Source organism: Mycobacterium sp., from assembly GCF_040398885.1.
GTDB lineage: Bacteria > Actinomycetota > Actinomycetes > Mycobacteriales > Mycobacteriaceae > Mycobacterium.
Genome location: NZ_JBBATF010000001.1, coordinates 1 through 50,713, shown reverse-complemented (window position 1 = coordinate 50,713; position 50,713 = coordinate 1). Strand labels below are relative to the sequence as shown.

The 50,713-nt window shown below is 69.0% G+C and carries 58 protein-coding genes and 1 pseudogene; 32 read left to right on the top strand and 27 right to left on the bottom strand.

Features of this window, described 5'->3' with window-relative positions; translation table 11 throughout:
* From ADBZ5U_RS00295 to ADBZ5U_RS00285, 3 genes are all read right to left on the bottom strand, one after another.
* A partial coding sequence (locus tag ADBZ5U_RS00295) for a hypothetical protein (RefSeq protein ID WP_526261152.1) occupies positions 1 to 833 on the bottom strand: 833 nt, incomplete at its 3' end.
* A 2-nt stretch (positions 834 to 835) separates the two neighbouring features.
* A complete protein-coding gene (locus tag ADBZ5U_RS00290; protein WP_526261150.1) occupies positions 836 to 1,390 on the bottom strand; it encodes a protein-tyrosine phosphatase family protein in 555 nt (184 codons plus the stop codon).
* 119 nt (positions 1,391 to 1,509) lie between these two features.
* Complete coding sequence (locus ADBZ5U_RS00285) at positions 1,510 to 2,271, bottom strand: DUF7229 domain-containing protein (RefSeq protein ID WP_526261148.1); 762 nt, start codon at positions 2,269 to 2,271, stop codon at positions 1,510 to 1,512.
* A gap of 214 nt (positions 2,272 to 2,485) precedes the next feature.
* Between ADBZ5U_RS00285 and ADBZ5U_RS00280 the strand changes: the two genes are divergently transcribed.
* The 4 genes from ADBZ5U_RS00280 to ADBZ5U_RS00265 all read left to right on the top strand — a co-directional run bounded on the left by ADBZ5U_RS00280 (position 2,486) and on the right by ADBZ5U_RS00265 (position 6,268).
* Positions 2,486 to 3,088, top strand: a complete 603-nt coding sequence (locus ADBZ5U_RS00280; RefSeq protein ID WP_526261146.1) for an NrtR DNA-binding winged helix domain-containing protein — start codon at positions 2,486 to 2,488, stop codon at positions 3,086 to 3,088.
* Between the two features lie 51 nt (positions 3,089 to 3,139).
* Positions 3,140 to 3,616: a thiolase family protein gene (locus ADBZ5U_RS00275; RefSeq protein WP_526261144.1), complete on the top strand. Its 477-nt coding sequence runs from the start codon at positions 3,140 to 3,142 to the stop codon at positions 3,614 to 3,616.
* Between the two features lie 189 nt (positions 3,617 to 3,805).
* Positions 3,806 to 4,057: a hypothetical protein gene (locus ADBZ5U_RS00270; RefSeq protein ID WP_526261142.1), complete on the top strand. Its 252-nt coding sequence runs from the start codon at positions 3,806 to 3,808 to the stop codon at positions 4,055 to 4,057.
* Between the two features lie 153 nt (positions 4,058 to 4,210).
* Positions 4,211 to 6,268 (top strand): SpoIIE family protein phosphatase, encoded by a 2,058-nt coding sequence (locus tag ADBZ5U_RS00265; protein ID WP_526261140.1) that lies wholly within the window; start codon positions 4,211 to 4,213, stop codon positions 6,266 to 6,268.
* Positions 6,269 to 6,307: 39 nt separating this feature from the next.
* On the opposite strand, the gene ADBZ5U_RS00260 is transcribed toward ADBZ5U_RS00265, so the two are convergent.
* From ADBZ5U_RS00260 to ADBZ5U_RS00250, 3 genes and pseudogenes are all read right to left on the bottom strand, one after another.
* Positions 6,308 to 6,526, bottom strand: coding sequence for an ATP-binding protein (locus ADBZ5U_RS00260; protein WP_526261138.1), 219 nt, complete (start codon positions 6,524 to 6,526; stop codon positions 6,308 to 6,310).
* 240 nt (positions 6,527 to 6,766) lie between these two features.
* Positions 6,767 to 7,267 (bottom strand): annotated as a pseudogene (locus tag ADBZ5U_RS00255) (NlpC/P60 family protein); the annotation flags it as partial.
* Positions 7,268 to 7,505: 238 nt separating this feature from the next.
* Complete coding sequence (locus tag ADBZ5U_RS00250; RefSeq protein ID WP_526261136.1) at positions 7,506 to 9,371, bottom strand: cadherin-like domain-containing protein; 1,866 nt, start codon at positions 9,369 to 9,371, stop codon at positions 7,506 to 7,508.
* Positions 9,372 to 9,475: 104 nt separating this feature from the next.
* On the opposite strand from ADBZ5U_RS00250, the gene ADBZ5U_RS00245 reads away from it, so the two are divergent.
* The 3 genes from ADBZ5U_RS00245 to ADBZ5U_RS00235 all read left to right on the top strand — a co-directional run bounded on the left by ADBZ5U_RS00245 (position 9,476) and on the right by ADBZ5U_RS00235 (position 12,331).
* Positions 9,476 to 10,858 (top strand): aminotransferase family protein, encoded by a 1,383-nt coding sequence (locus ADBZ5U_RS00245; RefSeq protein WP_526261134.1) that lies wholly within the window; start codon positions 9,476 to 9,478, stop codon positions 10,856 to 10,858.
* A gap of 28 nt (positions 10,859 to 10,886) precedes the next feature.
* Entirely contained in the window at positions 10,887 to 11,873 is a 987-nt protein-coding gene (locus tag ADBZ5U_RS00240) for a glycosyltransferase family 2 protein (protein ID WP_526261132.1), read from the top strand.
* 164 nt (positions 11,874 to 12,037) lie between these two features.
* Positions 12,038 to 12,331: a hypothetical protein gene (locus ADBZ5U_RS00235; protein WP_526261130.1), complete on the top strand. Its 294-nt coding sequence runs from the start codon at positions 12,038 to 12,040 to the stop codon at positions 12,329 to 12,331.
* 19 nt (positions 12,332 to 12,350) lie between these two features.
* On the opposite strand, the gene ADBZ5U_RS00230 is transcribed toward ADBZ5U_RS00235, so the two are convergent.
* Complete coding sequence (locus ADBZ5U_RS00230) at positions 12,351 to 12,680, bottom strand: hypothetical protein (RefSeq protein ID WP_526261128.1); 330 nt, start codon at positions 12,678 to 12,680, stop codon at positions 12,351 to 12,353.
* 99 nt (positions 12,681 to 12,779) lie between these two features.
* Here ADBZ5U_RS00230 and ADBZ5U_RS00225 point away from each other — a divergent pair, with 99 nt between their 5' ends.
* Positions 12,780 to 13,751 (top strand): R2-like ligand-binding oxidase, encoded by a 972-nt coding sequence (locus ADBZ5U_RS00225; protein ID WP_526261126.1) that lies wholly within the window; start codon positions 12,780 to 12,782, stop codon positions 13,749 to 13,751.
* Between the two features lie 87 nt (positions 13,752 to 13,838).
* Positions 13,839 to 14,339, top strand: a complete 501-nt coding sequence (locus ADBZ5U_RS00220; RefSeq protein ID WP_526261124.1) for a hypothetical protein — start codon at positions 13,839 to 13,841, stop codon at positions 14,337 to 14,339.
* Here ADBZ5U_RS00220 and ADBZ5U_RS00215 read toward each other — a convergent pair.
* Entirely contained in the window at positions 14,333 to 15,250 is a 918-nt protein-coding gene (locus ADBZ5U_RS00215; protein WP_526261122.1) for an HpcH/HpaI aldolase/citrate lyase family protein, read from the bottom strand. The two genes, ADBZ5U_RS00220 and ADBZ5U_RS00215, sit on opposite strands and share 7 nt — an antisense overlap.
* Positions 15,251 to 15,381: 131 nt before the next feature.
* Here ADBZ5U_RS00215 and ADBZ5U_RS00210 point away from each other — a divergent pair, with 131 nt between their 5' ends.
* The 4 genes from ADBZ5U_RS00210 to ADBZ5U_RS00195 all read left to right on the top strand — a co-directional run bounded on the left by ADBZ5U_RS00210 (position 15,382) and on the right by ADBZ5U_RS00195 (position 18,099).
* A complete protein-coding gene (locus ADBZ5U_RS00210; protein ID WP_526261120.1) occupies positions 15,382 to 16,338 on the top strand; it encodes an MOSC domain-containing protein in 957 nt (318 codons plus the stop codon).
* A gap of 131 nt (positions 16,339 to 16,469) precedes the next feature.
* Positions 16,470 to 16,958 (top strand): hypothetical protein, encoded by a 489-nt coding sequence (locus tag ADBZ5U_RS00205; protein ID WP_526261118.1) that lies wholly within the window; start codon positions 16,470 to 16,472, stop codon positions 16,956 to 16,958.
* Between the two features lie 253 nt (positions 16,959 to 17,211).
* The gene (locus ADBZ5U_RS00200) at positions 17,212 to 17,634 is read left to right on the top strand and encodes a hypothetical protein (RefSeq protein WP_526261116.1); all 423 of its coding nucleotides are present in this window, start codon (positions 17,212 to 17,214) and stop codon (positions 17,632 to 17,634) included.
* 3 nt (positions 17,635 to 17,637) lie between these two features.
* Positions 17,638 to 18,099 carry a hypothetical protein gene (locus tag ADBZ5U_RS00195; protein ID WP_526261114.1) on the top strand — a complete coding sequence of 154 codons (462 nt, stop codon included), beginning with the start codon at positions 17,638 to 17,640 and terminating at the stop codon, positions 18,097 to 18,099.
* A gap of 166 nt (positions 18,100 to 18,265) precedes the next feature.
* On the opposite strand, the gene ADBZ5U_RS00190 is transcribed toward ADBZ5U_RS00195, so the two are convergent.
* Together ADBZ5U_RS00190 and ADBZ5U_RS00185 are read right to left on the bottom strand one after the other, a co-directional pair.
* Entirely contained in the window at positions 18,266 to 19,237 is a 972-nt protein-coding gene (locus ADBZ5U_RS00190) for an enolase C-terminal domain-like protein (RefSeq protein ID WP_526261112.1), read from the bottom strand.
* Positions 19,234 to 20,124: a mycobacterial-type methylenetetrahydrofolate reductase gene (locus ADBZ5U_RS00185; RefSeq protein WP_526261110.1), complete on the bottom strand. Its 891-nt coding sequence runs from the start codon at positions 20,122 to 20,124 to the stop codon at positions 19,234 to 19,236. The genes ADBZ5U_RS00190 and ADBZ5U_RS00185 overlap by 4 nt, the downstream gene beginning before the upstream one ends.
* 72 nt (positions 20,125 to 20,196) lie before the next feature.
* Here ADBZ5U_RS00185 and ADBZ5U_RS00180 point away from each other — a divergent pair, with 72 nt between their 5' ends.
* Both ADBZ5U_RS00180 and katG read left to right on the top strand, forming a co-directional pair.
* A complete protein-coding gene (locus ADBZ5U_RS00180) occupies positions 20,197 to 20,658 on the top strand; it encodes a Fur family transcriptional regulator (protein WP_526261108.1) in 462 nt (153 codons plus the stop codon).
* A 56-nt stretch (positions 20,659 to 20,714) separates the two neighbouring features.
* Positions 20,715 to 22,835 (top strand): catalase/peroxidase HPI, encoded by a 2,121-nt coding sequence (gene katG / locus ADBZ5U_RS00175; protein WP_526261160.1) that lies wholly within the window; start codon positions 20,715 to 20,717, stop codon positions 22,833 to 22,835.
* A gap of 67 nt (positions 22,836 to 22,902) precedes the next feature.
* Here katG and ADBZ5U_RS00170 read toward each other — a convergent pair whose 3' ends face one another.
* From ADBZ5U_RS00170 to ADBZ5U_RS00160, 3 genes are read right to left on the bottom strand one after another with little or no spacing between them, the layout of a single operon-like run.
* On the bottom strand, positions 22,903 to 23,181 hold the full coding sequence (locus ADBZ5U_RS00170; RefSeq protein WP_526261106.1) for a hypothetical protein: 279 nt from the start codon (positions 23,179 to 23,181) through the stop codon (positions 22,903 to 22,905).
* Positions 23,182 to 23,191: 10 nt separating this feature from the next.
* Positions 23,192 to 24,052 (bottom strand): cytochrome c biogenesis CcdA family protein, encoded by an 861-nt coding sequence (locus ADBZ5U_RS00165; protein ID WP_526261104.1) that lies wholly within the window; start codon positions 24,050 to 24,052, stop codon positions 23,192 to 23,194.
* Positions 24,049 to 24,555, bottom strand: a complete 507-nt coding sequence (locus ADBZ5U_RS00160) for a redoxin domain-containing protein (protein WP_526261102.1) — start codon at positions 24,553 to 24,555, stop codon at positions 24,049 to 24,051. The genes ADBZ5U_RS00165 and ADBZ5U_RS00160 overlap by 4 nt, the downstream gene beginning before the upstream one ends.
* A gap of 284 nt (positions 24,556 to 24,839) precedes the next feature.
* Between ADBZ5U_RS00160 and ADBZ5U_RS00155 the strand changes: the two genes are divergently transcribed.
* Genes ADBZ5U_RS00155 through ADBZ5U_RS00130 form a run of 6 tightly spaced genes read left to right on the top strand, consistent with a single transcriptional unit; the run spans position 24,840 to position 29,108 of the window.
* Complete coding sequence (locus ADBZ5U_RS00155; RefSeq protein ID WP_526261100.1) at positions 24,840 to 25,274, top strand: STAS domain-containing protein; 435 nt, start codon at positions 24,840 to 24,842, stop codon at positions 25,272 to 25,274.
* A 25-nt stretch (positions 25,275 to 25,299) separates the two neighbouring features.
* Positions 25,300 to 25,803 carry an Rv1352/Rv1906c domain-containing protein gene (locus ADBZ5U_RS00150; protein WP_526261098.1) on the top strand — a complete coding sequence of 168 codons (504 nt, stop codon included), beginning with the start codon at positions 25,300 to 25,302 and terminating at the stop codon, positions 25,801 to 25,803.
* Between the two features lies 1 nt (position 25,804).
* A complete protein-coding gene (gene modA, locus ADBZ5U_RS00145; RefSeq protein ID WP_526261096.1) occupies positions 25,805 to 26,536 on the top strand; it encodes a molybdate ABC transporter substrate-binding protein in 732 nt (243 codons plus the stop codon).
* A 16-nt stretch (positions 26,537 to 26,552) separates the two neighbouring features.
* Positions 26,553 to 27,299, top strand: coding sequence for a peroxide stress protein YaaA (gene yaaA / locus ADBZ5U_RS00140; protein WP_526261094.1), 747 nt, complete (start codon positions 26,553 to 26,555; stop codon positions 27,297 to 27,299).
* 19 nt (positions 27,300 to 27,318) lie between these two features.
* A complete protein-coding gene (locus ADBZ5U_RS00135) occupies positions 27,319 to 28,035 on the top strand; it encodes a class I SAM-dependent methyltransferase (protein ID WP_526261092.1) in 717 nt (238 codons plus the stop codon).
* Positions 28,032 to 29,108 (top strand): GGDEF domain-containing protein, encoded by a 1,077-nt coding sequence (locus ADBZ5U_RS00130; RefSeq protein WP_526261090.1) that lies wholly within the window; start codon positions 28,032 to 28,034, stop codon positions 29,106 to 29,108. Before ADBZ5U_RS00135 ends, ADBZ5U_RS00130 begins: the two co-directional genes overlap by 4 nt.
* Here ADBZ5U_RS00130 and ADBZ5U_RS00125 read toward each other — a convergent pair.
* The 4 genes from ADBZ5U_RS00125 to ADBZ5U_RS00110 form a co-directional block, all read right to left on the bottom strand.
* Entirely contained in the window at positions 29,105 to 30,373 is a 1,269-nt protein-coding gene (locus tag ADBZ5U_RS00125; protein WP_526261088.1) for a competence/damage-inducible protein A, read from the bottom strand. The genes ADBZ5U_RS00130 and ADBZ5U_RS00125 overlap by 4 nt on opposite strands.
* A gap of 29 nt (positions 30,374 to 30,402) precedes the next feature.
* Positions 30,403 to 31,638 carry an oxygenase MpaB family protein gene (locus tag ADBZ5U_RS00120; protein ID WP_526261158.1) on the bottom strand — a complete coding sequence of 412 codons (1,236 nt, stop codon included), beginning with the start codon at positions 31,636 to 31,638 and terminating at the stop codon, positions 30,403 to 30,405.
* 18 nt (positions 31,639 to 31,656) lie between these two features.
* Entirely contained in the window at positions 31,657 to 32,316 is a 660-nt protein-coding gene (locus ADBZ5U_RS00115) for a GNAT family N-acetyltransferase (RefSeq protein ID WP_526261086.1), read from the bottom strand.
* Between the two features lie 94 nt (positions 32,317 to 32,410).
* The gene (locus ADBZ5U_RS00110) at positions 32,411 to 34,378 is read right to left on the bottom strand and encodes an FAD-dependent oxidoreductase (protein ID WP_526261084.1); all 1,968 of its coding nucleotides are present in this window, start codon (positions 34,376 to 34,378) and stop codon (positions 32,411 to 32,413) included.
* Between the two features lie 177 nt (positions 34,379 to 34,555).
* Here ADBZ5U_RS00110 and fdxA point away from each other — a divergent pair, with 177 nt between their 5' ends.
* Together fdxA and ADBZ5U_RS00100 are read left to right on the top strand one after the other, a co-directional pair.
* On the top strand, positions 34,556 to 34,897 hold the full coding sequence (gene fdxA / locus ADBZ5U_RS00105) for a ferredoxin (RefSeq protein WP_526261082.1): 342 nt from the start codon (positions 34,556 to 34,558) through the stop codon (positions 34,895 to 34,897).
* A gap of 196 nt (positions 34,898 to 35,093) precedes the next feature.
* Positions 35,094 to 35,849 carry a L,D-transpeptidase gene (locus ADBZ5U_RS00100; protein ID WP_526261080.1) on the top strand — a complete coding sequence of 252 codons (756 nt, stop codon included), beginning with the start codon at positions 35,094 to 35,096 and terminating at the stop codon, positions 35,847 to 35,849.
* A gap of 25 nt (positions 35,850 to 35,874) precedes the next feature.
* Here ADBZ5U_RS00100 and ADBZ5U_RS00095 read toward each other — a convergent pair whose 3' ends face one another.
* Both ADBZ5U_RS00095 and ADBZ5U_RS00090 read right to left on the bottom strand, forming a co-directional pair.
* The gene (locus ADBZ5U_RS00095) at positions 35,875 to 36,420 is read right to left on the bottom strand and encodes a YceI family protein (protein WP_526261078.1); all 546 of its coding nucleotides are present in this window, start codon (positions 36,418 to 36,420) and stop codon (positions 35,875 to 35,877) included.
* Positions 36,417 to 37,064, bottom strand: a complete 648-nt coding sequence (locus tag ADBZ5U_RS00090; RefSeq protein WP_526261076.1) for a hypothetical protein — start codon at positions 37,062 to 37,064, stop codon at positions 36,417 to 36,419. Before ADBZ5U_RS00090 ends, ADBZ5U_RS00095 begins: the two co-directional genes overlap by 4 nt.
* A gap of 135 nt (positions 37,065 to 37,199) precedes the next feature.
* Here ADBZ5U_RS00090 and ADBZ5U_RS00085 point away from each other — a divergent pair, with 135 nt between their 5' ends.
* A complete protein-coding gene (locus ADBZ5U_RS00085) occupies positions 37,200 to 37,838 on the top strand; it encodes a hypothetical protein (RefSeq protein WP_526261074.1) in 639 nt (212 codons plus the stop codon).
* A 10-nt stretch (positions 37,839 to 37,848) separates the two neighbouring features.
* Positions 37,849 to 38,292, top strand: a complete 444-nt coding sequence (locus tag ADBZ5U_RS00080) for a hypothetical protein (RefSeq protein ID WP_526261072.1) — start codon at positions 37,849 to 37,851, stop codon at positions 38,290 to 38,292.
* Positions 38,293 to 38,297: 5 nt separating this feature from the next.
* Here ADBZ5U_RS00080 and ADBZ5U_RS00075 read toward each other — a convergent pair whose 3' ends face one another.
* Positions 38,298 to 39,425 (bottom strand): nitronate monooxygenase, encoded by a 1,128-nt coding sequence (locus tag ADBZ5U_RS00075; protein WP_526261070.1) that lies wholly within the window; start codon positions 39,423 to 39,425, stop codon positions 38,298 to 38,300.
* Between the two features lie 43 nt (positions 39,426 to 39,468).
* Entirely contained in the window at positions 39,469 to 39,921 is a 453-nt protein-coding gene (locus ADBZ5U_RS00070) for a hypothetical protein (RefSeq protein WP_526261068.1), read from the bottom strand.
* Between the two features lie 36 nt (positions 39,922 to 39,957).
* Here ADBZ5U_RS00070 and ADBZ5U_RS00065 point away from each other — a divergent pair, with 36 nt between their 5' ends.
* Positions 39,958 to 40,305, top strand: a complete 348-nt coding sequence (locus ADBZ5U_RS00065; protein ID WP_526261066.1) for a hypothetical protein — start codon at positions 39,958 to 39,960, stop codon at positions 40,303 to 40,305.
* Between the two features lie 33 nt (positions 40,306 to 40,338).
* Here ADBZ5U_RS00065 and ADBZ5U_RS00060 read toward each other — a convergent pair whose 3' ends face one another.
* Entirely contained in the window at positions 40,339 to 41,427 is a 1,089-nt protein-coding gene (locus ADBZ5U_RS00060; protein WP_526261064.1) for an NAD(P)H-dependent amine dehydrogenase family protein, read from the bottom strand.
* A 24-nt stretch (positions 41,428 to 41,451) separates the two neighbouring features.
* On the opposite strand from ADBZ5U_RS00060, the gene ADBZ5U_RS00055 reads away from it, so the two are divergent.
* A complete protein-coding gene (locus tag ADBZ5U_RS00055; protein WP_526261062.1) occupies positions 41,452 to 42,198 on the top strand; it encodes a glucose 1-dehydrogenase in 747 nt (248 codons plus the stop codon).
* Between the two features lie 2 nt (positions 42,199 to 42,200).
* On the opposite strand, the gene ADBZ5U_RS00050 is transcribed toward ADBZ5U_RS00055, so the two are convergent.
* Both ADBZ5U_RS00050 and ADBZ5U_RS00045 read right to left on the bottom strand, forming a co-directional pair.
* Complete coding sequence (locus tag ADBZ5U_RS00050) at positions 42,201 to 43,013, bottom strand: HAD family hydrolase (protein WP_526261060.1); 813 nt, start codon at positions 43,011 to 43,013, stop codon at positions 42,201 to 42,203.
* The gene (locus ADBZ5U_RS00045) at positions 43,010 to 43,915 is read right to left on the bottom strand and encodes a DMT family transporter (protein WP_526261058.1); all 906 of its coding nucleotides are present in this window, start codon (positions 43,913 to 43,915) and stop codon (positions 43,010 to 43,012) included. Before ADBZ5U_RS00045 ends, ADBZ5U_RS00050 begins: the two co-directional genes overlap by 4 nt.
* A gap of 167 nt (positions 43,916 to 44,082) precedes the next feature.
* Between ADBZ5U_RS00045 and ADBZ5U_RS00040 the strand changes: the two genes are divergently transcribed.
* Positions 44,083 to 45,174: a S1C family serine protease gene (locus ADBZ5U_RS00040; RefSeq protein ID WP_526261056.1), complete on the top strand. Its 1,092-nt coding sequence runs from the start codon at positions 44,083 to 44,085 to the stop codon at positions 45,172 to 45,174.
* A 7-nt stretch (positions 45,175 to 45,181) separates the two neighbouring features.
* On the opposite strand, the gene ADBZ5U_RS00035 is transcribed toward ADBZ5U_RS00040, so the two are convergent.
* Positions 45,182 to 45,571: an SRPBCC family protein gene (locus ADBZ5U_RS00035; protein WP_526261054.1), complete on the bottom strand. Its 390-nt coding sequence runs from the start codon at positions 45,569 to 45,571 to the stop codon at positions 45,182 to 45,184.
* Between the two features lie 38 nt (positions 45,572 to 45,609).
* On the opposite strand from ADBZ5U_RS00035, the gene ADBZ5U_RS00030 reads away from it, so the two are divergent.
* From ADBZ5U_RS00030 to ADBZ5U_RS00020, 3 genes are read left to right on the top strand one after another with little or no spacing between them, the layout of a single operon-like run.
* A complete protein-coding gene (locus tag ADBZ5U_RS00030; protein WP_526261052.1) occupies positions 45,610 to 46,074 on the top strand; it encodes an SRPBCC family protein in 465 nt (154 codons plus the stop codon).
* Between the two features lie 58 nt (positions 46,075 to 46,132).
* Complete coding sequence (locus ADBZ5U_RS00025) at positions 46,133 to 47,416, top strand: cytochrome P450 (protein ID WP_526261050.1); 1,284 nt, start codon at positions 46,133 to 46,135, stop codon at positions 47,414 to 47,416.
* A gap of 2 nt (positions 47,417 to 47,418) precedes the next feature.
* Complete coding sequence (locus ADBZ5U_RS00020) at positions 47,419 to 48,738, top strand: cytochrome P450 (protein WP_526261156.1); 1,320 nt, start codon at positions 47,419 to 47,421, stop codon at positions 48,736 to 48,738.
* Here ADBZ5U_RS00020 and ADBZ5U_RS00015 read toward each other — a convergent pair.
* Positions 48,695 to 48,937 (bottom strand): hypothetical protein, encoded by a 243-nt coding sequence (locus ADBZ5U_RS00015; protein ID WP_526261048.1) that lies wholly within the window; start codon positions 48,935 to 48,937, stop codon positions 48,695 to 48,697. The genes ADBZ5U_RS00020 and ADBZ5U_RS00015 overlap by 44 nt on opposite strands.
* 124 nt (positions 48,938 to 49,061) lie before the next feature.
* Here ADBZ5U_RS00015 and ADBZ5U_RS00010 point away from each other — a divergent pair, with 124 nt between their 5' ends.
* Entirely contained in the window at positions 49,062 to 49,505 is a 444-nt protein-coding gene (locus ADBZ5U_RS00010; protein WP_526261154.1) for a nuclear transport factor 2 family protein, read from the top strand.
* 1 nt (position 49,506) lies between these two features.
* Here the strand turns inward: ADBZ5U_RS00010 and ADBZ5U_RS00005 are convergent.
* A partial coding sequence (locus ADBZ5U_RS00005) for a type I glutamate--ammonia ligase (RefSeq protein ID WP_526261046.1) occupies positions 49,507 to 50,713 on the bottom strand: 1,207 nt, incomplete at its 5' end.

Genomic DNA, 50,713 nt, shown 5'->3' with positions numbered 1-50,713 from the left:
GCCTCGTAGGTGGCCTCCAGGATCAGCCGGGCGAACGGCTCCCACTGTGATCGGGGCAGCCGCGAATACCCCAGGGGCAGTGCCGAACAGAACGCCTGGGAGACCAGTCGGCGCGGCGGAGCGTCCACGTCGGTGACCTCTACGTCACGGTGCAGACCGATGGACAGCTGCCCGCGCAGGCTGTCGCGGACCTCCTCGGTGGCGTCCTGCAGAACCGCGCCGATCGCCGTGAGCCCCCGCTCGGTGCACAGCGCATAGCCGTTGCTCATCGTCCACAGCGCCCCGACCGGAAGGCCGGTCAACTCCGCCAGCGCCGCACCCACCCCGGCCAACGCGTCGACCTGCCGGTCGGCGGTCTGCCCGATCTGATCGCCGACCGGCACGAAGTAGTTGCGATAGATGGTGGCCGCACCGGCAGCGATGGCGCACGCCGGGCCCTGGGTGGCGTCCCATGCATAGCGGGTGACACCCTCCTCCGGCGTGACGTGCTCGGAGACCATCTCCAAGGCATTGAACTGGGAAGCCACCTGGAACAACGCCCCGGCGAACTGCGGATCGGAGTGCAGACTGCGGGCCTCCCCGATCACGGCGCGAACCGTACTGCGTTGTCCCCCAAGTTGTCCCCCAGGTTGCCCCCCAGGTTGTGGTTGCCCCCCAGCCGGATTCGTCCGACTGCGGAGCCCGGCGACGGTAGGCAGGGTGAACTCCCCGATCCGGTAGCGCTTGCCGTTGACTCGCGACACCAGCTCGTCGCCCTCGATCGCAAGCCGCTGCCGGGTGGAGGTGTAGCCGTCCTCGGTGAAGCCGGTGAGGCGCCGGAACCAGTCGGTCATGATCAGGCCTCCCGTCGCTGGGCACGCCGCCGCAGCACCGCGTCTTGTTCATCGGTGTCGGGAACCCGGTGGTGCGCCTTGCGCGTTCCGTGCCGGAGGTCCCGCATGCGGTGCAGCACCTCCGGATAGCCCAGACCCTCGTGGTCGATGAGCCAGGCCCCGATCACGGTGCCGGTGCGGCCCTTGCCGCCCCAGCAGTGGGCCACGACCACCTTGCCGGCATCGAGTTCGGCTCGGATGTGCGCCAGGATCCGGTCGTATTCGGTGTCGTCGACGACGCCGCAATCCGGGATCGCGAAGCGTTCGTAGGTCACGCCGTCGTCGAGGTCGTCGCGATAGGGGCGCATCGGGACGCCTCCGCGGGTGATCTCCCCGGCTTCGGTCAGGTCGACGAAGGAGTTGACGCCGGCCTCGCGCAGAGCCCGCAGTTTGCGGGCCGTCTTGCCGGCGTCCTTGGCGCCGGGGTACTCGGTGGCGAGCAGCCGGCCGGGGATGACCCACCAGCCGTGCACGAGGTCGTCGTGCGGCCAGGTCGCGGTGTTGGTGTTGTTATGCATGGTCGAAGGTCCTTTCCGTTGGTGGATGAAGTGCGGGACGACCCGGTGCGGCCTCCCGTGTGCGGTCAGTAACGCTCGGCGCCCGCCACCGGTGACGGCGACGGCGGGCGGGCGTCGTGTTACCGCTCCGTGCGGGACAGTCCGGCCAGCACCCGCTCGCACTCCCGCTGACTGAGGACACCCTGCCGGTGGCAGGACTTCGTCATTTCCCTGAGCATCCCCACAGTGAAGCGGCGGCGCCGGCCTCGCCCCACCCGCAGCGGCTCGATGGGCGAGTCGTCGGCGTAGGTGAAGAAGTTCTTGCCCAGCGCCCAGGTGATCCAGTTGACCGGCTGACCGAGCAGCCCGGCCGCCTCGCGGGTGCTGTAGATCCGTTCCCCGCGGCACGCCCTGCGCGAGGCTCCGGCCTTGCGGGCCAGTTCCGCCTCGATCTGGGCACCCAGGGTCTCCGAACCCGCGAGGGCCAGCGCGGCGTTGTCGATCTCGTCGACGGCCTTCACTTCCTCACGCAGCGCGGCATCAAGGGCGCTGTAGCCACCCTCTGTGGGGCACGGCGACATGTATTGGCCCAGCAGGAGATTGAGGCCGTGGCGCTGTAGGGCGAGGCTGAGGCGCCGGATGTGGGCCTCTCGGCACAGATCCTGAAGCGGAAACGGGCACCACAGCGAGGTGCGGGTGCCGACGGCGCGACTGAGCGCGGCGACGACGGCGTCCACCTGGGCGAGGTCATCGCTGGACGCAGCGGCCCCCACCGGGAAGGCGAACGTCTCGGCGATCCGTGCCCCGTGCTCGGCGGCTTTCTCGGCCAGCACGTCCATCCGGCTGGCAGTGTCGTCATCGCAAATGACCAGTACCGCGGTGTCGATATTGATTCCCTGCATTGGCAGTTCCCCCGTTCCCCGTTGACGTGTTTGATTATGTGCGATTTTAGCGCAAATTATGATTATGTGCAATAAGCCAACAAAATGCTAGGTTGAGCCGATGGGCGACAGCGCACTCCCCGATGAACCGCCCGGTTCACTCCCCGACCGCCCAAACACCAAGGTATCAAGGCGGTCTGACAAAAAACCGTCGCGCAACTACCCGCGGCCCATCGTGGCCGTCGACACCGCGCTGCTGACGATCTGCCCGAAGCGGGGCCTGGTCGTGGTGGAGATGTGGCGCGACGACATCGGCAAGTGGGCGCTGCCGGGGGCATTCGTACGCAAGGGCGAGACGCTGGCCGAGGCGGTGGAGCGGTGCCTGCGCGCCAAGCTCGGCGTGGAGAACATCCGACCTCGCCAACTGCACGTGCTCGACGACCCTCACCGCGATCACCGTGACTGGGTGATCTCAGTGGCCCACGTGGCCGTCGTCCGCCTCGAGCACCTGCGAGCACTGGGGTCCGGCGCGGCCGGCGACACCCGGCTGGCACCCGTCGACCGGCCCGGGGACCTGGCGTGGGATCACCCCGAGATCGTGCGCCGCGCCAGAGCCGACGTCCGGGAGCGCTACGAGAACGACCCCGACCCCGACCGGCTGCTGGGCCCCCGGTTCACCCTCAGCGAGCTACGCCGGGTCCACGAGGCGGTCGCCGGCGAGGAGTTCGGCCGGGACAAGTTCCGCCGCGCCATGGAGGACAAGGTGGAGCGGACCGGGATGGTCGAGGAGACCGGGTCCCGCGGCCGGCCGGCAGAGTTGTTCCGCCGGATGGGGTGAGGCCGACGCCAGCCGTCTTGGGAGCCCGTCCAGCGCCGTAAAGTCCACCGCATGAGCGACTCCCCAGTTCTGCACGCCCTGGCTCTGGACGCTCTCGTTCTGGACTATGTGCGCACCCCGCGCGGCAAGGCCTCGGCGAAGGGCGCGCTGCACGACCGCACCGCCACTGAACTGCTGATCCACCTTGAACGGGCCCTGGTCGAACGGACCGGTCTGGACCCCGGCCGGATCGACGACGTCATCGTGGGCTGCGCCTCCCAGGTCGACGAGCAGGGTGCCGACATCGCGCGCACCTCGGCACTGCTGGCCGGCTGGGGTGACCGCGTTCCGGGTCTGACGATCAACCGGTTCTGCGCCTCGGGGATCGACGCCGTCGCGCACGCCGCCGCCCGGCTGCGCGCCGGGGATGTCCGGCTGACGGTCGCCGGCGGGGTCGAGTCGGTCTCCCGGGTTCCGCTGTTCGCCGACCGCGGCCCGCTGTGGACCGACCCCGACGTTGGGAAGGAACCACTCAGCCACCCCGACTGAAGACCACGCGTCTGCCCTCGCCGGCCAGAGTGTCCACACCCGCGTCACCGCGAACGCGACTGTCAACGACACCGGATTACCCGACGCCATTGTTGCCGACGCACAACAGATTCCGGTTGAGCAGCTGCCCGTCGACACGCTTGTCTGCCTACTCGGCAGCTCGGTATTGCGATACCGATCCACGGTCCGATGGACTTCGCCGCCTGGTTCGAGGTCTTCCTCGGCGGGCAATGGCGCACCTTCGACGCCCGCAACAACACCCCCCGCATCGGCAGAGTTCTCATCGCGAGCGGGCGCGACGCCGCCGATGTGGCGTTGAGCAACGCTTTCGGCGACAACACACTGACAAGCTTCAGGGTGTGGACCGACGAGACACATCAGATGAGCCGGCCGCGGCTGTGCCGGCGTACGATGAGTTCATCAGCGGCATTTCGCATATGACTGTTCAGAGGTTGTTTCGTCGCTGGGTCGAAAGAAGTCCGGCCACCAGGTGTTCAGGAGAGTGGTCATGAACTCGCCCAGAAATCCGAATTCGCAGTGGTGGACGAAGCCCGATGGGGGCCGGGGCGTGTGCTTCAAGGCGGTTCGATCAGCGTGAGCTATCGGGATGTCGCCCCCCCCGATGAGGACATCCGCCTTCTCGCCGAGTCCGAGGAGCGTTATCGGCTGCTGGCCGAGAATTCCACGGACATCCTCTGTCATGTGCGGGATGGCAAGGTTGTCTGGGTCTCGCCGTCCGTAGAAGAGGCACTGGGTGCGCCTCCTGAGTACTGGCTGGGCTGGGAAGTGTTCGCCCACATTCCGCCGGAGGACCTTCAGTACCAGGCGGCGTTGATGGCCCGGGCTTTGGCGGGTGAGACGGTCCGGGGGCGCGGCAGGGTGGTCGGCGCCGATGGCGTCGTCCACTGGCTGGATCTGCACGCCAGGCCGTTCCACGGCGCCGACGGCCGCCAGGATGGGGTGGCCGCGACGTTGCGTCTGGTCGACGACGAAGTCGCCGCGCAACAGCATGTCGAAGAGGCGCGCCGGCGACTCGAGGAGGTGCGCGTGCAGCAGGTCGCAGCGGACGCCCTTGAGCGAGGGGTGATCGACAACTCCGTCGTCGCGACCGCGATGAGCGATCTGGCCGGGCGCTTCGTGAGGGTCAACACGGCGATGTGCGATCTGGTGGGCTACGACGCCGACACGCTGGGCCAGATGACCTGGCAGGACATCACCGCCCCCGAATTCCTCGACGCCGACCTCGCAGCCCTGGCGGACATGATCTCGGGACGGGCCGGCGTCTACCGGGCCAGGAAGCAGTACCTGCACGCCGACGGGCATCGCCTCTGGGTTGATGCGACCTCGAGCGTGCTGAACGCGCCCGAGGGAGAGTCCCGAGGCTTCGTCACCCAGGTCATCGACATGACCGCTCAAGCGGAAGCCGCACACTCGATCCGCGTGGTCGATGACGAGGTGGCCGCGGAGCGGGCAGTCGAACAGGCACGCCGGGAGCGGGCCAGGGCTGACGCGCGTTTCCGCCGCTCCATGGACAGCGCCGCGATCGGCATGTGTCTGCTCGCCCCGGACGGTCGCTTCGAAGAAGTCAACGCTGCGCTGTGTGAGCTCTTCGGCTTTGACGCCGAAACCTTGACGCAGAAAACCTGGCAGGACTTGACCGCGCCGGAGTTCCTCGCAGACGAACTTAGAAACATCTCTGACATCCTTTCAGGCCGGATCGACTCCTACCAGATGGTCAAGCAGTGCATCCACGCCGACGGCCATCGGATCTGGGGCGATCTCTCGGTCGGCTGTGTGCGCGACGAGGACGGACAGGTGGAGAACTTCATCTCCCAGATCATCGACATCACCGCGCGAGTTCAGGCCGATGAGCGCAATCGCGTCCTGGCTCAACAGCTTCAGCGGCAGAACGACCAGACGACGGCTGAATTGGGCAGCGCCGCGAGCTATATGAAGTCGATCATGCCGCGGGGCTTGGCCGGACCGGTCACCGTCTCGTCTCGCTACCTGCCGTCAAGTGTGCTCGGTGGCGACTGCTTCGAATACACCTGGATCGATGGTGACCATCTGGTCGCGTATCTCATCGACGTCTCCGGCCACGGCATCGAACCCGCGTTGCTGTCGGTGTCACTGCACAACTTGCTCCGTTCAGGAACAATCACCGCCGAGACCATGCTGGACCCTGCGGCGGTGCTGACCGAGTTGAATCGGCTCTTCCAGATGGAGCAGCAAAGGGATCACTTCTTCACCATCTGGTACGGGGTCTACGACCGGCCCACGCGTACGCTGCGCTACGCCAGTGCCGGTGCTCCGCCCGCAATTGTTCTCCATCCGGAGATCGAAAGCAGGATTACGACAACGGAATTGACCACCGGCGGTCAGCCCGTCGGGCTTTTTGAGGATACGCGATTCACGACGGCTTCCTATTCGGTGCCACCGGGGAGCAGGATTCTCCTCTTCAGCGATGGCGCGAACGAGATCGTTCTCGCCGGCGGCGAACAGATGACGATCGGCGGCCTCACCGACGTTGTCACCCGGTTGGCCGGATCGCCGGTCTGGACACTCGACGACCTCATCGACGAATTGTGCGATCTGGCACCGTCAGGAGGATTCGAGGACGACTGCTCATTGGTTCTGATTACGTTCGAGTGAGAACTGGAAGCACTGCCGGTCGGCGTTGGGGCTGCATCATCACAAGAAGCGCCGGTGTGCCAGCACCCAAGTGTTTCGGCCGTTGTCGCGTCGGTAGGAGAGTTCGTCGAGAACCGCCTTGGCGATGGCCAGGCCACGACCCCGATCCGCCAGACCACCTGGGAGGCTGACGGAATGCAGGTCGACGGCCGCCGGACTGCCGTCGTCGGTGAAGACGATTTCGATGCGCTGTGGTGCCAGCCGCACGTCCATGCTCATCCGCACCCTCAGCGCCTCGCGGTCCAGAATGCGATCCAGGTTCTCGGCCCAATCACCAAGGTTGCCGACGCACGCTGAAACGTCCCGTGAGCCGACTCCGTTGTCGGCGGAGAGCCGGTGAGACGAACTACCTGCGGATTCGCAGCGCCCGGGGCCGCAACGGCGAGTCGATCTGCACCGACTGCGCGTAGCGGGCCGCTAGATCTCCAGCGCCGGCCTGTCGGGGTTCCCGACCTAGGCGATGATCCGCACCAGATACGGCGCCATGTCGGCGGTCCGAACCTGCGACACCGTCACACCGTTGTCGCCGACCTCGAGCATCTGGTTGTTCCCCAGGAACATCGTCACCGTCGTGGCGCCGTCGGGACCGTAGAAGATCAGGTCCGCCGGCAACGCTCGGGCCGGGGTCACGCGCTGGCCGACTTTGTACATCTCCCCCGATGAGCGCGGCAGTTTGGCGTTCACACCGGCGTAGACGTACTGGATCAGACCCGAGGCGTCGAAACCGACGATGCCCGCGCCGTCGCCCTTGCCCAGGCTTGGTCCTTCGATCCCGCCACCGGCCCAGGAGTACGGAACGCCGCGCTGGGCCAGGCCGCGGGCGATCACGAGATTGACGGCCTGCTCCCGGGATACCGGGGCCGCCGACGCCGCACCTGGTCCCACGGTCAGTCCCAGTGCCGTCAGGATCACCAGCACCAGGCCGACCAACGCGTTTCGGGTCGCACCCACGCGGTTCATGTCGACTCACCTCTCCGGGCCTTCGGCCGGCCTTTCCGGCACCGCGGCCCATCAGTCACTACAGCCACATCTACAACAACGAATTCCGCGTCGCCACCCCCGGCAGGATCAGCGCAGGGCGAGTTGCCCAACCGTGACGCAACGGTGTCGTGTCGGCATCCAAACGTCGCCGAACGGTTGCTGCCGGTCCTCGGCCGCCCAGCAGCCTGTTCCTAGTCGCTCGCCCGGCAGCCTGTTCCTACCGCCTGCTCGCTGCCCTGTTCTTTCGGCGCGGCCGTCGGATGAAGAGGAATCCGACCACCATCAGTGTCGGCGCCCCCGAGGGAGTCAGCTGGTAGCCGATATCGGTCAGCACGCCCAACTCGACCGGGCTCAGCACCCGAACTCCCGTGCCCTGGCCGCTGACGGCGTTCATCAGCTTTTCCTTGGAGCCGGTGAACCGGCCGTCGTCGAGGTGGGACAGCGAACTGCCGGACGAGTACGGCGATGGGGTGTAGAGCGGCACCGGTCCGCCGTAGGCTGCGACGGCTCCGGGCCCGCCGAAGTACAGCCCGCCGTTGCCGCCGGTCAGGTTGGCGTTGTACGCGGTTTTCCACCTGTAGTCGGTGCCGATCACCGGCGTGCCGCCGGAGTCGACCAGATAGCTGTCGTAGACGGTCCAGATCTTGCCGGTGTTGTTTCCGGCATTCTCGGCATAGGACAAGAACCCGAGCGTGTGCACCAGTTCGTGCAGCGCCGTCGACTGGAAGTCGTACTGGTTGTTGGCCACGGTGTTGCCGTAGGACCAGGACGGCCCGAAATTCCAGGTGATCTCGCCGTCGGGGGCGCCGGCATTGGCGTCGACCCCGGTTTGGATCTTCTTCTGGACCACCGTCTGAATGAATCCCGATCCGGCGAAGGTGAAGTCGCTGCCCGCCGTCGCCAGCGTCGAGGAGAGCGGGAACTTCTGGCCGGTCACCGTGTAGGTGATGGTCACCGGTGAGCTCACCACGAGGTACCCGGCCAGTTTCGCGGCCGAGGACTCCAGAGCCCGACGCGCCTCCGGTGACCAGTACTGGGATCCCGAGCCGTAGAGGAACTGGAAACGCAGCAGCGGAACCGTGATGCCCTGGGCCACCGAGACGCCGGCATCGACGCTCTTGGGGCGCCTGAGATCCAGCAGGTTGATGTGCATGCCGCCGTCGGTGACGGCGACGACGAAGCTGTCGCTGCCCGCGAAGGCCGATCCGGGGGTGTAGGTGTAGGCGCCGTCCCGGCCGACCGTGACGGTGCCGTAGCTCGGAATCCCGGTGACCGCGTAGGTCAGCGGGTCGCCTTCGGGGTCCACCGCGCCGATGGTGCCGGTGATGGGTCCGGCGGTCAGCCCGGTCAGCTGGACCGGGCTGACGGTGGGAGCCTCGTTGAAGAATCGGCGGCGCCACAACAGCGCCGCGCCCTCGAAGAGTGCCCGGAACGAGCCGAGCAGCCCGTCGAGGGTGGCGGCGGCCGACGATGTGGCCATGCCGGCCGGGGCGTCGAGGGTTGCCGGCGCGCTGTACGCCGGGGCCTGTGCCACCGGTGCGGCCGGCGGCAGGTCCGCTTGCTGCATCAGCGGACCGGCGGGCTCGTTGACCGCAACCGCAGCAACCGGAGCGGAGGGTGGCTGCGCGACGGGCGCACGGGCGCTCAGCGGTCCCGCCTGCAGTGGTGTGTCGGGGGCCGGTGTGTCGGGGGCCGGTGTGCCGATGTCCGGTTTCTCGGGGGCCGTTCCGCCGGGGGTGGCGACGGCCGCGGGCGGCTCGGCCCCGGCGGAGGATCGGCCGCGCTTCTCGACGGTGCGGGCACCGACACCGTGGCGCGGGCCGGCCTCGTCGTCGGCAGCCGCGGGTTCGGCGGCCGCCGCGCGCGCCGTGGCGCCCCGGGTGTTGCTGTCGGCACGGGAGGCCGCCCTCGGTCCCCGGACGGCACGGCCCGGTTCGGCGCGCCCGCCGGAGTCGCTCGCGGCCGAGGTGTCTGGTGAGTCGGCGGCGGCGACCGGGGCGACGCCGGCCGCCGGTGCGCCCAGCGCGATTCCGACCGCAAAAGCCGCCGCAGCCAACCGTGCGGTGTAACCCGATTTCGACATGGCCCCCATCTCCCGCACTTCGCAGGCCGTCTCGGGTGATGAATCTACCGCACCGAGCAGCAAGCCGGGATTGACATAAGGACCGGCCGGTAGACTGCGCGGTGATGACCACCACCGAAACGGCCCTGCCGAACGGGCAGGACATCCCCACCGCGATCGCCGAGGGCCGCCGCGCCTACGAACTCGACCGCCGGCACGTGTTCCACTCCTGGTCGGCGCAGGAGCAGATCACCCCGATGACGATCGTCGCCGCCGACGGCGCCTACGTCTGGGACGGCGAGGGCAGCAGACTGCTGGACTTCTCCGGCCAACTGGTCTTCACCAACATCGGCCATCAGCACCCGAAGGTGATCGCCGCGATCGCCGAGCAGGCGGCCAAGCTGTGCACGATCGCCCCCCAGCACGTCAACGCGGCCCGCTCCGAGGCCGCCCGGCTCATCGCCGAGCGCACCCCGGGCGACCTGAACCATGTGTTCTTCACCAACGCCGGCGCCGACGCGGTGGAGCACGCGGTGCGGATGGCCCGCCTGCACACCGGCCGGCGCAAGGTGCTCTCCCGCTACCGCTCCTATCACGGCGGCACCGACACCGCGATCAACCTCACCGGCGATCCCCGGCGCTACGCATCCGACTACGGCGCCGCCGGTGTCGTGCACTTCAACGGCCCGTTCCTGTATCGCTCGTCGTTCTACGCCGAGAACGAGCAGCAGGAGTCGCAGCGGGCACTGGATTACCTCGAGCGCCTCGTCGCCCACGAGGGGCCGGACACCATCGCGGCGATCATCCTCGAGTCGGTGCCGGGCACCGCGGGCATCATGGTGCCCCCGCCCGGCTACCTCGCCGGGGTGCGCGAGATCTGCGACCGGCACGGCATCGTGATGATCGCCGACGAGGTGATGGCCGGTTTCGGCCGGACCGGAAAGTGGTTCGCCATCGACCATTTCGACGTGGTGCCGGATCTGATCACCTTCGCCAAGGGTGTGACGTCGGGGTACGTGCCACTCGGCGGGGTGGCAATCAACGACGCCGTCTTCGCCACCTTCGCCGACCGGCCCTACCCCGGTGGGCTTACCTACTCCGGACATCCCTTGGCCTGTGCCGCGGCGGTGGCGACCATCAACGCCATGGAGGACGAAGGGATGGTGGCCAACGCCGCCCGCATCGGCGAGCAGGTGCTCGGACCGGGCCTGCGCGACCTGGCATCTCGGCACCCCTCGGTTGGAGAGGTGCGCGGGCTGGGTGTGTTCTGGGCCATCGAACTGGTCGCGAACCCCGCGACCCGCGAGCCGCTGGCCCCCTACGGCGGCTCGAGCCCGGCGATGAATGCCGTTGTGGCCGCCTGCAAGTCGGGCGGAATGCTGCCGTTCGCGAACTTCAACCGCATCCACGCCTGCCCGCCGTGCAACGTCACCGACGCCGAGATCAACGAGGGCCTGGCGATTCTGGACGCGGCGCTGAGCGTGGCCGACGGGCACGTCCAGCGCTGATTCCGCCTGCAGGCCAGAGAATCCCCGCGTGTTCTCCGTCGTGATCCCGCTGTACAACAAGGGTCACACCATCGTCGGAACACTCCAGAGCGTCCTGGCTCAGGGCTACCCCGACTTCGAGGTGATCGTCGTCGACGACGGATCGACCGACGACGGACCGGCCATCATCAGCCGCGAGTTCACCGATCCGCGAATCCGTTTGATGCATCAGGGGAATCAGGGAGCCGCCGCGGCTCGAAACCGCGGTGTCGAGGCAGCCGCATTCGAGTTGATCGCCTTCCTGGACGGCGACGACCTCTGGCGGCCTACCTACCCGACAACCATGAAGCGGGCCGCGGAACTGTTTCCGACCGCCGACATGTACTGCTGTGCCGGGGTCATTCGCAATCCCGACGGTTCCGGACTCGTGAGGTATTCGGCCCGCCTCGCGGCGAAGACGCAGATGGTCGACTACTTCCGCAACCCGAGCTTCTTCGGCAATGCGAGTTCGATAGTCGTCCGTAAGTCGGCTTTCGCTGAGACCGATGGATTCCCCGTCGGAATCGGCTACTCGGAAGACCGCGCCCTCTTCTTCCAGTTGGCGCAGCAGACGGCCGTCGTGTTCTGCCCGGCAGTCCTGGCCGTCTACCGCACAGGAGTGCCGGGTCAGGCCACCGCCCGGCGCCACGAGGCATACCCCGACCGCATCGCGGTGACGAACATGCTGTACCGACGATGGATCGGCCGACCGCCGGCGGAGCGGAATCCGCTCGTTCTCGTGGAGATCAAGCGATCACTCAGGTGGGAACTGCGCCAACTGATCCGGCGCGGCGACCACGAGGGCGTGCGGTGGTCGATGCATGCCGTCGATCCGCGACTGCTCGGCGAACTCGGCGGGTTCGAACGAATGGCCTACCCCAACCCCGCTCTGAAATTCCTCTCAATCACATGGCTCTACGCAACAGCCGCCCGATGGCGACTCCGGCGGTACCCGAGGCCAAGGTTCCGCAGGAACGTCGATGCGGCGTTGGTGTAGCTCTCGGAACGGCGGCGGCTGCGCGTAGCTGCGGGGGAATTAAAACCCGACGTAGCTGTGATGCATCGCACCGCGCAGCGTTTGCTAAGCGCCACGATGACGACTAGATTTCGGGTTGTGCCCGCCCTGGGCGACACACGCCGACCGTGAGGGAGCGTCCCGGAATGAAGTGGAAGATCGCAACTGCTTCGGTGGTCACCGCCGCCATGCTGTCCGCTCCCGTGGCAGCCGCCGCCCCGTCCGACAATGCCAACAACAACGTGGCCAACAACGTCGCCGGACAGGTGATCGGTCAGGTCACCGGTACCGATCCCGCCCTCATCGTCAACGCGCTGACCGGTTTGCAGGGCTTCCTGAGCAAGCTGGGCTTCGGCGGGAAGGACCGCGGGAACGGCAACGGCGCAGAGTTGCAGAAAGCCACTCTCGACAACATCGGCAAGACACTGAAGAAGCCGTAGTTGTTGCTAGCGGGCTGGCTCAGTACGGCGAGGTGTGCTGGGTCATCACGAAGAAGAGCAGACCCAGGCACAGCAGCACGTTGATCGCCACCACCACCGCTCCGGCGACGATGCCCCACCGGACCAGGCGCCGTCGGGCGCGGCTCCGCTTCGTGCGGCGTTGCTCGCTGAGCAGGCTGGTCGCCACCATCGCGAAACTGACGTCCACCCACTCCCCTTCGGTGGCCGGGGCGCCGTCGGCGATTTCCCGTAACCGCTCGGGTGCGATGTCGACGCCGACGGTGCTGAACCGGCGGCTGAGCCTGCGCAACTCGACCCCGGTGTGCACTGAATTCGGCCAGGCCGTCATAGCTGTCCGACTGTAGTTCGCCCGGCGGGCGGCCGTACCCGAAAACCGTATCTATGCTGGGATTGGGCGGGCGAGCACTCGACAGGCAGGGGAACGTCAATGACGCGGAGCATCGAGCACGGCAAGCGCGGCGGCTATGCCTCGCTGGCGGCCGGCGGCCTGAACCGGGATTCCTTCCCGATGCGTCTGTTCCTCAAGGGAAACGCCAAGCAGTGGAACCCGGCCGAGATCGACTTCAGCCGGGACGCCGAGGACTTCGCGGCGATGACCGACGACGAGCGCCGCTACACCAAGAGGCTGGCAGCCCAGTTCCTCGCCGGGGAGGAATCGGTGACCCAGGATATGCAGCCGTTCGTCGCGGCGATGGCCGCCGAGGGCCGCTTCGCCGACGAGATGTACCTGACCCAGTTCGTCTACGAGGAGGCCAAGCACGCCCTGGCGTTCCGGCTGTGGTTCGACGCGGTGGGCGTCTTCGAGGACCTGCACGAGCACGTCGAGTTCAACGAGGCCTACACCCGGATCTTCACCCGCGAACTTCCCGAAAGCCTCTACGCGCTGCAGGCCGATCCCGGTCCGACCAGTCAGATCCGCGCCTCGGTCACCTACAACCACGTCGTCGAAGGCTGTCTGGCGCTCACCGGCTACTACAGCTGGGGCAAGGTCTGCAGCAGCCGCGGCATCCTGCCCGGCATGCAGAAGGTCATCAAGCACATCGGCGACGACGAACGCCGCCACATGGCCTGGGGCACTTTCACCTGCCGCCGGCATGTGGCCGCCGACGACACCATGTGGCAGGTGGTCAACGACCGGATGACGGAGTTGATGCCGCTGGCGTTGAGCACCGTCGAAGCCGGCTCGGACGACTACGGCGACACCCAGCCGTTCGACATCGATCCGGCCGAGGTGGCCGCCTACGCCGCGGACAAGCTGACCCGCCGGCTCGGAGCCATCGCGTCCGCCCGCGGCGCCGATCTGCGGCTCATCGACCGCGACACTTCCCCGGAGACCCTCGAGGAGACCTTCCACGCCGAGGATCGACTCGCGCTGAGTGGCCAGACGCCGGGTCACTGAGTCGGGGCGCGATGTTTCGCGGCGCCCACCCCGGGTACCGCGAACTGTGTGGGGAGCGGAGTACGCGGCGCAAAGGCGCTGCCGGCGGTGACGGTCGCCGTAACGGCGGCCATCGTGGCGGCCGGGCAGGCGGTGGCCGGGCCCGACGGTCACTACGGCGCGACTTCGGCGAACGCGACCGGTGTCAGCCACCGGGGTTTTGCGTTCGCCGGGACGTTCACGCCCACGAACATCGTCGTCGGGCCCGATGGCCGCGCGTTCGCCGACGGAACCCTCAGCGGGGTGCTGTCAGCCCCGGGAACCGTGCGGACCGCCGTCCGGACGCAAAGCGCGATGCCGGTCAATTGGGGCCAGACCACCGCCAACTGCAACATGATGGACCTCGCCCTGGGGTCGGTCGATTTGAGCCCCACGATCCACCTCGACCAGACCGTCCTCAACATCTCGCTGGACGACGGCCCGGGAAGCCGGTTACGCGTTCCGTTGTGCGCACTCACCGCCGTTCTGCGGCCTCCCCACGGCCGCGACGCCGAGGCGGTGCGGGTGATCAACCAGATCCTGGACCTGGCGAACGGTGCGGATCAGTAGTGGTAGGTGTCCGACGGCGCCGTCACGTGCACGGCCTGATCGTCGAACTCCGACACCCGGATCCCGTAGGCGCGGGCCAGATTCAGGATCTTGGTGGCGCGGGCGATGCGCGGCAGATCCGACCCGTTGCGGATCTCGCCGCCGTCGCGCTCGTACTCGGCGAAGAACTCCTGGGCCCAGGTGATCTCCTCCTGGGAGGGCGCCAGACCCTCGTTGACCGTCGGGCACTGATCGGGGGTCAGGCAGATCTTGCCGGTCATGCCGAACTCGGCCGAGACCGCGGTGGCCTCGCTGAGTTTCAGCGCACTGGATCCGACCGTCGGGCCGTCGATGGCGCCCGGAAGGTGGGCTGCCTTGGCGGCGATGGTGAACCGGGACCGCGCATAGGCCAGCGTGGTGGGGTTCTCCCCGAAGCCGGTGTCGCGGCGGAAGTCGCCGATGCCGAAGGCCAGCCGGAAGGTGCCCTTGGCCGCGGCGATCTCGGTGATCCGCTCCAGACCGCGGGCGGTCTCCACCAGAGCGACGATCGGGATGTCGGGCAGCCGCTTGGCGGTCTCGGTGACGTGGTCGACCGACTCCACCATGGCCAGCATCACCCCGCCGGCTGAGGTCTTGGACAGCATGGTCAGGTCGTCCTCCCAGAACTGGGTGCCGAACCCGTTGACCCGGACCCAGTCGGTGTGGCCCTCGGCCAGCCAGCGCACCACGTTCTCCCGGGCCGCTTCCTTACCCTTGGGCGCCACGGCGTCCTCGATGTCGAGGACGACGATGTCGGCGCGGGAGCGTGCGGCGGGGGCGAACTTGTCGTACTGGGCGCCGTTGACCAGCAGCCAACTGCGGGCCAGTACCGGGTCGATCCGCCGGCCGACGTCCTGGCTGTCGGTGTCCCATCCGCTGGCTTGGTCGTACATCTGTGTTGTCCCGGTGCCTTCCGTGCGCCCGACGTTGCCGGTCCATAGTCGCATCACCGCCTTGGGGCGACCAACACCACCGCCGTCCACGGCTCCCCCCGACCCGGGTTTTCCGGGTTTAGGCTGACCCCATGGCGGATGCCGGCCGGGTCACGGCGATCTGGCGCTACCCGGTGAAATCCATGGCGGGCGAGCGTCTGCCCACCGCCCGGATCGGCGAGTTCGGGCTGTCCGCCGACCGCACCTGGGCGGTGCGCGACGTGGAACTGGACGCCACCACCAGCGCCAAGCGGCTACCCGGCCTGCTGCTGTGCACCGCGCGCTACGCCGCGCCGCCCCCGCCGGACGCCGGCCCGGGCAACGCCCCGGAGGTGATCGTCGGCCTGCCCGACGGCCGCGAGTTCCCCAGTTCCGACCCGGCGGTGCATGCGGCGCTGTCGTCCTATCTGGACCGCGATGTGCGACTGGCCCCCCTGCCGGCGCTGTCCGAACGGGACAAGTACCGCGCACCGATGATGACCAAGGCCGACGTACGCACCATCTTCGGACTCGGCCCTGACGATCCGCTGCCGGACCTGTCGATGTTCCCGGTCCGCAAACTCGCCGAGATCAGCCGCTACGCCACCCCGGTGGGCAGTTACGTCGACGCCTACCCGGTGCACCTGATGACCGAGCAATCGCTGGCCGCGATGGCCGCGCTCTCCCCGGGGTCGGACTTCGACGTCCGACGCTTCCGGCCGACCATCTTGATCGACTCCCCCGAGTCTGCCGACCAGCCCGAATTAGGTTGGTGCGGAGGGGTTTTGCGCGGGCCGCAGATCGCCCTCAACCCGCTGATCCCGACCATCCGCTGCGTGATGCCCTCCCATGAACAGCCGTGCCTGCCCCGGGACGCGGCCGTCACCCGGACCGTCGCGGCGCACGCCCGGCGCTGCCTGGGGGTGTACGGGAACGTGCTCGAACCCGGCCTGATCGCCGAGGGCGACGTTCTGACCCTCGACGCGGCGTCGCGGCCGGCGGGCGGGGGTGCCGGGTCGGTGATCAAGCGGATCGTCATGCGGGCGGTGTCGGCGGTTCTGCCCGACTGAGGGGTTGGGCGGTCCGGTTCTGTCGGGCCCTCGCCTTGTTTCGCTTGGGACTAGACCTGAACATTGTCGGCTCGCGGTGAGACGGTGGCGGTTGTGAAGGGGTCGACCGCCTACTGGTATCTGTCGGCGGGATGAGCGCTCGTCACCTGTTCGTCGACGAGACCAAGCGTCGGGACTACTTGATGGTGGCCAGTGCCCACATCGTTACCGATGTCGCGCCTTTGCGCAGTGCGCTCCGCGAGCTGCTGCTGCCCAACCAGCGATGGCTCCACATGAAGAATGAGAGAGACAGCCGCAAACGACAGATCGTGCAGGTAATCGTGGCTGCCGGGGTTCAAGCAATGATCTACCGCGCCGGCGCGGACTATCGGACAGAGAAACAGCGCCGCGAAGCCTGCCTCCGGCGCCTGGTCGGTGACAACGCTAGAGCAGGGGAAACCCTCGTGGTCTTTGACCAGGACGATTCCCTGCTCAGCTGGGATAACCAGCGGCTGATCGAGTTGACTCGGGCCGAGAACTGCCGCGACACCTTCCGGTACGAACACAGGAACGCACCGACCGAACTTCTGCTCGCGGTTCCAGACGCCATCGCCTGGTGCTGGGCCAAGGGAGGCGACTGAAGGGCCCGGGTTCGACCCGTCGTGATCGCGGAACATGACGTTTGACGAACTGGGAGGTTCCCAGGAAAGCGCAAGGCCCGAGCGCCACGGTCGTCCGGCCGGGTCTCGGGCTCACTTCCTGAAGCTCAGCGCCTCAAGCACTGCTGAGACTACCCGATTCGGCGGGGCCCCGTGTCAACCGAACGGTCCCCGCTCAAGAGGGGGGCGGCAGGCGCCACTGGCCTGTCGGACCCACGGCTTATCCTCGTCGGCCATGGACACCACCGAAGATTCTTTCATCTCCGCCTGGTCGAAGGCACAGTTCCCGGACGTGAATCGCGACTTCGTGAAATCCGTCTGCGACGGGATCGGCATCGCCGGCTTCGAGTACAAGCCGCTGTCCTACCCCTATATCGCCGCGGCCCGCCGCGACGGGACCGGCGAGTTGCGCATCCATTTCGGCTGCACCACCGGCTTCACCGAGGCCGAGGCCCGGCACTTCGGTGCCGGCGCCGACGTGGTCCGCGTCAGCAGCACCCGGAAGAACACCTGGCTGGTCTCCCACCCGGAGAACCGCGGCGTGGACCTGCGCGGCCCGGCCGACGCGTCGACGAAGTCCGAAGCCAAGCGCTGCCCACGGTGCAGCAGTTATGAGTTGTCGGTTAGCGGGGTTTGTCCCGGGTGCGACGAGGAGTAGGCGTTGGTGCACAAGTCATCCGGGCCACAATGCAATCGGGTCAAGCCGACCGGGGAGATCTTCGCGACTCCCGAACGTGGGCTGTTCATGGGCAACCGGACCAGTCCCCCGCGCTGGCTCATCTGCGAGTTGCACTTCGAACGAGATCTGAAGGAGCCGCGCAAGTACACCAAGCTCTTCTTCCTCGACGAGGCGGTTGCGTTGGCAGCGGGGCACCGTCCATGCAACACCTGTCGGCGAGAGCAGTGCCAGGCGTTCGTGGCAGCGGTGAGCCGCAACATCAGGATCGGGGCCGGGGAACTCGACGCAAAGCTCAACTCTGCCCGTAAGGGCCCGACTGCGCGGGCTGCCATTTCAGCACTGCCCGACGGCGCACTCATCGAACTGGCTGACGGTGATTACCGGCTCAAGTGGTCGGGGGCGTTACACCGTTGGACCCCAGGGGGTTACGTCGATACCCTGTGAAAATTGCCGCCAACGGAAGCACGCCGAAGGCCCAGGAGAATATCTTCGAATGATGAGTCACCCGACAACTCGGACCAATCGCGTTCGAACCCTGAGGCGGGGGCTGGACTCAATCAGCCTTCCGCGACTTCGTTGGAAGTGACCTTGCTCGAGCTGCCCCCGCCCCCTACAAATACCGCTGCACCGCCCCCAACAACCCCCGCCACCGCGCCACCATCTCCGCATCAGTAGCCGCGAACCGATCAAGCCGGGAAGCATCCGGTCCCGCTGGCATCGGCGCCACCGGCAGGAATCCGTCAACCGGCGCCAGGTGCCGGGAATCGCTGACCACGTCCCCGGACAGCAGCAGCGCACCAGCCAACGTGTGCGCGTAGCCGGCGTCGGGCAGCACCCCGGCCAGGGCCAGTCCCCCGGCGATGGCGATGCTGGCGTGCACGTCGGCGGCCACGACGCAGGGCAGATCGAACCTCTCCGCGACGTGCAACGCCCGGCGCACCCCGCCCAGCCCACCGACGTTGAGCACGGCGACGTCGACGGCGTCGTCCAGCGAAAGTGCCAGCGGCTCAGCGCAATCCCGGATTGACTGATCCACCGCCACCGGCACGTCGACCCGCCGCCGCAACGCCGCGACATCCTCCAGGGAACCGCAGGGCTGCTCGACGAACTCCAATCCCATTGCGGCCCGGTCTAATTCGGGCACCGCGGCAGCCGCGGTCTCGACGTCCCAGGCCCCGTTGGCGTCGCAACGGATCAAACCGGCCGCCCCGAGAGTCTCCCGCACCGCAGACACCCGGGCCAGATCCTCGGCCAGCGAGGTCTCCCCCACCCGCACCGCCGCCGTCGAGCACCCGGACGCGACCACGATCTCGCGCGCGCGGAGAGCAGAAACCGCGGGCACCGTCACCGCCACGGGAACCCGGCCGCGAAGCGGATCCGGCCATCCGACCGTGCCGACCTCGATCGCCGCGGTCAGCCACCGCGCGGCCTGCTGCTCGGAAACCCCTGCGGGCGGGCTGAATTCGCCCCAGCCCTGCGGGCCCTCGATCAGCATGCCCTCGCAGACGCTCACCCCGCCGACGGAGTCGAGAAGCGGAATGGCGAAGACCGGGGCGCCGTCGAAGTCGATCCAGGTCTTCATCCGGACACAGACGCAGGCGACCAGTAGTCGAGCAACTCGGCGAAGGTCTCGAACGCCGGTGCCGACGGCCCGTAGGCGGCCTCCAGGTGGACGGAAAGCGGGAAGCCCAGGTCGGCCACCCCGTCGATCACCCGCTTGTACAGGTCGAGCAGCAACCGGCGCTTGACGGCGGGTTCGCCGGCGGCCAGCGTCCGGACGAACTCCTGCTCGGCGGCCACCACCGGGTTGCCGGGGTCCTGGATGAGCCAGTTGATCAGTCCGACGCGGCTTTCCATCTTCGGCACGAACCCGAACGACAGCAGGATCTCCGGGCGGTGGTCGCTGTCGCGGGCGAAGTCGCGCAGGAACCCGACGATGGCGTCGGAGTACAGCAGTTGGGTCAGCGCGTAGGTGGCGCCCTTGTCGCACTTGAAGTTGAACCGGCCGGCCTCGCTGTCGCGGGTGGGGATCATCACCACGCCGCGGTTGGGCAGCAGATCCCGGTAGATCTCCAGGGCGTCGGTGGGCGGCACCCCGGCGCCCTCGCCGTCGTTCATGGTGCGCGGCACCCCGACGAAGGCGATGCCCTCGATTCCGGCCGCGGTGAGATCACCGATCCGACGACGCAGGGTGGGCTCGTCGGAGAACGACGTCACCTGCGTGCACAAACCCCGCACGCCGGGCATCTCCGGGGAGACCAGGTTCCAGTAGTCCAGGACGTCGAGTTTGGGCTTCATCTCCACCGGTCGGTCGGCGTCCTCGTCGATCATCCCGGGGATCATCACGTGGCCGACGCGCACGCCGGTCTGGGCGGCGAAGCGCACCATCTTGCGGGCCTCCTCGACCCGCTCCTCGGCGGAGCGGTCGACGTTCGCGGGCACCAGTTCGAAGGCCACCGTGTTGAGCACGTTCCACACCCTAGGCGATCGGGCCCGCCGGATGATCTTGACCTGATCCAGAAAAGCATTAGGGTAAATTTCATGGCGCGGACACCGTGCGCGCGGGCCGAGTTACAGGCCGCCGACCTGCGAGTAACCCGGCCCCGCCTGGCTGTTCTGGAGGCGGTGCACGCCCACCCGCACGCCGACACCGACACCATCTTCGGCGCCGTGCGCGTCGCACTGCCCGACGTCTCCCGGCAGGCGGTCTACGACGTGCTGGCCGCGCTCAGCGGCGCCGGTCTGCTTCGGCGCATCCAGCCGTCGGGGTCGGTGGCCCGCTACGAATCCCGGGTCGGCGACAATCATCACCACATCGTGTGCCGCTCGTGTGGAACTATCAGCGACGTGGACTGCGCGGTCGGCCAGGCGGGTTGCCTCACCCCCGCCGACGACCAGGGGTTCATCGTCGACGAAGCTGAAGTCATCTACTGGGGACAGTGCCCGTCCTGCGCCCCGGTCGTCGCATCAGAGTTTTCAACGGATTCACAACAACCGAAGTAAGGAAGGACGACGTGTCTCAAACCGAACACTCCCAGGAGCCTGCCGTACACCGGGCGATGACCAACCAGGACTGGTGGCCCAACCAGTTGGACGTGTCGGTGCTGCACGGCCGCTCCGACAAGGCCAACCCGCTGGGCCAGAGCTTCGACTACGCAAAGGAATTCGCCAAGCTCGACGTCGCGGCGCTCAAGAGCGACCTGACTGCTCTCATGACGCAGTCGCAGGACTGGTGGCCCGCCGACTACGGCCACTACGGCGGTCTGTTCATCCGGCTCAGCTGGCACGCGGCCGGCACCTACCGGGTCGGTGACGGCCGTGGCGGCGCGGGCCTGGGCTCGCAGCGCTTCGCACCCCTGGACAGCTGGCCGGACAACGCCAACCTGGACAGGGCCCGCCGCCTGCTGTGGCCGGTCAAGCAGAAGTACGGCCAGAAGATCTCCTGGGCCGACCTGCTGGTGCTGGCCGGCAACGTCGCGCTGGAGTCGATGGGCTTCAAAACCTTCGGCTTCGCCTTCGGACGCGAGGACGTCTGGGAGCCGCAGGAGGTTTACTGGGGCCCGGAGGACACCTGGCTGGGCGACGAGCGCTACACCGGCGCCCGCGACCTGCAAAATCCGCTCGGCGCAGTCCAGATGGGTCTGATCTACGTCAACCCGCAGGGCCCCAACGGCAAGCCGGATCCGCTGGCCGCAGCCCACGACATCCGCGAGACCTTCGGCCGGATGGCGATGAACGACGAAGAGACCGCCGCGCTGATCGTCGGCGGCCACAGCTTCGGCAAGACCCACGGCGCCTCCCTGGAAGAACACATGGGCCCGAACCCGGAGGCCGCCCCGATCGAGGACCAGCTCATCGGATGGAAGAGCAGCTTCGGCTCCGGCGTGGGCAAGGACGCGATCACATCCGGCCTGGAAGTGGTCTGGAAGCCCAACCCGACCAAGTGGGACAACGGCTATCTGGAGATCCTGTACGGCTACGAGTGGGAACTGGAGAAGAGCCCGGGCGGGGCGTGGCAGTTCGTCGCCAAGGACGCCGAGGCGATCATTCCCGACCCGTTCGACGGCCCGAAGCGCAAGCCCACCATGCTGGTGACCGACGTGTCGATGCGGGTCGACCCCGAGTACGGCAAGATCACCCGCCGCTGGCTCGATCACCCCGAGGAACTCGCCGAGGCGTTCGCGAAGGCCTGGTACAAGCTGCTGCACCGCGACATGGGACCGGTCTCACGCCTGCTGGGACCTGAGGTTGCCGCGCCCCAGCTGTGGCAGGACCCGGTGCCGGCCGTCGAACATCCGCTGGTCGACGACGCCGACATCGCGGCCCTGAAGGCGAAGGTGCTCGATTCCGGTGTGCCCGTTGCAGACCTGGTGTCCACCGCATGGTCGGCGGCTGCCAGTTTCCGCGGCACCGATAAGCGCGGCGGTGCCAACGGTGGCCGGATTCGCCTTGCGCCGCAACGGAATTGGGAGGCCAATGAGCCAGCTAAGCTGGCTACTGTGCTGCCGGCGCTGGAGAAGATCCAGCAGGAGTTCAACGGTGCTGCGGCCGGCGGAAAGAAGGTCTCGCTGGCGGACCTGATCGTGCTCGCCGGCTCGGCGGCGGTGGAGAAGGCCGCCGCGGACGCCGGGGTCAAGGTCACGGTGCCGTTCCATCCGGGGCGCACCGACGCCGACCAGTCCCACACCGACGCCGAGGCTATGCGGTTCCTCGAACCGCGGGCCGACGGCTTCCGCAACTACTTCGCCGCCGGCGAGAAGATGCCCCTGGAGCGGTTGCTGCTCGACAAGGCCTACATGCTCAACCTGACCGCACCGGAGATGACGGCGGCGGTCGGCGGCCTGCGGGTGCTCGGCGCCAACCACGGCGGCACCAAGCACGGCGTGTTCACCGACCGTCCGGGCGTGCTGAGCAACGACTTCTTCGTCAACCTGCTCAGCATGGACACCGAGTGGAAGGTGTCGCAGTCGGCGGAGAACGTCTACCAGGGCACCGACCGCAAGAGCGGTGCGAAGAGGTGGACCGCCACCGCCAACGATCTGGTGTTCGGATCCAACTCGGTGCTGCGCTCGCTCGCCGAGGTCTACGCCTCCGACGACGCCAAGGAGAAGTTCGTCGAGGACTTCGTCGCCGCGTGGGTCAAGGTGATGGACAACGACCGGTTCGACCTGCACCGGTAGGTCCTTCCGAACGAAGGAAACCCCCGCGGAATGAGGTTTTCCGCGGGGGTTTCCTCGTCGGGACCCGCTACCGGCAGGTGTTGGCGTCGACCCAGCGCCCGTTCCAGCCCACGCACGCGCTGGCGTTCGGGGTGATCGGGGCGTAGGCGTCCTGGGGTGTCACCCACGGGGCCATCACCTCGGACAAGTTGGCGCAACCGCCGACCGAGACGCGCCGGCCCGCGCTGGCGCACACGTCGGCCGCGGCCGTCCCACTGGGAGCGATGGTGACCAGGGCTGCGGGAGCTCCGGCCAGTGCCGCGACAGCCGCACCCCGGACCGCCCATCGACGCACCGAATGTGTCATGGCGGCGAGTCTAGTCGCGGGCGAGGTGTCGCCGCCGACGCCGCCGCGCCCCGCCGGCCAGGGCGGCGACGGTCAACGTCACCAAAGCCAACAGCCACGGCCACCCGCCCGACCGGTACACCCAGCCGGCCAGCGCGCCCTGAACCCGGCCCGCCGCGGCGATCACCGGATCGGCGCCCGCCCCGCCACCGCCGAACAGCGACAGCTCGTACCAGCCGTAGTAGGCGACGTAGAGGCCCGCGGCGAGCAGCACCGCCCCGCCCGCCCGGGTGACGTGGGGCAGCACCCGGCGCATCCGGTCGATCGCCGTGGTGCTGGCCAGTGCCACCGCGACCGCCAGTGCGCCGACCACCACGGCGATCCCCGCGGCGTAGGCCAGATAGACACCCATCGCCGCGGCCGGCGACCCGCTGCGCAGCCCGCTTCCGGTGACCGCCAGGAACGGGCCGACGGTGCAGGACAGCGACGCCAGCGCATAGCCGACCCCGTAGCCGAACATCGACCCCAGCCGGTCCGTCGGCGCCCACCGCGGGCCCCTGCCCAGCGACCACCCCGGCAGGGAACGCCCGGTGAGAATCCAAATGCCCAGTGCGGCAAAGGATATCCCGATCACGATCGTCCCGTAGGGCAGGTAGCGCTGGACGGTCGAGGCGACCGACACCGTCAGCAGACCGAATACGCCGAAGACGACCACGAATCCCAGCGCCATCACCGCCGCGGCCACCAGCGCACGGGTCACCGCGGCCGGTCGGCCGTCGCCCTGTCGTTGCACCACCAGTGCCAGGTAGGCCGGCAACATGGCGAACCCGCACGGGTTGAACGCCGCGACCAGGCCGGCGGCGAAGGCCAATCCGAGCAGTTGGGTGTTCACCCCGTGGTCAGCGCGCGCACCCGGTCGGAGAGTTCCTGCTGCGACATCGCCGAGACCGGGTTGTTGACGAAGGTCGAGGATCCGTCCGGGCGCAGGAACACGTAGGCGGGCTGCCACGGCACGTTGAACCTCGCCCAGATCGACCCGTCGGCGTCGTTGATGTTGGTGAAGTTCAACCCGTATTTCGCGACGAAGTTCTGCATGGCGGCGTTGTCGGCGCGCGTCGAGACCCCGACGAAGGCCACCCCGGGGTTGGCGGCGGCCACGGCGGCCACGCGGGGCGCCTCCTGGTTGCAGAACGGGCACCACGGGGTCCAGAACCACAGCACGGCAGGCTTGCCGGCCAGACTGTTGCCGTCGAAGGTTGCCCCGCTCAGCGTGGTGCCGGTGAAGTTGAGATCGGCGGCCCGGGCGGTCGCCGGCCTGCCGACCCCGAAGGTCAGGGCGGTCAGGGCCAGCACCAGAGCCAGCGTCCTGAGCAGCCCGCGAGTCAGTGTTCTCATTCGAAAAACCCTCCAGGTGAACGTGAAGCCGACGTTGCCGAGACTATTGAGAAAGTCGGTCCGGCGACACCGTGGCCGGTGCGGGGTCAGAATTGCGTAAGACCGCGCCGGTCGGCGAACGGCCCGGTCTACAGGTTTGCGGGATCGGAAAGCGGGTAGCGGGAAAACCCTTTCTCACCAGAGATTTATAGACCGCTCTCAGGTTCCTTACATTTGCGCCATACGGTCGAGACCATAAGCCGCGTCGCTGCGTCGACCGGAATTCGACTCGAGGGGAGCCACCAATGACCACCTTCACCTCCCGCTACGGCAACCCCGCAGTCGACTACAAGGGAGCCCACATGTGGGCCTTCCGCCGGCACGGGGCCACGGTCGTCTCGGTCCGCGGGCGCGTCGACGCCGCGAACATCGCCCGGGTCAGCGACTACGTCACCCGGTTCATCACGACCGACAGCCGTCTGGTCCTGGACCTGAGCGAGGTCACCGGCTTCACTCCCCGCGCTCACCGGCTGATCGACGACGTCGACGCGCGCTGCGCCCTGGTCGGCGTGGACTGGGCACTGGTGCCCGGTCAGGCGGCGGAGCGCCGGTTGCGCTCCCGCATCGACTTCGCCGGGCTGCCCGTCATCGAATCGGTCGCCGCGGCGGAGCATCAGTTCGACGAGGCGATCCTGCTTCGGCGTCGTTTCCTGCTGCCACTGCTGCGCCGGACCGCCTGACCCGGACGCGGGTACCCTCGAGTCCGTGCGCGCTAGGACGGCGGCGGCGATAGCCGCGTTGACGGTCGGCTGCTGCATTTCCGGCGCCGCTGTCTCCTCTGCAGATCCCACGACCACGCCACCTCCACCACCCCCGGCGCCGGGACCCGACCACGCCGCGGCCGGTGCCGCTCCCCCGCCCGGCCCGCCGGCGGTGGACCATGACGGCACCTTCGCCGTCGGGTCCCAGATCCAGCCGGGCGTTTATACCTCGGGCGGTCCGCTGCCCGGCGGCACCTGCTACTGGCGCCGGATCGGCCCGGACAACGCGACCGTCGAGAACGCGCTGTCCAAACAGCCCCAGCTGGTCGCGATCGCCCCCACCGACGTCGCGTTCAAAACCAACGGGTGCCAGCCGTGGCAGTTGTCCGGCGGTGCGCCACCGAACCAGAACCCGCCCTGGCTTTCGCAGCAGCAGTTCCGACACAGCCTCGATATCCTCAACGGCCTCGCCGCCCAGTCCGGCAACGGCCGACTGCCGCCGTACTGAGTTGACCAGGCTCGCGGCACTGCTCGCCGTCCTGCTCTCGGCGATCGGATGCCAGTCCGGGTCCCAACCCGCGTTGGTCGTCTTCGCGGCCTCCTCGCTGACCGACGCCTTCACCGCACTCGGCGGTGTTTTCACCGGCGCCGGTGCACGGGCCGCGGTCGAGTTGTCCTTCGCCGGTTCGGCGGATCTGCTCACCCAGCTCACCCACGGCGCGGCGGCCGATGTGTTGGCCACCGCGGATGTCCCCACGATGGACAAGGCCGGTCGCGCGGGACTGCTCGCGGGTCCGGCCCTCTCGTTCGCCTCCAATCGCCTCGTTATCGCCGTCGCGCCGGGAAACCCGAAGGGAGTCAAGTCATTTCGGGACCTCACCGGGGTTTCGGTGGTGACTTGCGCACCGGCGGTCCCCTGCGGTTCCGCGGTGTCGCGGCTGCAGTCCCAGACCGGCGTGCGACTGCGGCCGGTCAGCGAGGAGTCCTCCGTCGCCGACGTTCTCAACAAGGTCACCAGCGGACAGACCGAGGCCGGCCTGGTTTACCTGACCGACGCCCGCGCCGCGGCAGACGAAGTCACCGCGGTGGACTTTCCGGAATCCGCCGGCGCGGTCAACACCTACCAGGTCGCGGTGCTCAAGGACGCCCGGGACCCGGCGCGGGCGAAGCGATTCGTCGAACTGGTCACCGGCGCCGCCGGCCGGCGGGTGCTGGCCGACGCCGGCTTCGGCGCGCCCTGACGTTAGCGTCTGCGTCGTGATCGTGCTGCTGCCACCATCGGAGACCAAACGCGGCGGGGGCGACGGTCCGCCGCTGAAGCTGGATGCGCTCGCCTGGCCTGAGCTGGGGGATGTGCGCGGGGAGTTGGTCGACGAGCTGGTCGCCCTTGCCGCCGATCCGCCGGAATGCCGACGGGCACTGGGCATCTCGGCCGCCCAGGACACCGAGATCGAGCGCAACGCCGCCCTGCGGGCCGCGCCGTCGCTGCCGGCGCTGCACCGCTACACCGGCGTGCTCTACGACGCGCTGGATTTCGGGACGCTGAGCGGGGCCGCCGCCGCACGGGCGCGGTCCCGGCTCGCGGTCGGCTCGGCGCTGTTCGGCCTGCTCCGCGCCGACGATCGCATCCCGGCCTACCGGCTGTCGGCAGGCTCCCGGCTGCCCGGCCGGCCCGCGCTGGCCGGCCGCTGGCGACCGGTCCTCGAGCCGCTGCTGACCGAACTGGCCGCCGGCGAACTGGTGGTGGACCTGCGCTCCGGCGCGTACGTGGGGCTGGGCCGGCTCGCGGGCGCCGTCCGGGCCGACGTGGTGACCGAGCAGCCCGACGGACGTCGCACCACCGTGAGCCACTCCAACAAGGCCCACAAAGGGCGGCTGGCCCGAGCGCTCGCATCGGCGGCCGCAGAGCCTGACGACGCCGCCGGGGTGGCGACCGTCGCCCGCCGGGCCGGGATGCGGGTCGAACGGGACGGCGACCACCTGACCATCGTGCTGACGCCCTGACGGTGGGAGGATCACCGAGATGAGCACCCGCTGGAACCGCGCCGGCATACCGCGTGGCGACGACTACGACGCCCGCTGGCGATCCCTGGCGGACAGCGGGCAGAACATCCACGGCGAGGCGGATCTGGTCGAGGCGCTGCTCAGGGAACCAGGTGGGCACAGGGAACCGGGTGGGCACAGGGAGCCGGGTGGGCACAGGGAGCCGGGTGGGCACAGGGAGCCGGGTGGGCACAGCATCCTCGACGCCGGTTGCGGAACCGGCCGGGTCGCAATCGAACTCGCCCGCCGCGGTTTCGACGTCACCGGGATCGACGCCGACGCCGCGATGCTGGCCACCGCCCGCGCCAAGGCCCCCGACCTCACCTGGATCCAAGCCGACGTGTCCGAGCCCGGCGACCCGGACGCCCCGCCGGTCGATCTCGTGCTGCTGGCCGGCAACGTGGTCATCTTCCTGGAACCCGGCACCGAGGGCCGGGCGCTCGCCCACCTCGCGGGCCGACTGGGCGACGGCGGCCTGCTGGTCGCCGGTTTCGCTCTGCGACCGGACCGGCTGTCGCTGGGGCAGTACGACGACCTGGCCGCAGCGGCAGGCCTGAGACCGGTGGCCCGGTTCGCGACCTGGGACCGGCAGCCCTTCGAAGGTGGCGACTACGCGGTATCGGTACACCGGGCGGTACCGGTACACCGGGCGGTATCGGTACACCGGGCGGTATCGGTACACCGGGCGGCGCGGTGAGGATTCTCACCGGCGCGGTGCCCGACCAGTACTACGCGATCACCTCGCGTCTGACCGCCGGCGGCCACCAGCGGACCACGATGCGCCTGGTCGCGGGCTGCATTCTCATCCTGGGCCTGCCCGCGCTGCTGGCGGCCGCAAACCCTCGCGCCAGCGATATCGCCTGGGGCAGAAGCCTGCTCGCCGTCATCCCACTTGCCTGCGTGGCGCTGGCCATTCCCTGGCTGCGCCACCGCTGGCCCACCCGCACCCAGTCCGCCGTTGTCGTCCTCGTCGGAGCCGTGCTGCTGGCGGGCGGCTGCATCGTCGCCATCAATCCGTTCTCGGGACTGCTGACCGCGACCGCGTTCCCCTTCGTTCTCGGTTACGCCGCACTCTTCCACGGCACGAGGCTGCAGATCGTCGCCGCGACCGCCGCAGCCGGCACGATTCTCTGGCTCAGCATCCAGATCGCCCGGATCGACGTGCCGACCGCCCTTGCCGTGACGACCCCGGTGGTTCTGATCAACGTCGCGGTGCTCGTCGGCTGCCGGACCGTCGCCCAGGTCGCTTCGAGCGGGCGAAGGCACGCCGACATCGAACCGCTCACCGGACTGCTGACCAGGTCTGCGTTCGACGAACTGACCGCTACCCTGCTCTCGGCGCGAAACCGGGACGACGACCGTTACCTGGCGATGGTCCTCGTCGGCATCGACGGCTTCGCCGCCCTGCGCAGCCTTCAGGGCGGTAGCGGCGCCGACCGAACCCGAATCGCCGTCGCTCAGGCACTCCGGGACACGGTTCGCCGGGATGCGGTCCTGGCTCATGTCGACGAGACGGAGTTCCTCGTCGCCGACACGTTCACCTCGCCGGATCCCTCTCCCCTTGCCGAACGGATCCGGGGCGCGCTGGCCGCGATCCCGCACGGCATCAGCGCCAGCATCGGGGTGGTCAGCACGCCGCTGCGGCCGCTCTCGGATCGCCCGCCCGACGAGGTGCTCGACGAGGTGATCGCCCTGGCGGCCACCGCGATGCACCGGGCCCGCCGCCGCGGCGGCAACGATGCCGAGTACGTCGTTCTGCCCCCTGCTTAGCCGGAGCCGAGCAGCGTCCGGCGCAGCAGGTGCATGGCCACCGTGGTCGATCGCTCCCGCACGTCGGCCCGCTCCCCCGGCACCCGCACGCAACGGGTCACGGTCGTGCCGTCGCCGAGCATCACGCAGAACCACACCGTGCCGACCGGCTTGTCCTCTGTTCCGCCGCCGGGACCCGCCACCCCGGTGATGGCCACGGCCGTGTCGGCATCGAGCCGGCCCAACGCTCCGGCCGCCATCGCCTCGGCCACCTCCGCCGAGACCGCGCCGTGTTCGGCGATGAGGGCCGGGTCCACCCCGAGCACGCCGGACTTGGCGTCGTTGGCGTAGGCGACCACCCCGCCGGCCACGTAGGCCGAGGAACCGGCCCGGTCGGTGAGCCGGGCGGCGAGCATGCCGGCGGTGCACGACTCCGCGGTGGCGATCCGGCGACCCGACAGCAGTCCGGCCACCTGATCGTCCACGGTGGATCCGTCCTCGGAGAAGATGGCCGCGCCGTGACGCTCCCGCACCAGGTGCATCAGGCCCCGGTAGCCCTCCGCCCGGTCGGGTTCGTAGCGGGTCACCATCTCCAACTCCCCGCGGCGCAGGCAGGTGGTGACCTCCAGAGCGTCGAAGTCGGACACGGATTGCTCTGCGGCGCGCAGTGTTTCGGCCAGGCCGGACTCGGCCACACCGAACATCCGGACGACGTCCTGGCGGTAGGCGGTGCGTCCGGCGATCGCCTGTTGCACCGCGTCGGTGGCCACAGCGGCGGGCCACATGCCCTGCAACTCCTTCGGGGGACCGGGCAGCACCACGACCGTCGGATCGCCCGCGACCACCACGCCGGGGGCGGTTCCCACCGGGTCGAGCACTGCCGCCCCGTCCGGCACCAGTGCCTGTTTCCGGTTGGCGGCCCGAACCGCTTCGGAGTCGACGTCGGGAAAACGAGACATCCAGCGCTCGACGATGCCGGCGATCTTGGCTTCCAACGGTTCGTCGAGCACCAGTTCGCGATCGCAGAACCGGGCGACGATCGCCACCGTCATGTCGTCGGCGGTCGGTCCCAGCCCGCCGGTCGTCACGATGAGGTCCACGCCCTCGGAGCGCAGAAACCGCAACTGCGCCTCGATATCGGCCGGACGGTCCCCGCAGATGGTGATATGAGCCAGTTCGACGCCGAGTTCCAGCAGCCGGTCGGCCACCCACGGTCCGTTGCGGTCGGCCACCCGGCCGGTCAGCACTTCGGTGCCGGTGACCAGAATTCCTGCGCGCGCGCTCATCGGGTTCGAGACTAGCCGCAGCCGGGCCGCTAGCGTCGCAGCGGTGCGGCGGCCTGGAACCGGGCCGCCCTACCGCCGGACTGCCACTGATGCCAACGCCGCCATCGGCGCAGCGCGAACCGCTGCCAACGTTCGTCAACGCCCGGCAGCACCCGCCGCGCCACCTCGATCCCGGCGATGAACGGCGCTCGCGCCAACAGCAGGGCGACACCGACGGCGGGCGAGGGCAGGTCGTAGCGGCGGCGGTTCCGCGGCAGCATGAACAGCGCGGCGTAGCCGGCCTGGACCCGGTAGTGGTAGCGGGCCCGCAACCGTTCCAGGCCCCGCTGGCCGGGCTTGGGCGCGAAGGACGGCACGAAGGACTCGACCAGTTCGGCGCCGGTCGCTTCGGAGTCGTGACTGCGTGCGGAGTCGGCCATGAACAGAATCCGCCAGGCCTGCATCACCGTCTCCGGGAAATAGCCGTCACACCGCACGCCGACCAGATGCCCGCAGTACCGATTGAAGTGCAGGACCGCGCGCGTCTCATGCGGCGAGGTGATGTACCCCAGGGCGGTGAGCCCCAACGCCGGCGCGACACTGCCGCCGAGCAGGGTCAGCATCATCGCGGACTGGCTGATCGGCAGCCCGAACCGCTCGGCGTCCCACTCCGGGTGTTCGACCACCCTGGCCCGCACGCTGACGTGCATGATCCGCACGTGCAACGAGATCGCCCGCGCCGCTGAACCGGCCCGCAGCACCGCACCCGGTCGGCATACCTCCAGCCACCATCGCGAAGTCTCCATGTAGCGGTGCAACGCGCGCTCTCCCGCGTAACCGCCGGACAGCGAAAGCGGAAGTGCCAGCCAGCTTTCGGTGTAGGTGTCCATCGTGCCGGCATTGCCGACCGCGCCGAGCGCGTACGCCCAGCGGCGCCAGACCGCCGCGCCCTGCTCGACCAGTTCGGCGTCGACCCAGTCCGGGATGCGTTCGAAATCCTCGATCAGCGCGCGCAGCGAATCGGGGGCGTCCGGCAAGCCGTCGATCCCGACCCGCTGTGCCCGCTCCACCAGTTCGCGGGCCTTCCGCGCGCCGAGTTCGCCGTGGTAGGTCTCCGCCACGAAACGTTCCGCGATCGGGTCGCCCTCGCTCAGGCCGGCTTTGAACGCCGCGGCGACGGCGTCGGAGGGAAACAGGTCGACGCCGCCCAGTCGCAGCACCCAGTCCCGAAGCCGGGCGTGCGAGGTGCCTGTCTTGGCCGCCGGATACCGGAAGGCGGTCGGCACCGCGGCGGGGTCGGCCACCTAGCGGGCGGGCGGCGTGCGGACCACCAGCGGGACGGCCGGGAAGAAGGCGGCCAGCTCCGCGCGGGATCTGCGCAGCGCCGCGGTGCCGTAGCCCTTCTTGCGGTGCTCGGGATGAATCCAGACCCGCACGTTGACCTCTCCGCCGGAGAGTTCGCCGAACACCATCCCGACCTTGGCGTCGCCGTCGACGGCAACGAACCAGGCCGCCTCCTCGGCACGCAAACGATCACGCGCGGAACGGATTTCGTCCTCGAGGCTGCCCGCCGGCGATCCGGAGCCGTCCCCGGCGGCGCCCACCTCGTCGGTGCGGACGGCGAAGATGTCACGGTCGCCCTCGTGGGAGAACGGTCGCAGCCGCAAGCTCTCGTCGGTGCTCGCCGGCCGCTCGGCGGCGGTGAAACTCAACTGGCTGTTGAGGTCGTCCAGTTCCGCGGCGATCCGCCGGCGCGACTCCTTGGTGAACTGGTCCAGACGCATACCCATCAACGCCTCGCTGCCGACCCGGGAGGTGCCCAGCAGCGTCGACACCGCGTCGATCGCCTCGTTCCGGTCACCGGATTCGACGATGGCCTCCACGATGTCGTGCCGGCGTTCCAGAGCGGTGAGCAGTGCGTCGGCGATGGCGCGGCGAGTGACGGTTCGGTCCTGATCGGTCATCGGCCAAGCCTAATCCCGGACGGGCGATTCGGCCCGCTCGGGTCGGTCCGCCGCGGCCACGGAAGGCCTCCGTGGCTGCGGCGACCGTCCGGTGTCAGCTGACGGTGGTGGCGACCTCCGCGACCAGACGCCGGCCGAGGCGGTGGCCCATCGCCAGCGTCGTGAGCATGGGGTTGGCGAGGGTGGCGGTCGGGAAGCCGCTGGCATCGCCGATGTAGACCCCCGGGACGTCGTGCAGCTCCCCGTCGGGATTGGCAACCGAGGTATTCGGGTCGATGCCCAGCCGGCACGAGCTCAGCTGGTGCGCACAGACGATCCGGTGGCCGCCGCGAGCCTTCGGCCAAGCCTTCATTCTCTCGACGAACGCCTCGAAGTCCTCGCCGCGCCGCCACCGGTCGAAGTTCTCCGACATCGGGATGATCTCGTCGGCGCCCGCCGCGTGGTGCATACGCAGCTGCGCCTCGAGGGACTTGTTGAGAACGCGCTCGTCGATCGGGTCGGTGACGTCGTAGTGATAAACCGGATCGCCGTTGGCGTCGATCGTGACGCTGCCCGACCCGCGGTCGCGCGAGATTCCGACCCACATCGCCGCCTGGCCGAGACGGGACATCGTCTCCTTGTGTTGGGTGAAGGACTCCCGCGCCACGGCGGTACTGATGATGGACGGCACCCACTGGGCGTTCTGTATCAGGACCCCGTAGCCCTCCTCGATGTCGGCGAATTCGTCGACCTGGGCGCACATCGGGCCGCCCAGCCATCCGTTCATCTGCTGCGGGTAGAGAGCGAGGCAGCTCACGACCGGATGCATGTGCAGGTTCTTCCCGACGGCCGGCCCGCCGATGCCCGAGCGCAGCAGCAGGGCGGGGGACTCCAGTGACCCGGCCGCCACAACGACCTTCGGCGCCCTGACGGTCAGCGCCGTCTTCGCGCCGGTCTGCGGATTGGTGTAGGTGGCCGCGACGCCGGCCCCCCGACCGTCCTCGACCAGAACCCGGTCCGCGTGGCAGTTGGCGATGATCCGACCGCCGGCGTCGGTGACATCGCGCAGATAGGTGGTGCGGAGGTCGATCCTGGCCCCGGTGCGGTCGCCATAGCCCGCGTGCATGGAGTGTTCGAACTTGTAGAACCTCGGGTCGATGTTGCGGTTCAGCTTGTGGAAATGCCAGCCGAGCGCCTCGGATCCGCGCTGCAGGGCCTTATGCGACTCGTTGTAGTCCGAGCAGGTGTCGTTGACGCCCTGCCGTGTCCATATCGCGTCCTGGTCCTCGTCGTAATCCGGGGTGGCGAGGTCCTTCAACCCGAATTGCTCGGCCCACTGTTCGCGTACCCACGCCGGGGTGCGCAGGAAGTTGGACCAGTTCAAGGTCATGCCTCCGCCGACGGTGCCCCCGGCCAGCATGGTCATGTTCCCGCCCGAGGAGTTCACGCCGCCGCCACGCCAGAACAAGTCACGCAGGCCCTCGACCTCGTAACCGCGGAAATCGGAATTGTTCATGGACTTTCCGGCCTCGAGCACGACGACGTCGAGCCCCGCCTTGGCCAGCATGCCGGCGACCACGCCGCCGCCGCACCCGGAGCCGACGACGCAGACATCGGCGTCGATCGTCGACTCGTCGCCCGCGGGTGTGTAGATCGGCAGCGGGTCGGGTCCGCCGAGCTGCCAATCCGGGGGCCCGCCGTAACCCCATTGCTTCCAATTCGGATTGAGTCCGGTGTTCGGGTCCGGCGCGCAGTAGGACATGACTGTGGTGAGCGCGACCAGTCCGCCGACGCCGGCTTCGGCTTCGGGGCTCATCGACGCCACCGTCTTGAGCAGTTGTTCGCGCTCTTGTTGCGAACCGCTGGTGAACCCCTGCGCGTGGAGGCCGTCGAGCAGGCTCAGCAGGCCGGTGCGCTGCGCCTCGGGCATCCCGGCGATCGCCTGCGCGACGCCTGCGTCAGCGCCCAGGCTGCTTCCGCTCGCCGCCCAGAAGCCGTTGGGGTCGTCCTCCCGCGGCATGGCGGGCACGACGGTGTCGGCCAGTGCGCGCAACACTTCGCCGTGGTTGTCGGTCATTTGCATGGTCGTCTCTTCCTCCGGATTCCGGGATCGGCGGTCGATGGTGATCCCCCATGTCGGGACGCTAGCCACGCACCATGCCCCAACACGGAAAAGGGCCGGCGTCGGGGACTTTGGTCCTCGGCTTCGGGGCCCTTCGGCCCGTGTCTGCTACGGCCGGTCACAGATATCGTCTGGGTCATGGCTTATGTGATCACCACCGCATGCGTCGACGTCAAACACAAGGCGTGTGCCGCGGAGTGCCCGGCCGATTGCATCTACGAGGGCGACCGCATGATGTACATCAATCCCGACGAGTGCGTCGACTGCGGCGCCTGCCGGCTGCTGTGCGAGGTCGACGCCATCTTCCACGAGGACGACCTGCCGGAGAGCGAGCGGAAGTTCCGCGGCGACAATGCGGCGTTCTTCACCGACGTCCTGCCGGGCCGGGTCGCGCCGCTGGGCACGCCCGGCGGCGCGACCGATCTCGGCGCGGTCGGGGTGGACACCCCGATGGTGGCCGGACTGCCCGAGTTGAAGTAGGCCGTCCCGGACGTCTTGTCGCCGCGCCCGGCGCCGGGATCCGAGGTCCTTTCCGAAAGTCGCGGTAATGACCGCGGTCACTGATGCGATGACTCTGTGACGGACCGCAACGCCGGACCGGGCCCGGCATCTATGCTCTTTGCTGAGAGCAGCCGGTGCTCGAAAGCGACGACAAACGACAGGGAGCCACGGGCGCATGGCCAGAGCACTTCGACGGGCACTCGCCGCTGCGGGGATCGCGGTTGCCGCGATGACAGCCACCGCCCCCACCGGCCTGGCCGCGACCGCCCCGTCGGCGTCGGCGGCCACCGTGGCCTCGGTGCAGCCCTTCAACGGCCAGACCGTCGGTGTGGCGGCCCCGATCGTCGTGACATTCACCCGGCCCGTCGCCGACCGGGCCGCCGCCGAGCGTTCGATCCAGATCACCTCGCCGGCCCCGATGAGCGGCAGGTACGAGTGGCGAACCGACAGCACCGTGGCATTCCTGCCCGACCGTTTCTGGCCGGCGCACTCGAAGATCACGATGATGGCCGGGGGGCAGCGGCGCAGCTTCGGGACCGGCTCCACGGTGCTGGGGGTCGGCAGCCTCTCCAACTACACCTTCACGGTCAGCATCGACGGCGTGATCATGCGGCAGATGCCCGCCTCGTTCGGAAAGCCGCGGTTCCCCACGCCGGTCGGATCGTTCAGCGTCCTGGAGAAGTACAAGACCATCGTGATGGACTCGCGGACCATCGGAATCCCATTGGAGGATCCCGAAGGCTACAAGCTCACCGTCGCCGACGCCGTCCGGATCACCTGGGGCGGGGTCTACGTCCACTCCGCGCCGTGGTCGGTGGGCTCGCAGGGGTGGGCCAATGTCAGTCACGGCTGCATCAATCTCGGTCCGGACAATGCGCTGTGGTACTTCAACCAGGTGGGTTACGGCGACCCGGTGGTCATCAACTGGTAGCGGTCGCCGCTGCCGGCGATAACCGCTACCCGGGATAAGTGGCGTGGAAGTCGACGGTCAGTTCGTCGGCGACCTTCATCGACCCCATGAACAGTGAGATGAGCTTCACCCCGTAGTCGGTCTGGGTGAGCCGAATCCGGGCCGACAGGTTCCACCCCCCGCCGCTGCGGTCCGCCGTCAGGTCGACGACCTGCGGACGCGTGGTGCCGTGGATCTCCAGCGAGCCGGTCATCCGGTATCCGGAATCGGTCTCGGCGATGTCGTCGGAGGTGAACCGGATCTGGGGAAACTCCTTGGCGTCCAACGCTTTCAGGGCGTTGTTCCTGGCGATACCCTTCTCTGGCCCGCCGAGGGGCGTGATGCCGCCCTCACCCTTGACCACCTCCAGGGACTCGACGTCGACGGTCAACTCGGCGTGCGTCGGCGACTCGCCCTGCCAGTCCATCGAGGCGCGCCAGGATCGCATCGCCATGGTGAGCCGGTGACCCATCTTGGCGGCCCGGCCCGTCACATCGGTGAGGATGAGCAGTTCGCCGTTGTCAGCGGACAGCGACCAACTGACGTCGGTCATCCCGAGGACGACTTCGTGGGGGTCAGGGTGACCGTGGTGGTGCTGACCGTCGGAGGCGAGGTCGGGCCCGAACTGGCCGACGGTTCGGGGGCGGCCGAACTGGCCGGGGGTTCGGGGGCGGCCGAACTGGCCGGGGGTGCCGGGGCGGCCGAACTGGCCGACGGTGCCGGGGCGGCCGAACTGGCCGGGGGTGCCGGGGCGGCCGAACTGGCCGGGGGTGCCGGGGCGGCCGAACTGGCCGACGGGGTGGTGCCGGCGGGGAACCGCGGACCGTGGTACTCGGTCCAGGGGTCCCGGTAAAGCACGTTGTCGCCCTCGGACACCAGAATCACCTGCGGTGTGACGGTGTAGGTGACGCCGTCGTTGACCGCGGTGATGGTGCCGTCGGCGGCCCGGGTGGCGGGCATCGTCAGTCCGGCCTGGTCGCTGATTCGCACCCCGCGGTACTCCAGTTCGCCGTCCGGGCTGATGCAGATGGCCACCAGTGCGCGCGACGTCCGGCCGAACTGCACCAGGGTCTGCTCGTCGTCGCAGCGCGCCGCCGAGCCGGTGAAGCCGTGCTCGTCGGTCGGGTACTGCGCGGTGGGGTCGGCCGCGGCGGTGGGCAGGACCGCGACAGCGGTTGCCACGGCTGCGGCTGCCACCGCGATGAGTCGACGGTCCGGCATTGGCGCTCCCCTTTGTTTGGTTCCCTTCCAAGCGAACCACTTCGGGCGGCGAAATCCACGCTGCGCCGACGGCGTTTCTCGGTGCGATCGTGTCCCGCTACCCTCGATCGGGTGGGTGGACAGCGGCTCGTCTTCACCGGTCACATCGCCGGATTCGGCACCACCGCCGGGGTCCGGATGGTGGTCGGCAGGTGGGAGACCTCGCCGTTCGGCCCGTTCACCGACGTGATGGTGCAGACCGGTGCCGACGAACGGATCCTGTTGGCCCCGACCGCCCGGGTGGCCGAATTCGTCGCCGGCACCTACCGATTCGACCGTGTCGAAGTGGGCGCGGTCGAAGCGGAGTTGTCCGAGCGTCGACTAACCGTGGCGGCGCCGGGGTTGGACGTCACCGCCGGCATCGGCCGCGCGGCGCCGCTGGACCGGTTGCTGCGCGCGGTGCCCGGGTTCGTCGCGACGCAGCCGTGGTGGCTGCGGATGATCGATCCGATCGCCTCCCGCATGGTTCGGGGAGTCCACACGGCGGGCAGCGCCGGCAACGGCCGGCGGGAGTACTACGGGGTCCGGCGGCTGTGGCTGATCGACTCGGTCGACGGCAGCTTCGACGGCGTCGACCTGGGCGGGCTGGGGCGGCTGGAACCGCCGGTGGCGTTCGGGTTCTCATCCGCGCCGCCGACACCGCAGTTGGTCGCGGTGACCACGACCATCAAGTGCGCGGTTTGCCCGAGCCCGGGATCGTTCAACGGCTAGGCTCGCAGGCATGATCCGCGAACTCGTGATCGCAGCGGCCGTTGCGGGCGGAGTGCTGGGGGCGGCGCCGTCGGCGATCGCCGACGGGACCCAGATGACCTACCGCGGCGATGTGCCGAACATGGTCTACGACGCGCATCTGAGTGCGCCGTGCTATCGCTGGGACAGGTTCATCTTCGGTCGCGGACCCGGCGGCGAGGCTCTGGCATGCCACTTCATCGCCGGTATGTCCTACATCGGCATGGACCGGCCGCCGGAGGGCACCGGCTTCTGGGTGATCTCGCCCCGGCTGTACGGCGTCCAGGCCGTCGGCTCGCCGTGCCCGGGCCCGCAAGCCGCGGCGCAGTCCCCGGACGGCCTGCCGATGCTGTGCCTGGGTGATCGCGGTTGGCAGCCCGGATTCCTCAGGAACGGCGCCTGGGGCAACGGCAGCCAGTTCGACCCGGTCGGCTGAGCCGGCTAGACCGCAGCCTCGTTCAGGACGTTCAGGCGGTTGGAGGCGTCCAGGTACTCCCGGACCCACCGCTCGATGACCGCGGCGCTCTTCTCGACCTTGCTGAACTGGCCGACCACCTGACCCACCGGGTTGAAGGCGACGTCGACGGTCTCGTTGGGGTACTTGTTGGTCGCGGCCACCGCCATCCCGGAAACCATGTACTGCAACGGCATTCCGAGCGGTTCCGGGTTTCCGGGGGTCTCCCACGCCTGAGTCCACTCGTTGCGCAGCATCCGGCACGGCTTGCCGGTGAACGAGCGGCTGCGAACGGTGTCCCGGCTGGTGGCCTTGACGTAGGCGGCCTGCTGGACCGGGGTGTTGTGGGCCTCCTCGACCATCAGCCACTGCGAGCCCGACCAGGTGCCCTGGCAGCCCAGTGCCAGGGCGGCGGCGATCTGCTCGCCGCTGCCGATCCCGCCGGCCGCGAGCACCGGGCGCGGCGCCACCGCCTTGACCACCTGCGGCCAGAGCACGATCGAGCCGACCTCGCCGCAGTGACCGCCGCCTTCGCCGCCCTGGGCGATGATGATGTCGACGTCGGCCTCGGCGTGTTTGCGGGCCTGGGCGGGAGATCCGCACAGCGCGGCGACCTTTCGGCCGGCCGCGTGGATGTGCGCGATCATGTCGGCCGGCGGGGTGCCCAGGGCGTTGGCGATCAGGGTGACCTTGGGGTGCCGCAGCGCGACCTCGACCTGCGGGGTGGCGGTCGCCTCGGTCCAGCCGAGCAGCTTCAGCGCGTGGGAGTCCGCGTCGCCGGTGGGCACGCCGTGGTCGGACAGGATCTTCTTGGCGAAGTCCAGATGCTGCTGGGGCACGAGCTTGCGCAACGCCTCGGCCAGTTCTTCGCCGGACATGTCGGTGTCCATGCCCTCGTACTTGTTCGGTATCACGATGTCCACCCCGTAGGGACGGTCACCGATCTGCTCGTCGATCCAGTTCAGTTCGATCTCGAGTTGCTCGGGCGTGAACCCGACGGCGCCCAGGACGCCGAAACCTCCGGCCTTGCTGACCGCGACCACCACGTCCCGGCAGTGGGTGAACGCGAAGATCGGGAACTCGATACCGAGGTCGTCGCAGAGGGAAGTGTGCATGGCCGATCTCCTTGGCCTCGTGGGCAGGCAACTGGAACGTGTTCTAGTTTAGCGACCGGACGACCCACAACGCCACGAACATCGCCATACCGATCACGCAGAGGAGGTGATCGGCCAGCACCGCCCTTGCCAACCGGGTCTGCTCCGCAGGGCTGCCGGTGCGCCGGCCCAGTCGGACCGCATTGGGAACGGTCCGGGCTGAAGCAAGGAAGATCGGGCCACCGGCCAGGACCGCCGAGAGGACCAACACCCAGGCCGGGGTGCCGCCGAGCAGCGCCTCGCCGATCAGGGCGGCCAGGAGCAGTGCCATGACCGCCGCGATCAGTCCGGACATCGGCTGGGAGTCGGTCGTCGCCCGTCGGTAGTAGGCGGTGATCGAATCCAGCGCGGCGTGGTCGACGGCCTCGCCGCGCCCGCGAGCCTGAGTGTCGAACATCAGGTCGATCCACAACACCGCCAGCAGGAACCCGCCGGTCGCCGTCAGCACGCCAGCCATATCACCCCCGCCGGTTTCAGGAGTACCGTTTAACGCGTGCCCACCGTAGATCGTCGGCGAACAATCGCACACGCCATTTGGGCGCTGGGCGGGGCATTGCTTGCCGCGCTGGGAACCGGACCGGTCGGCATCGCCTCAGCGGAGTCGGGTCCCATGCCGGCCGCGCCCTGCTACAACGGCATCGCCCCGCTGAACCCCTACCTGGACAACTGCGCCATCCCGTCGCGCCCGCCCCACATCCTGGGGGCGGCACCTGACCAGACGGCGATCCTGAACTGCAGCGTCGGCGGCGGGACGTGGCGGGCGATCTGCTTGTCGCAGTACGTCAACGGCGGAAATTACGGGGGGTACCCGGGGGTCGTGATCGGACCCGGCTTCCCGTAAGCATCACCCCGCCCGCGACCACGGCAACGCCGCTCAGGGGCCGGGGGTGTCCCCTGCGAACACGCGCACTCGGGAGACCAGTGGAAGGTCAAGTGTGGTGCGGATCCCGACCGGGGCGGCGATGACGGCGGGGATCGCGTTCACGATGCGAGCCGCCGCGCCCGCGATCGCGGCGTGGTTGTGGTCGCCGTATCGGCTGGTCGGGCAGATGTCCACGGCGTACGACGGCTCCCCGGTGATTTCGACGCGGTAGGAGCCGCCCGCTTGGGCCGGTTGCGCCCAGTCCGGACGCAGGTCGCCGCGAAGCCGGGTGACGTGTTCGACGACGATCGCCGGGTGGCCGGCCACCATCCCGTTGATCTGGAACCGCACCGCTGCCACCGAGCCCTGCGGGATGTGGCCGGCGGCGATGTCGAAGGGCTCGGGGGCCGGCTCACGCTCGTAGCTTTCGGTGATCGAATCGATTTCGACGTTCAGTCCGGCCGCGAGTTGGCGGACGGCGCAGCCCCAGGCGATCCCGAGCACCCCGGGCTGAAACAACACCGGCAATTCCTCGAGCGGCCGGCCGAAGCCCATCACGTCGAACATCACGACGGCGCCGTCGTAGGTGGCGTAGTCGGCGATCTCCATGCAGCGCACCTGTTCGATGCGGCGGCAGGCGCCGGCGAAGGCCAGCGGGATCAGGTCGGTGACGAAACCCGGATCCACCCCGCTGATGAAGATGCTCGAATCACCAAGCCGGGCAGCGTCTTCCAGGGGCCGGATGAACTTGTCGGGAATGACGTTCCAGGGGAACTGCAGGATTCCGGGAGCGGATCCCACCACGTTGACACCGGCGGAGAGGATGCGCCGGACGTCGTCCACGGCCTGCGGCATCCGGGTATCGCCCATCGCGCAGTACACCGCGCACTCCGGTTCCGTCGCCAGCAGCGCGTCAAGATCCGAGGTGGCCTTCACCCCGGTGAGGGTGTCCAGCCCGGCCAGTTCGCCGGCGTCCCTGCCGACCTTCTCCGGGGTGGACACGCACAACCCGGTCAACTCGAAGGCCGGGTTCTCGATGAGTTCGGCAAGCGCCAACCGGCCCACGTTTCCGGTTCCGATGTGGGCGACGCGAATGCTCATCCCGCCAAGGTAGCCTGACGCCCCATGGGACGTGTAGCGGGCAAAGTCGCGCTGATCACCGGCGGCGCCAACGCGAAGGGCATGGGCGCCGCCAGCGCCCGCATGTTGATCGCGGAGGGCGCCAAGGTGGTGATCGGCGACATCCTCGACGACGAGGGCGCGGCCCTGATCGCCGAACTCGGCGACGCCGCCCGCTACGTCCACCTCGACGTGACCAGCGCCGAGGATTGGAAGGCCGCCGTCGACACCGCGGTGAGCGCCTTCGGCAGGCTCGATGTGCTGGTGAACAATGCCGGCATCGTCCAGGTCGCACCGTTGAAGACCGCCGACATCACCCGCTGGCAGAAGGTGCTCGACGTCAACCTGACCGGGGCCATGCGGGGAATCCAGGCCGTGATCGACCCGATGGTGTCCGCCGGCGGCGGTTCGATCATCAACATCTCCTCGATCGAGGGCATGCGCGGCGCGGCCTGGGCGCACAGCTACGTCGCTTCCAAGTGGGGTCTGCGCGGGCTGACCAAGTCGGCGGCACTCGAGTTGGCGCCGGAGAAGATCCGGGTGAACTCCATCCACCCGGGATTCATCCGGACAAAGATGACCAAGCACCTGCCCGACGACATCGTGTCCGCTCCGATGGGCCGCGCCGGCACACCCGAGGAGGTCGCCACCTTCGTGGTGTTCCTGGCCAGTGACGAGTCGTCGTTCGCGACCGGGTCGGAGTTCGTGGTGGACGGCGGTCTGATCACCGACGTTCCGCACCGCGCGGTCTGAGGTCAGCGCCGGCGGCGCGGCGCCACCGCAGCGAACGCCGCGCCCAGCGCGGCGCGGCCCAGTGCGGGCAGGTGCCCCAACGCGTCAGCCGCGCCGGACTGGCCCGGCACCGTCACCCGCAGCACCGGCCAGTCCTTGTCCGCGGCCAGGGCGGCCAGTCCGGAGCGGGGGTTGACCGGCCGGGGATGGCCGACCAGTTTCATCAGCGCGGCATCCTCGTCGCCGTCGGCGTAGAAGTAGCTCTGCGGCAGTGCGACCCCGTGGACGGCGCAGAACTCCTGCACCGCAGCGGCTTTGCGCCCTCCCCACACGATCGGCCGGTTCACTCCGCCGGTCAGCAGCCCGGCATCGTCGAGTTCGAAGGTGTTGCAGATCACGTTCCCGATGCCGAGCGCGCGGGCCACCGGCTCGGCGTGGATGGTCAACGCCGAGGAACTGAGGACGAGGGTATGCCCCCGCCGGCGGTGCGCCTCGACGATCTGGCGCATCAGCGGGTAGACCTTGTCTGCCACCTGTTCGGCGTACAACCGCTCGCCGATGTCCCTCAGCTCGGTCAGCGACTCGCCGCGCAGATAACCCGCGGCGCGGCTCATCAGCCGCTCGAACTGCATGCGGCCGAGCTTGTAGCGCAGCGAGGCCTCCACGACTCCCAGCACCTCGCCGATCCGGGCCTGGCCGCGTCGGATCCGGTCCCGGGCGTGGGCGACGGCGGTGAAGCCGGCGACCAGGGTGCCGTCGCAGTCGAAGAACGCCCCGACCGCCGGGCCCGCCGGGCCGGCGGCGATCTGAGCCAGCGGATCGTGCTGCCGGCTCATCGCTTCGGCTGCCGGGGCGCGGTGCGGCGGCCGGCCTCCAGCTCGTCCTCGTAGGCGCCCTCGTCGCGGCCGAGGGCGATCGTGGCGGCGGTCATCGCGGCGATCGCGATTCCCAATGCCACCGCGCTGCCGGTGCCGACCTCGAGGTGCTCGCCGAGCACCACCTGGCCCAACAGCACCGCAACCATCGGTTCGAGCACCAGCATCACCGGGACGGACGTCTGCAGCGATCCGGCGTGGAAGGCGGACTGCTGCAACAGCGTGGCCGCCACCGCGGCTGCGATCAGCATGTAGGGCACCGGAGACGTCCGCAGTTCGGCCGCGTCACCTTCGGTGACGAACTGCATGACGATCTTGGTGAGCACGGCGACCACGCCGAAGAGGACACCGACCCCGAAGCCGAGCAGGAGGGCCCGCCGCCAGTCCGACATCCGGCTGGCCAGCAGGACGCAGCCGGCGACGAACACCGCGGCGCCCGCCGCGACGAACACCGCCGTCCACGCGGAGCCCTCGTAGTCACCGGGCCGGGTCCGGGCCAGCGACACGAACACCGCCAGCGCGAGGGTGAGCAGCAGAGCCCAACCCCAGTCGGCGCGGCTCACCCGCCGGTGGGCGAGGCGGGCGCTGAGTGGGAGGGCGAAGAGCAACGCCGACATCAACAGCGGGGCGACCAGGGTGAGCGATCCGCGGGCCAGCGCAAGGGCCTGGAAGGCGTAGCCGACGAACGCCGACCCGGTGCCGGCCCACCACAGCGGCCTTCGCACCAGAGTCGAGACCATCAGGCCACTGACGCCCTGATCCTCCGGAACGTCCATCGTGGCCCGCTGGCGCATCACGATCCCTATCGCGGTGAACACCGCGCCTGCAAGAGCGGCGGCCACGACGAGGGCTTGCTCAAGCACTGGCGGTGTTCCCTTCCGGAGCCGCGGTGGGCATCCCCACCGAATCTAGGCCACCGTCGGCCGGTTGCGCGGAACGGGCGCGTCGCCGACGTCCCGCCGACGCGTGCGTTTGACGGGAGTGACGGGGCCAACTGCCTTTCCGCCGATTTATGAGGCACAGTTGTCGTATGGATTCCACCTGTCCACGGCCCACCGGCCGTCGTGGCCGCCGGCTGAGCGGCGTCTTCGCCGCTCTGACACTGCTCGCCGGCCTGAGCATCGCCCCGGCAACCGCCGAACCGATCCCGTCACCGGCGCCGGCGCCGACGGCGCCGTTGGATCAGTCCGCCCTGCTCGGGCGGATCGTGCCCGGCCTGGTCGACATCAACACGACGCTGGGCTACGAGGGCGCCTCGGGGGCGGGCGCCGGAATCGTGCTCGACCCCAACGGCGACGTGCTCACCAACAACCACGTCATCGAGGGGGCCACCGAGATCACCGCGGTCAGCCGGGCCAACAGCCGGAGCTATCCGGTCGATGTCGTCGGTTTCGACCGCTCCAGCGACATCGCGGTCGTTCGTCTCCGCGGTGCTGGCGGCCTTCCGACCGCGAACCTTGGGACGTCCTCGAGGCTGGCCGTGGGCGAACCGATCGCCGCGATCGGCAACTCCAACGGCACCGGCGGGGTACCGAGTTACGCGCCGGGGGTGATCACGCAACTCGGCGCCTCGGTGCGGGCATCCGACGAATCCGGCAGGGGTGCCAAGGAATTGGTCGATCTGATCCGGGTCGCGGCCGAGATCCGGCCAGGCGATTCGGGCGGCCCGCTGGTGAACGCCGCGGGACAGGTGGTGGGCGTCACCGTGGCCGCCACCTTGAACCACCGCATGGGCGCCGTATCCGGCAACGAGGGCTTCGCCATCCCGATCGACCGGGCGATGGCCATCGCCAACCAGATTCGCGCCGGCGCGCCGTCGCCGACGGTGCATCTGGGCGACTCGGCCTTCATCGGGGTGGGGATCGCCGACGCCTCGCCGCTGGGCGGGCCCGCCGGCGCGGTCGTTCGTCAGGTCCTGCCGGACACTCCGGCCGGTCAGGCCGGCCTGCGGCCCGGAGACGTCATCACCGCCCTCGACGGCGTCCCGATCAACTCCGCGGCCGATCTGTCCAACATCATGGACCAGCGCCGGCCTGGCAACATCATCATGCTGACCTGGTTCGACCGGCTGGGGAACCCGCGAACCGCACCGGTCGTGCTGGCCAAGGGTCCGGTCGGCTGACCGACCCCTAACCGGCCAGCCTCTCGATTCGGCTCAGCGCCGCCGCGCACACCGGCAGGTATGCGGCAGCCCACCACGGCGTCGTGAACCGGACCGAGCATCCACCGGGGACCGGACTGACCTCGTGACCGGTGGACGCCACCCCGGCCACGCTCCATCCCCACCGCCGGCCGGGGACGAAATCGGTGACCGCGAACGGCAGTGCCACCCCGACGGCGGTCCAGACCGTGCCCTGCGCGCCGTCGGTCAACTCCCTGCCGCCGCCGAGCAGTTCGGCGCGCCGCACCGACGGCCCCCACAGCGGCCACATCTCCAGATCCGTCAGGATGGTCCACACCACGTCCGGCGCAGCGGGGATCCGGCGCTCGACGGCCGGCGGACGCAGTCTGACACCCACGGCGGGAACGCTACCGCCACGCGTCGTAGGATTGCCGCGTGGAAGGCTCCGCGACCGTGCACATGTCCGCTCCGGCCGACAAGATCTGGAACCTCATCGCCGAGGTCCGAAACACCGGCCGGTTCTCCCCCGAGGTGTTCGAGGCCGAATGGCTGGGCGGCGCCGACGGTCCGGCGCTGGGCGCGAAGTTCCGCGGCCACGTCCGCCGCAACGAGATCGGACCGGTGTACTGGACGACCTGCCGGGTGACGGCCTGCGAACCCGGCAAGGAATTCGGCTTCGCGGTGCTCGGGCCCGGGGACATGGCGGTCAACAACTGGCACTACCGGCTGACCCCGCGCGGGGACGGCACCGATGTCACCGAGTCCTTCCGGCTCAACAGCGCGCTGCCGGTCCGGGTTTTCTGGATGTTCGCCGGCTACCTGCGTGGGCGCCGCAACGTCCGCGACATGCGCACCACGCTGGAACGGATCAAGAAGGTCGTCGAGGACGAGGCCGCATAGGTTCCTCCCCTATGGTGGGAGTGAGACCCGGCGCCTGTTTGAGTGGACGGTGACTTGCATGGCAATCGCCACTCGCGTGAACGGCCGGCCTCCCCCACGGGTCCCCCTGCAGGACGTCGACCTCGGCACCCGCGAATTCTGGGCGCTCGACGACGTCGTCCGGGACGGCGCCTTCGCGACGCTGCGACGGGAGGCGCCGATCAGGTTCTTCCCCGAGATCGAGTTCGACGGCTTCCAGGCGGGCCCGGGCCACTGGGCGCTGACGAAGTTCGACGACGTCCATTTCGCCAGCCGGCACCCGGAGGTCTTCAGCTCCCATCCCAACATCACGATCGCCGATCAGGTGCCGGAGGTGGCGGAGTATTTCGGCTCGATGATCTCCCTCGACGACCCGCGGCACGCCCGCCTTCGGGGCATCGTGCGCAGCGCGTTCACCCCGAAGGTGGTCGCGCGCACCGAGGAGTCGGTGCGCGCCCGCGCCCGCCGACTGGTCGAGGACCTCATCGCCAACCACCCGGACGGCCGCGCCGAACTGGTGGCGGAACTGTCCGGGCCGCTGCCCCTGCAGGTGATCTGCGACATCATGGGCGTCCCCGAGGGCGACCATCGCAAGATCTTCGGATGGACCAACGTGATCCTGGGTTTCGGCGACCCCGACATCACCACCGACTCCGAAGAGTTCATGAGGGTCGCCATCGACATCGGCGCGTACGCGACCGCCCTGGCCGAGGACCGGCGGTCCAATCCGCACGACGACCTCACCACCGCACTCGTCTCAGCGGAGGTCGACGGCGAACGACTGACCTCGGCTGAGATCGCCTCGTTCTTCATCCTGCTGGCGGTCGCCGGCAACGAAACCACCCGCAACGCCATCAGCCACGGCGTTCTCGCGCTGACCCGCTACCCCGAACAGCGCGAAATCTGGTGGAGCGACTTCGCCGGACACACCGCGACCGCTGTCGAGGAGATCGTCCGGTGGGCATCTCCGGTGGCCTACATGCGTCGCACCACCACCCGGGACGTCGAGGTCGGCGGCGTGCACATCGGGGCCGGCCAAAAGGTCACCATGTGGTACGGGTCGGCCAACCGCGACGAGGACAAGTTCGCCGACCCGTGGCTGTTCGACGTCACCCGCTCGCCGAACCACCACGTCGGTTTCGGTGGCGGCGGAACGCATTTCTGTCTGGGCGCCAACCTGGCCCGGCGGGAGATCGCGGTGGTGTTCGAGGAACTGCGCCACCGCACTCCCGACATCGCGGTGTCCGAAGAGCCGGCGATGCTGCTCTCGGCGTTCATCCACGGGATCAAGAGGCTTCCGGTCACCTGGACTCCCCCGGCATGAGCATGGGTGCGTCGGAATGGCTGCACTGGCTGGCGATGCACGGCGTGGTGCGCTCGGCGGCCGGGCTGTCGGCCCGCCGCGGCGATCCGCAGGCCCGATTCGCCGCCGACCCGTCGGTGCGGGCCGACCCGGTCCCGTTCTTCGAGGAACTTCGCGCCCGGGGCCCGCTGGTGCGGGCCAGGGTGAGCTATCTGACCGTCGACCACGCCGTCGCCCACGATCTGTTGCGCTCCGACGATTTCCGGGTGATCTTCCTGGGCGGGGCGCTGCCCTCGCCGCTGCGCCGGCTGGAGCGACGGACGCGACCCGATGTTCTGCACCCGCTGCTGCCGCCGTCGCTGCTCGCCGTGGAACCCCCCGAACACACCCGCTACCGCAAGACCGTGTCGTCGGTCTTCACCTCCCGTGCGGTGGCCGCGCTGCATGACCGGGTCGAAGACACCGCGGGGGTCCTGCTGGACGGCTTGTCCGGCGAGCGCGTCGTCGTCGACATCGTCGCCCAGTACTGCGCGCAGCTGCCGGTCGCCATCATCGGCGAGATTCTCGGTGTGCCCGAGGGCGACCGCGACCGGATTCTCGAATTCGGTGAATCAGCCGCTCCCAGTTTGGATTTCGGCCTGTCGTGGGCGCAGTACCAGACCGTCCAGTACGGCCTGGAGGGGTTCAACAGCTGGCTGGACACCCACCTGCGGAAGCTCCGGGAGCGTCCCGGCGACGACCTGATGAGCCAGTTGATCGAGGCGTCCGAAGGCGGGGTGCGGCTCGACGAGAAGGAGTTGAAGGCCATCGCCGGGCTGGTGCTGGCGGCCGGCTTCGAGACGACGGTGAACCTGCTCGGCAACGGCATCCGGATGCTCCTCGACGCCCCGGATCAGTTGGCGGTGCTGGCCGACGAGCCCTCGCTGTGGCCCAATGCGGTGGAGGAGATCCTGCGACTGGACCCCCCGGTGCAACTGACCGCACGGGTCGCCCGCACCGACACCGTGGTGGCGGGAACTCCGGTCCGGCGCGGCGAGATCGTGGTGATCTACCTGGCGGCCGCCAACCGCGATCCCGCGGTGTTCCCCGACCCGCACACCTTCGACGTGCGGCGCCCGGGCGCGGGCAGGCATCTCGCGTTCTCCGGCGGTAGGCACTTCTGCCTGGGCGCCGCGCTGGCCCGGATGGAGGGCGAGGTCGGTCTCCGGCAGTTCTTCACCCGGTTCCCGGAGGCCCGACCGGCCGGACCAGGCAGCCGCCGGGACACCCGCGTGCTGCGCGGATGGGCCCGGCTGCCGGTCAGCCTGGGGTCTGACTCTCGGATCGTGCGCCGACGCCACTGACCTCGCCGCGGTTCCAGCCGGGGGCGGTCTGCAGTCGTTCCGCCTGCTCCGCCTGCTCGGCCTGCCGCATCCGGGCATCCTCCTCCCGCAGCAGCCTGCGGATCTCGTCGGCCTGCGCTCGGCAACGCGCGTCGCGCCGCCTTCGGCCCGCCCACATGATTGCGGCGATCACCACCACCGGCACGACGACGGCGATCAATATCCAGACTGTATCGGCCATACCCCCCTCTTCCCGGCCCGACCGCGGGCTAAACCCGCGGACGGGAAGATGCCATCTCTGGTTTGCTGTAGTCGTGGCACCCGACACGATCAATCCCGGCGACATGTCCGCTGAGGTCACCGTCCTGGGGATGTGGAAGGCGTTGTCCGACCGCGACTGGGAGGGGATGAAGCGGTTCCTCGCCGAGGACTGCGTGTACGTCGACATGCCGCTGGGCCCCGCCGTCGCGGCACGCGGGCCGGAGAACATCGTCAGGCGTCTGAAGGTCGGCCTGGAACCGCTGGCCGGCTACGCCAACCACGACGGCCTCCTGGTGAGCAACGGCGCCGACGTGATGTACGAGCACTCCGAGACCTGGGACTGGGTCAGCGGCGAGAGCGCGCTGCTGAAGTTCGTCACCGTGCACAGAGTCCGCGACGGCCGGATCACCCTGTGGAAGGACTATTGGGACTTCGGTGCGCTACTCAACCATGCGCCCGGGGACTGGATGCGGCAGTTGCGGACCGCGGACATGTCGTGGGTGTTCGACGCCACCGGCCTGGTCTGACTCACAGACTCCAGGCCATCCGGAACCTGTCGGCCAGTTCCCCGCCGCCGAGGTCGCCGTAATTCCGGTGCTCGTAACTCCGCACGGCCACCAGAGCATCGACCACCGGCTCACCCAGTATGGCGCGGAGGCGCTGTGAATCCTTCATCGCCGCAATCGCATCCGGTTGATCGTGCGATAGCCGGACCACCCCGCCCGCAACTCGATCTACGGCGGGAACGGTGTCGGGGTCCACGGTGATCTCCGGCGGCAACGCCGACTGCCGTTCGATCCCGTCGAGTGCCAGGCCCAGGATCGCCGCGCTGGCCAGATAGGGATTCGCGGACGGGTCGACCACCTTGACTTCGACGTTGGCGCCGTGGGGGTTGCCGTGGGTGGCCGGCAGGAACCGGAGGGCGGCCTCGCGGTTCTCCGTACCCCAGCACGCGTACGCGCCGGCCCAGTTGCCGGGCCTCATCCGCAACCCGGACACGATCGAGCCCGAGAACGCCAGTTGAGCTTCCGCGAGACCGGACAGCACTCCCCCGATCGCCGCCGCACCGTCACTGGTCAGTCCATGTGGCCCGTGCCCCCCGGAGAACAGCGGGGTGTCGTCGCGCAGCAGCGAGAAATGTTGGTGGGCACCGGAACCCACGCTTCCCTCGAACGGAACCGGAGACAGGCTGACCCGTAGTCCGTGGCTCCGTGCGACCCTGCCGAGCAGAAGGCGGGCCAGTACCAGTTGGTCCGCGGCGGCGACCGGAGACGCGGGCGCCAGCGACATCTCGAACTGGTTGACGCCGTACTCGGGGTGGAACTGTTCGACGGCGACCCCGGCCGCCGCCATGGCGGCCATGGCGTCGCGGATGAAGCCCTCGTGCTCGAGCACTCCGGCCACCCCGTACTGCGCCCACAGTTGGCCGGGCAACCGGTCACCGGTCGGGCCGACGAGCAGGAACTCGATCTCATGGCCGACGCGTGCCCGCAGTCCGGCCTGCTGCAGGCGGGATTCGACGCGGCCCAGGGTTCCCCGGGCGCATGCGTGAACCGGATTGCCGTCCTGGTCGAAGAAGGACGCCGGCGCCCAGGCCAACCCCTCTTCGAGGATCCGCAGGGCGTGGCGGTCGATGCGCAGGCGTTCGTCGCCGACCACGCTGATCGCGTCGGTGAACGCGATACCGGTCTGGTCGATGGCGAATCCGTGCCAGGTCGGACTCGCGCCCAGACCC

Bases quoted from the DNA above. Each gene is read 5' to 3' on its own strand.
- ADBZ5U_RS00210 (WP_526261120.1), top strand. From the start codon at position 15,382: ATGGCGGATGCCGGCCGGGTCACGGCGATCTGGCGCTACCCGGTGAAA.
- ADBZ5U_RS00010 (WP_526261154.1), top strand. From the start codon at position 49,062: ATGTCCGCTGAGGTCACCGTCCTGGGGATGTGGAAGGCGTTGTCCGAC.
- ADBZ5U_RS00020 (WP_526261156.1), top strand. From the start codon at position 47,419: ATGGGTGCGTCGGAATGGCTGCACTGGCTGGCGATGCACGGCGTGGTG.
- ADBZ5U_RS00285 (WP_526261148.1), bottom strand. From the start codon at position 2,271: ATGCAGGGAATCAATATCGACACCGCGGTACTGGTCATTTGCGATGAC.
- ADBZ5U_RS00080 (WP_526261072.1), top strand. From the start codon at position 37,849: ATGATCCGCGAACTCGTGATCGCAGCGGCCGTTGCGGGCGGAGTGCTG.
- ADBZ5U_RS00070 (WP_526261068.1), bottom strand. From the start codon at position 39,921: ATGGCTGGCGTGCTGACGGCGACCGGCGGGTTCCTGCTGGCGGTGTTG.
- ADBZ5U_RS00225 (WP_526261126.1), top strand. From the start codon at position 12,780: ATGACGCGGAGCATCGAGCACGGCAAGCGCGGCGGCTATGCCTCGCTG.
- ADBZ5U_RS00055 (WP_526261062.1), top strand. From the start codon at position 41,452: ATGGGACGTGTAGCGGGCAAAGTCGCGCTGATCACCGGCGGCGCCAAC.
- ADBZ5U_RS00270 (WP_526261142.1), top strand. From the start codon at position 3,806: ATGGACTTCGCCGCCTGGTTCGAGGTCTTCCTCGGCGGGCAATGGCGC.
- ADBZ5U_RS00110 (WP_526261084.1), bottom strand. From the start codon at position 34,378: ATGCAAATGACCGACAACCACGGCGAAGTGTTGCGCGCACTGGCCGAC.
- ADBZ5U_RS00095 (WP_526261078.1), bottom strand. From the start codon at position 36,420: ATGACCGACGTCAGTTGGTCGCTGTCCGCTGACAACGGCGAACTGCTC.
- ADBZ5U_RS00230 (WP_526261128.1), bottom strand. From the start codon at position 12,680: ATGACGGCCTGGCCGAATTCAGTGCACACCGGGGTCGAGTTGCGCAGG.
- ADBZ5U_RS00260 (WP_526261138.1), bottom strand. From the start codon at position 6,526: ATGAGCATGGACGTGCGGCTGGCACCACAGCGCATCGAAATCGTCTTC.
- ADBZ5U_RS00135 (WP_526261092.1), top strand. From the start codon at position 27,319: ATGAGCACCCGCTGGAACCGCGCCGGCATACCGCGTGGCGACGACTAC.
- ADBZ5U_RS00235 (WP_526261130.1), top strand. From the start codon at position 12,038: ATGAAGTGGAAGATCGCAACTGCTTCGGTGGTCACCGCCGCCATGCTG.
- ADBZ5U_RS00025 (WP_526261050.1), top strand. From the start codon at position 46,133: ATGGCAATCGCCACTCGCGTGAACGGCCGGCCTCCCCCACGGGTCCCC.
- ADBZ5U_RS00100 (WP_526261080.1), top strand. From the start codon at position 35,094: ATGGCCAGAGCACTTCGACGGGCACTCGCCGCTGCGGGGATCGCGGTT.
- ADBZ5U_RS00170 (WP_526261106.1), bottom strand. From the start codon at position 23,181: ATGACACATTCGGTGCGTCGATGGGCGGTCCGGGGTGCGGCTGTCGCG.
- ADBZ5U_RS00205 (WP_526261118.1), top strand. From the start codon at position 16,470: ATGAGCGCTCGTCACCTGTTCGTCGACGAGACCAAGCGTCGGGACTAC.
- ADBZ5U_RS00180 (WP_526261108.1), top strand. From the start codon at position 20,197: ATGGCGCGGACACCGTGCGCGCGGGCCGAGTTACAGGCCGCCGACCTG.
- ADBZ5U_RS00215 (WP_526261122.1), bottom strand. From the start codon at position 15,250: ATGTACGACCAAGCCAGCGGATGGGACACCGACAGCCAGGACGTCGGC.
- ADBZ5U_RS00250 (WP_526261136.1), bottom strand. From the start codon at position 9,371: ATGTCGAAATCGGGTTACACCGCACGGTTGGCTGCGGCGGCTTTTGCG.
- ADBZ5U_RS00050 (WP_526261060.1), bottom strand. From the start codon at position 43,013: ATGAGCCGGCAGCACGATCCGCTGGCTCAGATCGCCGCCGGCCCGGCG.
- ADBZ5U_RS00275 (WP_526261144.1), top strand. From the start codon at position 3,140: ATGAGCGACTCCCCAGTTCTGCACGCCCTGGCTCTGGACGCTCTCGTT.
- ADBZ5U_RS00125 (WP_526261088.1), bottom strand. From the start codon at position 30,373: ATGAGCGCGCGCGCAGGAATTCTGGTCACCGGCACCGAAGTGCTGACC.
- ADBZ5U_RS00200 (WP_526261116.1), top strand. From the start codon at position 17,212: ATGGACACCACCGAAGATTCTTTCATCTCCGCCTGGTCGAAGGCACAG.
- katG (WP_526261160.1), top strand. From the start codon at position 20,715: ATGACCAACCAGGACTGGTGGCCCAACCAGTTGGACGTGTCGGTGCTG.
- ADBZ5U_RS00155 (WP_526261100.1), top strand. From the start codon at position 24,840: ATGACCACCTTCACCTCCCGCTACGGCAACCCCGCAGTCGACTACAAG.
- fdxA (WP_526261082.1), top strand. From the start codon at position 34,556: ATGGCTTATGTGATCACCACCGCATGCGTCGACGTCAAACACAAGGCG.
- ADBZ5U_RS00290 (WP_526261150.1), bottom strand. From the start codon at position 1,390: ATGCATAACAACACCAACACCGCGACCTGGCCGCACGACGACCTCGTG.
- ADBZ5U_RS00160 (WP_526261102.1), bottom strand. From the start codon at position 24,555: ATGAGAACACTGACTCGCGGGCTGCTCAGGACGCTGGCTCTGGTGCTG.
- ADBZ5U_RS00040 (WP_526261056.1), top strand. From the start codon at position 44,083: ATGGATTCCACCTGTCCACGGCCCACCGGCCGTCGTGGCCGCCGGCTG.
- ADBZ5U_RS00115 (WP_526261086.1), bottom strand. From the start codon at position 32,316: ATGACCGATCAGGACCGAACCGTCACTCGCCGCGCCATCGCCGACGCA.
- ADBZ5U_RS00245 (WP_526261134.1), top strand. From the start codon at position 9,476: ATGACCACCACCGAAACGGCCCTGCCGAACGGGCAGGACATCCCCACC.
- ADBZ5U_RS00190 (WP_526261112.1), bottom strand. From the start codon at position 19,237: ATGAAGACCTGGATCGACTTCGACGGCGCCCCGGTCTTCGCCATTCCG.
- ADBZ5U_RS00075 (WP_526261070.1), bottom strand. From the start codon at position 39,425: ATGCACACTTCCCTCTGCGACGACCTCGGTATCGAGTTCCCGATCTTC.
- ADBZ5U_RS00060 (WP_526261064.1), bottom strand. From the start codon at position 41,427: ATGAGCATTCGCGTCGCCCACATCGGAACCGGAAACGTGGGCCGGTTG.